A 57,671-nucleotide genomic window follows, 5' to 3' on the forward strand; every position below is an offset into this window, starting at 1 on the left:
CCGAAAGGGTAAGGAGCCCTGAATGCCAAGCATTCACATTCAGCTCATTTAGACGCAAAGGCTCCTCTATACGCCGCTTTAATTGCTCATGAACATGTCCTAGTATTTGCTCCCTCATCTCCCCGATTACAGCTCCTACCGCTTCTTGTCCGCCTTGAAATAAGAGAAAGCCTATTAAACAAGTCACTGTAAGAAACTGTAACATAAAAGGCAGAGAGAATACAAGCCTTAGAGAAAATCGTCCAGCTATACGTTGAAACCAATACCTGACAGTCATCTTTTTACTACCTTTTCCATCTGTTTTTTGCTGAGCAGCGTGATTCATTCCCTTTCGCCTCACATTCCTAAGCACTTCGATCATGTCTGTTGCTCTATATTCCCCTTTCTTTTTTTACAGTAAAACTCCTGCAAAGTATAAGCAGCTTTGCAGGAGTTTTTGTCGTTTATTGTCTATTTTTATAATTTTATGTTTTATCCTACTCTTCCATGAAAGAATGTTTTAATGGGGGTATGGTACAGTGCATAGGCAATCAAACTACCCCCAGTTGTACTAATCAGAAACGGAAGCACAAAGAAAAAAGCACCGACCTCAGAACCAATGATATATTTTGCTACGGGAAAGGCCACAAGACTTCCTACTATTCCGGTACCAACAATCTCACCCACAATAGCACCCGCAATGTGATTGGTCTTCTTATACAAAATACCTGCCAATGCGGCTCCCAAGATACTTCCTGGAAAGGCGAGCAACGATCCGGTACCAAGAATATTGCGCAATAAAGATATACTAAAGGCAGCACTGACAGAATAACGTGTTCCCAAAAGCACTGCTAATAAAACATTAATCGCATGCTGTACCGGAAAGCACTTTGCAATACCAATCGGAATATATACCAAATGCGCGGAAAAAACGCCAATCGCTATAAATAAGGCTGTAAAGGTTAATTTTCGAATTTCCATGTTTTCCTCCAAACTGCAGCTTCGTATTACTCCAACTATGCCCCTTTATTCAAGGCGACAGCTACCCGTGTCGTTGATTATCAGTTTACGTTTGTGGTAATTCACTAAGGTATTGCGGTGCCCAACACTAATAATCGTTGTATTGTTAAGCTGGGAATGCAGCAATTGATATAAATGAGCCTCTGTTATTTCATCAATTGCTGAAGTTGCTTCATCAAGAAATAACCAGTCTGGCTGCTGCAGTATAGCCCGTACAAAGGCTATTCTTTGCTGTTCACCGAAAGACAGAACATGAGACCAATCCTCAACTTGGTCAAGTTTATCAACAAGATCCTCTAATTTGCAAAGCTCCATAACGCTGCGAATTTTTTCATCCGTTGCAAAATCCTCTTTGTAAGGATACAATACAGAATCTCGTAAGGTTCCAAGAGGTAAATAGGATCTCTGGGGCAAAAATAAAAGTTTCTGTTCTGCTGGAATACTAACACTGCCTTGTCCAAATGGCCAAATACCGGCTAGAGTACGCATGAGAGTGCTTTTCCCGCAGCCAGAAGGACCCATAATTATAAAGAATCCCCCTTATGAATTGTTAATTGTAAGTCCTTAAGCAGTTCTTCCCCATTGGGTAAATCAATTTGCAGCTGGTGCACATGTAAGGATGAGTCAGCACCATAGGTTACACCAATCACTTTCTGGTCTGCGATATGTTCTACACGATTCATGGCATGGTTAAAGCCTAGTAAACGTTTAACGACTGACTGCCACTGAGCCAAACTAGAGTAACTCTCAATCAAAAAGGATAACGAGTCTTGTACTTTAGCAAAAGCCCCTGATATTTGAAGTAATCCTCCTAACTGGATTTGATTGCTAAAATATCGTGGGGCTGCAACAACCAAGGGGAAAATAATAGCAATCTGACCATAGCCTGACGTAAACCAAGTCAGTTTTTTCTGCCGCAGCATTACTGCCTTAAAATTCTCAAATACCATCTGAAAGCGCTCTGTCAGTTTCGCTTGTTCTTGTATTTCACCGCCATACAGAGCAATACTCTCGCTGTTTTCCCGCAAACGAATTAAACTAAAACGAAAATCAGCTTCATAACGCTGCTGACTAAAATTAAGATCCACCAGTGGCTTACCAATTTTAACGGTTAACCAGTTACCAGCTATAGCATAAATAATAGCAACCCAAAACATATAGCCTGGGATAGCAATTTCCGTCTGCCCTATAGGGATCGATAGAGAACCAGAAAGATTCCATAAAATAAACATAAATGAAAATAAGGTCACGGCAGCTTTTAAAAGCCCAATGGAAAGGCCTAGTGTCAAATTAACAAACAGCTTCAAATCCTCACTAATTCGCTGGTCAGGATTATCTGTATTATTATCCAAAAGCTGCATCTGATAATAAGCCTGTTTATGCAGCCATGTTTGCAAATATTCTTGTGTAAGCCAGCGGCGCCATTTAAGTTCTAGGAATTGCTGCAAATAAAGCTCATAAACAGACACAATGATATGACAAGCAGCTAAAATACAAAAGGTGCCGATCGCACTCACAAAACCATCTTTATCATGATTCTGCAATGTATTATAAAAGGTATTATTCCATTCATTAATCAGCACGAATATATAAACATGTCCTAAGTTAAGAGCAACAATGACTGCTAACAGTGCTCTAGCCTTCCATTTTTCTTCTGAAAACCAATACGCCTTGGTAATTTGCCACATTCCCTGCATAAAATTGCGATTATATACGTTTATCATCATTCTGCCCTTTCTTTCCATGCTAGTACTGCTTTTCTTTAATCTTTCTCGTTTTCTCGAAAATTATCGAAATTCCTTTTAATTATTATAAAAAAACTGGCAACCTTATAAAAAAGGTGTCAGTTCTCATACTTCTTATTAAAGTAAAACTAACCACAAATAAAAAACACTACACGTCTTTAAAAATATATGAAATAATCGAACCACAAAGACGCAAAGGACACAAAGGGTTCTATTTCTATTTTTTGTGTTTTCCTTTGTGTGCCGCAGCAGCGGCATTGTGCCTTTGTGGTTTATAATTTCTTACAGGGACGGGCAACCTGTTTTTCAACAAGTAACTATCAAGTTGAATCATCATTGGATTTACGCTTGCTTAATGAAAAAAGAAGTAATAGAAAAATGAATAATCCTTCAGAAAAGTAACCAAACCAGTCACCAAATCTACCGTATATTGATTTTCCCTGGTCAAGTTTTATTTCTCCTATTAATAAGACATCACCCTTTTCTGTGTCGTTTGATGCCATTTCTATAATATTTCCCTTATTGCTGCTTAAACTTAACAAGCCCCATTGAGCCGCCCGTGCCACTGCATAATTTCCTTCAACACCACGCATTATAGCGATTCGAGCATGTAACAAAGCATCTGCTTTAAAATCGAGAGCAGGCACAAACAAAAGGTTAATACCCCGCTGACTGTATCCTCGACTAGGCTCTTCAAAATCCATATCCTTACAAATAGCAATACCCCACATACCCATGCCTTCCAAGTCTCTAATATTCAATTCTTGACCAGGAGTATAACTGCCCTCAGAGAATGGTAATAGATGTTGCTTATCATATTTTAATACATATTCTCCCTTTGGTGAGAATAAATAAGCAGAATTATACAGTTTTGAATCATCTTGAATACTTAACCCTGTAATTAACGTAATCTGATTGTTGTGTGCGGCGTCAGCTAGAAGTTGCAGAAGTTTTGGCTGTTCATTCAGGTTTAAATTGATAATCTTTTCTGGCAGCAATATAACTTCAGCTCCTGAGCGTGAAAGTAAGTTTATACAATGAATATATCTACTAATAATTTTCTCTGCCTCTTGTTGTTGCCCACGGGACCGCAGCTCTTCCATGCTCATGCTGATAGATGCCATGCCAATTTTCACACTAGGTCCTTGGGCTGGCACGTTTAAACGATATAAGCCAAATATCAGCGTTAGTATCAATATACTTATAGGAAGAACAATTGTCTTTAAACATAATTTTGAGTTTTTACGGTAATACAAAGATAACACCATACCAGCAGGAACAAGCAGCAATAAAAAGGTGATTCCCCAAATTCCTGTAATGGAGGCAATTTGTATCATAGGCAAATTAAATACTTGCGTGTAGGCGATACTATCAATAGTCCCTGCAGGGGAATGTTGTGAGGTAATAAATTCCAAAGCAGTCCAACCACTTGCAAAAATGAAACTCCACGCCCAATGTTCTTTTTGTAAAACCATATAACGGAATAATACTAATAAAATCGTAAATAAGATTGCATTTATGATATTCCCATAGACAAGTATCGAAATAGGAATTATCGTATTTGAATATGCAAATATACCACTCGAAAATCCGATAAGATAAGTAGTCATACTAGCAAAAACTACAGATGCTGTCGTTGCTTCTAGCGCATATATAAAAAGTGGAATTGGGGCTAGCCAAGTTAAAAACCAGCAATTATAAATTCCTGTTGAAAAGTAATAAGCAACCGAACTAAACATGACCGTTATTGTAAAATATAAAAACCTTTTTTTAACTTCCTTATTAAGCATATTCTAATACTCATTCCCTTCGCCCATGCAATTACTAACAAATAATAAATTAACTACCACTTAATAGGAGTAGTTCCTACATATCAAGACTCAGCTTGTCGTAATGAGAAGAAAAAGGAGAAGTCGAAGGATATGATAGATATTTAGTCTAAAAGCACCGCTCCAAGGATCGGTGCTTAATTTATTTTTACTTATGTAGATTTTGCATTATTTGCTGCAACCTGATCTCTTAGCAATTCTCCAATAGTTTCTTTGCTTCCACATATTGAGCAATTCCTGCCGCCAATTTCTTTGCTTCTTTCATGGCTAGAACAACGGTTGCTGGTTGATGTACTACATCTCCGCCTGCAAAAACGCCTTTGCGTGTAGTCATGCCGTAAGGACGTTCCCGTGTGATCACATATCCATTGTCACTTACTTCAATACCTTCCGTAGTAGATACGATCCTAGCTGCCGGACGCTGACCAATGGCTGGAATGATCTTATCGGCTTCTATCATTTCTTTTACTCCTGTACCGTGTAACTTGCCATTTTCATCGATTTCCTGCAATTCATACTCTAAGCCCGTAACCTGTTCTGTTCCTAGGATGGCAGTCGGATTGGACAGCCACTGAAACTCTACTCCTTCCGCTTTTGCTGCTTCCATTTCAGATGGCAGTGCAGTCACCTCTTCCTCTGTACGGCGATAGATGACAGTAACCTTGGAAGCGCCTAAACGAATGGCTGTACGAGCAGCATCCATGGCAACATTGCCGGCACCAACTACTATCACTTTATCCCGCGTATTAATCGGGGTTTCTTTGCGATCAATTTTTTCCGTACGAATTAAGGTAACCATTCTAAGAAGGTAGGTTGCCTGTATCACCCCAATCAGGTCCTTGCCGGGAATATCAAGAATCCTCGGCAGAGCAGTGCCTGTACCAATAAAAATGGCGTCAAAACCATCTGCAAACAAATGATCCACTGTCATATCCTGGCCTACTACAACGCCGGTTTTAACTTCCACGCCCAAATCTTCAATTCTTTTAATTTCTCGACGAACCACTTCCTTGCTTAAGCGAAATTCTGGAATACCATACAGTAAGACACCGCCCGCCTCGGCTTGGGATTCAAAGATAACGACTTGAAACCCCAATTTTGCCAAATCACCGGCTACTGTCAAGCCTGCCGGTCCCGAGCCAATCACTGCAACTTTCCCCTGTACACCAGGGACAGGCTTCGGTCTTGCAATCCCCATTTCTGCATCAAAGTCAGCAATAAAGCGTTCCAGTTTGCCAATCTGAATACCGCGATTTTTTTTATTAAGAATACAGGCACCCTCACATTGTTTTTCATGTGGACAAACCCGCCCACAAACCGCAGGAAGATTACTGCGCTGAGCGATAATAGCACTCGCTTCTCCAACATTCCCTTTTGCCAAAGCTTGAATAAAGTTAGGAATTTCATTTTCAATAGGGCAACCACCACGACATAAGGGTTTCGGACAGTTTAAGCAGCGTTTTGCCTCCGCTATAGCCTCTTTTGTAGTAAAACCTTCATCGATTTCATTAAAGGATAATTTCTCTTTAGAAAAATTTGTATGCTTATCGATTAACATCTACTCTACCTTCTTTCTTAAAATATTTTTATTGCCTGCAATTGGAAGATTTTACTCATTGACCTTACATTTTTAGTTTGTTATATTCACATTGATTCCTTATCCAATTAAAGGTCCGCCAGATAAGTGGAGCTCGAATTCAGATGGAATACATAGCATTCTTGGAGGTCTTATTTTTGAAAAAAATCGTAATTATTTTAGCTGCACTTCTTACTGTAACCGGTACTGGCTTGTCTGCCCCAGTCAATGATCTGGATAAGGGTCAAACTGCTGCTGGCATAGGTAACAACACATTTTATCTTGAGCACAAGCTGGCTGACAATTTTACACTAGGCTTACAGAATGTAAATTGGGATCAACGTAACAACATGGATAATATCTATGGACAGTTGCAACTTGCTAACAACTTCAGAGGAATTATCGGCAGTAATGATGTGGATTCCAATGCCAAAGTATATGTTGGAATGGCTATAAACGGTCCTATTGCACCCGAATGGGAAGGATACACCTCTCTAATTGCTGGGAAGGAGTTTAAAGAACTGCAAGTTGGTGCCAACTTCAAAATCACTTACAATGCAGACATCAACTTTACCTATCACACTTACATGCCTGACGAAGGTGAAAACAAAAGTGGTGTAGGGATTGGCGCAACCTTGAAATTTTGAAAATCTCCTACAACCGTAAAATCCAAATAAGAAGATCGTTACTTATTGCCTAAAAAGATGAGTAGCGATTTTTTGTTATAATCTTTTGGCGACTAAATAGTCTTCCGTTTCTAACTGCATTTTTTTATGGTAAAATAAGCATTGTGTCGAAATTACTCATTTTTTCCCGATAAAAATACTATACCTGATAAATGAAAAAATCCAATCCCATTTCAAGGAGGAAATATGCGCAAGTTAATCGCTCTATTCACGCTTATAACAGGGCTTTTCATGACAACCAGTATCGTTTATGCCTCTCCCGTAACTGAATTTGAAAAAGGTGCCATTAGCGTGGAAATCGGCAGTACACTTGATTCTAAAGTTAGTGGCAGAGGGAAAGTTTCAGCTGACGTCGTTGGTGATTTTGGATTTAAAGCCACAGCGACTGCAGGTGTAAATGATCGTTTTGCAGTACAGTTGAAACATGGGATGTTCAAATCTGAAAGAACCACTATCCCGGTGGGTCCTATCTCTATGACATCTTATGCCAAAGCAGAGCCTAGTGATTTCAATTTTCTCTATAAAGTAAATCCTAATCTAACTTTTATTACTGGCTATGAGTATACTAAAATTTCTTATGGCGACTTTGTGTCGAGTGCTTCTAAGTCAGCTTTGCACTTTGGTTTTACTGGTACTCATAAACTTAATGACAACTACACTTTATTTGCCACTTTACTGGGAGGTAAAGATGTGTCCTTAAAGGAAATTGGTGTTAGCTACAAAATGTCAAAGTCTACTACTTTTAATGTTTCTTACGCTGAACGTAAAGTAAAAGACGTGGATTTAAAAGTACCTGGTGCTCATATTACTGGCAAAGAGAACTATACAATGAAAGGCATCTCCTGCCTTTTTGCTTTCAAACTATAATCTATACATATAGTCAGAAGGTCCTGCATAAGACGTGCAGGACCTTCTTAATTATAATACGTTTTATATACAGGGAAGCTAATACCTAGGATTTAATGCTTACAATAGGGACGTCTTCCCTCACATCTTCTTCATAATCTACATCATCAAAACCAAAACCAAATAATTTAAAGAACTCTTCACGGTATTTCTCAAGGTCAGGAATAATATCAATCTCACCGATACAAACCTTTTCCCATAAGGCAGAAACCTCAGCTTGCACATCGTCTTGCATTTCATAATCATCAATACGAATCAAATGCTCCCCATTAGGCAACTTTTCCGTATCATACAATCGACTTGCTAAAAGGCGATACATCTGCTCAATGCAGTTTTCATCCAGCCCCTTTTTACCCATGACCCTTGCTAATAACATTAAATATAAAGGGACAACAGGAATCGCTGCACTTGCCTGGGTAACCAATGCCTTATTCACGGCAACAAAAGCTTTACCGTTTATATCTTGAATTTGCTTGTTTATTTCTTTGCTGGTAGCATACAAATGATCTTTTGCTCTTCCGATAGTACCTTCTTTATAAATTGGATAGGTGATCTTAGGACCAATGTAGGAATAGCTTATGGTAGTGGCTCCAGGAGCAAGAACGCCAGCCTCTTTTAAAAGGTGCATCCATCGCTCCCAATCCTCACCGCCCATGACTGCTACGGTACTGCGGATTTCTTGCTCGCTGGCTGGCTCTAAGGTCACATCAACGATTTCATTGGAATTCATATCTACCGTTTTGCTTGTAAAAGAATCTCCAATGGGTTTAATGACAGACGTAAACATCTCGCCGCTAACAGGATGAGTCCTTCTTGGTGCAGCAATACTGTAAACGACCAGATCGACTTGCCCTAATTCTTCTTTAATTAGTGCAATAGTCTTCTCTTTCACCTGATCAGAGAAAGCATCACCGTTAATGCTTTTCGCATAATACCCTGCCTCTGTTGCTGCTGTTTCAAATGCTGCAGTATTATACCACCCGGCAGTAGCTGTATTTCCATTGGAAGCTGGCTTTTCCAGAAAAACGCCAAGAGTACTTGCTCCTGATCCAAAAGTAGCAACAATTCTTGATGCTAGACCATATCCCGTTGATGCGCCAATTACAAGAACCTTCTTCGGTCCTTGAATGGGCTTTTGTTGTTTAACATAATTTATCTGCTCTTGTACAGAATGAGCACATCCTACAGGATGTGAAGTAGTACAAATAAAGCCGCGAAACTTTGGTTTAATAATCATATTCTAAACTCCTCATCATTGCTTCCCTACATTCATGAATCATTTGCCTTCTTGAATTCATGCATTAGGTGATTTCTTATAAGACAGTGAGCATTTACGTTTTTCCCTAAATTCTACCACAATCTCTTTATATACGCAATGCTATTCCTCTTTCTGTCATCCTTCTACAAACGATGGTTCTTTTCAAGTGCATATAGATCTTCAACTTTTTCAAACATAAAGGCATGTGCGTCTTTTATTGCCTGATTATAAATCACTGTACCCACTTTTTCTAACATAAAGTCTAATAGTAATTCTGCTCCTAATTGTCCGATTTCCTCCTCTCTCTTTTCCATAAAATATTTCTTTAGATCATCAACAGCTTGTTTTTTTAATTCTTTGGATAAATGAATCACTGCCATAGCCACCTAAACTCCTTCCTATACTATAGATTGATACATGCTACTCGATATACAAGTTTTTCATGCATCGTAAATTGTCATCTTATCCTTGTTAGCGATCCTTGGTCTTCCAATCCTTCTGCTCCAGATTTTTATAAGTTGTAAATCGATAGGTAATATCTTTATAACTTTGCACGGAGCTTTCTTCTATGCACTGCCACCCTAATTGCTTATCTAAATTAGGAAAGCAGGTATCAGCATGATGCACCTTACTGATTTTAGTAATATATGCCTCTGAACAATAGGGCAGACATTGTCGATATACGGATTCGCCTCCAATGATAAAAATATCCTCACTATGATATAAAGATAAGCTTGAGAATAACTGCAACAAAGAATGGCATAGAGTAACGCCTTCCCAATGTATCTTTATATTTTTAGTCAGCACAACATTAATTCGTCCCTGAAGGGGTTGTTGGCCAGGCAGTGATTCAAATGTCTCCCTACCCATTACTACCACTTTTCCTTTGGTTTTCTCTTTGAAATGCTGCATATCTGCGGGAATTGTCACCAGCAATTGCCCATTACATCCAATACCCCACTGCTCATCTACGGCGACGATTAGTTTCATCATAACACTCCTGATTACTAAATTGATCTAAACAGCGACCTTTGCATTATCACTAGTATATCCCTCAATGCAAAGTCTTTCTACTAAAAAAAATATTCTTTACTCTATTTATAGAAATAAAAATAGTCCTTTAGGAGATCTACTTCCTAAAGGACTATTATGTTCATTTACAATACGATATACAGGATAGAATTAAGGTTTAAGAAATTATAGCGAACCGTTTACAACATTCAATGGTTTGCCTTGAATAAAAGATTCAATATTCTCAGCCATAAGGCCAATCAACCTTTGTCTTGATTCCAAGCGTCTCCAGCCAATGTGGGGCGTTAAGATTACATTGTCCATAAAAAATAAAGGATTGTTTAGTTCCGGAGGTTCTGGATCCTGCACATCAAGTGCCGCACCAGCAATGATCCCTTGCTGCAAAGCTTCAATTAAATCGACCTCGTGTATAATCGGTCCTCTCGAAGAATTTATAATAAAAGCCGTTGGCTTCATTTGCTTTAGCTTATCTTTATTGATAAGATGCTTCGTTTCTGGAGTAAGGGGACAATGAATACTTACAAAATCACTTTGGGTAAGAAGTTCTGCAAGAGAAACAAATTGTACCTTTGCCTCACCCCAAGGTTTAGGAGTACGGCTGTATACCAAAATGTTCATGCCTAAGGTTAGAGCAATCTTGATTACTTCTTTTCCTATGGTCCCTGCACCAATTACACCAAGGGTTTTACCTTGCAATTCAAAATGCGGAACTTGTAAATGCTTTGTAAAATTATCAAAATTCTTTTCTTGAAGCATCGTTTGCTGACGAATTAATGAGGAACTTTGATTTAAGATAAAGGTAATCACCAACTGGGCTACAGCCTCTGTACTGTAGCTCGGGACGTTGCAGACTGCAATATTTTTCTCTTTGGCTGCCGCAATATCAATATTGTTGAAACCTGTACCAGCCTCACAAATTAGCTCTACTGAAGAGGGGAATTGAGAAATCAAATCTCTTCCTACAGGCAGCTCTTTCGTGATAACAATATGCTGCCCCTGAACCCGTTCCAGGATTTCGTCATTGCTGCTTGCATCATACTTAGTCACAGTGGTGAGATTGGACAATGAAGAAAAGTCCAGCTTGTTATCAAAATCTAATTTCGCCGCATTGAGAATTACTGTGTTCTTCATGGTTACCCCCTAATGTAAAAATACTCTAACTATAAGTATATTTACGCTTCCACTAACTGTCAACTTATTAAGTCTTTAGATGACTAAACCATGCTTTTTTTAATCTTATAATCCCCTCTTTCATCTCATTTGCAGGTATTTTAGAAAAATATAGCAGTACTTGAGGCATCTTCTCTGGTGATAGCTGCCAATAATAATCCTGAATTGAAGCTACGCGACAGCCATTTGCAAGAGCCCTTGCGGCTAATTCCTGGGCTGATAATTCGGATTTCAAACTAAGAATCACATGAAGACCAGATTCAGTTCCATTTATCTTGGCATTGTCACCAAGAATTTTTTGGATTTCTTCTAAAAACAATTTTCTTTTTTCATAATATAGCTTACGCAAACGGCGTATCTGTCTTTCCAAATGACCATCCGTCATAAACTGGGCAAGGGCAAGTTGTTCAATGGTAGATGCTGTCTGATTATATAAGGAAGACTTCTTTTGATATATCTCTAAAAATTTTTCTGGTAACACCATATAACTAACACGGATGGAGGGTGGAATTACCTTTGAAAAAGATCCCAGATATACTACTCGTTCTCTATTATCAAGCCCCTTAAGCGCTGGTATCGGACGACCAAAATAACGAAATTCACTGTCATAATCATCCTCGATGATAATACCATTTTTTTGTTCTGCCCAATTGAGCAGCTGATATCTCTTACCGATGGGCATAATATATCCAGTGGGGAATTGATGAGATGGGCTTACATAAACAAGCCTTTCACCACTGTTTTCAAGCTCTGCCGTATCAATACCATCTGTCTTCATTTTTACTGGTACAATCGTAAAGGCATGATCTGCAAAAATACGTCTTCCATTTTTAAAGCCGGGTTCTTCAAAGGCAATGCTGTTATATTCCAGCTTAAGCATACTGCAAAGCATGCTTAAAAGACTTTGCACACCAGCACCGATTATGATTTGGTCCGTATGAACATAAACGCCTCTTGATTTTTCAATATACTTTGCAATCTCTTTACGCAGCTCTTCTTCCCCTTTAATATTTCCATATCCAACAAGACGCTCTTTCTGAAAAAAAGCTCTACTAATGTATCGCTTCCATAAGGAAAAATCAAAACCCTCCCTATCCATTTCGCCACTTGAAAAATCATAGAGAATTTTTTCTTCTTTTATCTCTTGGTTATGATGGCGTTGATTTGCCATACTAACAGCAGGGGTATTAAAAACGATTTCCTCCAGTTTATTTACCGTATATCGGGAACGGTTATAATTTTTGATATACCCTTCACTCATCAACTGTTGATATGCCTTTTCAACCGTAATTTTGCTAACAGAAAGACTTCTGGAAAGACCTCGAATGGATGGCAGCTTTTCACTTTCCCTCAGCCTATTTTGCTCAATGGCAGCCTTATAGTACAGATAAAGTTGTATATACAATGGCTCTTTGCTCTGGCTGTCAAATATGATTAAATCCATAATTCCTCCAAACTGTACCTAATTAAAATATGATTTCTGTATATTTCAAAAGGTTCAAATTCATTTTATAATACAATTATGCTTTTTGGAACCCCTAACCTATAGGATAATTATGTTCTGCTATTTTAACACAATAAAACAAATACTGGAGGATATGAATATGAAACAAAAACTTGCAAGAGTCGTGGCAATTCACGATATGTCCGGCTATGGTAAGTGTTCACTTACTGTAGCAATCCCAGTTATTTCAGCAGCAGGCATCGAGGTTTGCCCTCTACCTACTGCCCTGTTATCTACAAATACTCTTTTCCTAGGATTTAAATTCTTTGACTTTACTCCGCAAATGAATGAGTTTATTAATCATTGGAAAGAAATTGGTTTTAAGACCGATTGCGCTTATAGCGGATTCTTAGGCTCAGCAGAGCAAATCCAAATCGTCAAAAATTTCATGCTGGATTTTAAATGCTCATTAAAAATAGTTGATCCTGTAATGGGCGATAATGGCATAATCATTAAAACCTATACACCCCAAATGTGCAGTACCATGCGAGAGCTTGCCAGTATTGCTGATATCGTTACACCAAACCTTACAGAAGCTTATATTCTTACAGGCAGAGATTATATCGATGGAGAAGTAGATAGCGACACCTCTCGCAAGCTCTGTGCACAAATCATTGAAATGGGTGCTAAAAACATCGTATTAACTGGTGTGGTCAGAGGAAATTCCTTATATAACTGCGCAATGAGTGAAGATCAATCCTACTTTGAAGTAGCCGTTGATCTGCTTCCGTACCATATGCATGGTACAGGCGACCTTTTCACCAGTGTACTTACAGCAGGCGTTGTAAATGGCTACACCTTAAAAGAAAGTGTAGAAAGTGCAGCTCACTTTGTACGCGATGCGATGATCGTCAGCAATGATATTGAAGATGCCTTCGATCGCGGCGTTGCCTTTGAACCCATTGTCTACAAATTACGCGGCGGCCTCTATAATAAAGATTTGGCTTAGTTCCTGACGCGTCCTTTAAAACATATAAACATAATCGAACCACAAAGACGCAAAGGACACAAAGGGCTTTATTTATATTTTTTTGTGTACTCCTTTGTGTGCCGCATCAGCGGCATTGTGCCTTTGTGGTTCAATTTTTTTAACCCCTATCTGCATATATTGATACGAAAATCTGCAACGTTTTGTAAGCCTAAACGTTGCAGATTTTCTCATAACCAAATATTATTTTCTATTTCAGTTCCTTACTAATCACCCCAGTGGTCTTTGGAATTTTAAAGAAGACAAGCAATCCAATCATGATCAATACGCTTCCAGTAAAAAGAAATACAGGTCCAATTCCCAGCCAAGAACTGATCATACCGCCAACAAGGGGACCTACCATCGAACCTAGATGATTTGCTGTAGTTGTAAGACCAAATATCCGCCCCTGAAACGCTTTATCTGTCGAATTTACAGCAATTGTATTGATAGCAGGATATACGCCAACGATAAATAGACCAAAAAAGAATTGGAGTACACTAAACTGATAAATATTGACTATAAAAAATTGTCCCATATTAAAGATCCCTGCACCGATAAAGGCAATCACTAAAATTTGAATAAACCCCTTTTTCTGCCCCAGCTTGCCCCACATCGGTGCCGATATCGCACCAGCAATACCTGCCATACTATATATAATCCCTGCCGTTAACGCAACCCCCTCCATATTTCCCTGGAGCTCGGCAACATACAACGTAATCAGAGGCTGCAGTGTCATACTAATCATTTGTGCACCGAAAAGCAGCAGTAGCATTTCTACTAGCTTTCGGTTATGAAATGCAATCTTCAAATCATCCAACATACTGCCTTCACTAGGCGGTTCATTATTGACTGGCTCTTTTACCAATATGCCTACGCCAACGGTTCCTAGAAATATAATACCTGCAGCAATCACAAAAGATAAACGCATACCGAAAAAATGTGATAAGCTTCCGCCCATTAACGGACCTAAAATTCCGCCCATTAAAAGTGTTGTCTGCATAACGCCTAAACTAAAGCCCATTTTTTCTTTTGGTACAGATGAAGCTATAATCGCCATAGATGCTGGTACAAACCCATTGGCAAAGCCCTGCAGAATTCTGACTAACAATAAATCCACAGGATTTCTAACAAATGCGCCCAAAAAATATACGACTGCCAGGCTAAATCCAGCTCGCATAATCATACGTCGTTTACCGCTTTTATCCGCGTGTCGTCCCCAATAAGGTGCCATTATGGCCGAAACAAAAAAAGAGATGGAGAAGATAATACCTGACCACACATTTACATCACTCTGACTTACACCTATATCCAAAAGATATAATGGTAAAAACGGAATGACCATTGTATAACTTGAACCTGATAACATCACTGCAATAGATAACACCCAAAGATTTCTACGCCAACCCAATGTTTAAAGCCCCCTAAACTACCTAAAAATAATAAGAAATAGGTCCACTCTAGCCTCCTAAAAAGTTCCTAACTACATTTGATGTGTCATACTCGCTTATTTTTTAAACTATATCATAAAGAAGCCTTTGATTCCATTAAAACTCCTTTTTCTCTCAATATTAATTGCATTTTGTAACTTTCACCCCAAATCAACTACTTTGAAATCAATTTATATTACTTATTCATATTAATTGCGCTTATTTTTAGAATATTTGTTTATTTCTGAATGTTTTCTTTGTTCAAATGTTTGGCTATGTTTGAATTTTTAAGAAAATAGAAGTAAATTCTATCTAATTTTGTCTAATGAGCCATATGCTGGTCAGACCACCCCTTAAAGGATTTGATAATACTTCGCTAATCTATTAAACTAAGAATTGCCTTATAGACGCAATCTATATCCTATTTTTTAAATTGTCAGTTTAATCTATATGTACACATTATTTAGAACTTTTTTACATTTGGGAAAAAAATACAGAAAGGGTTGATCTCATGGTTCTTCAATTAGGCGCTTTCGCTTTCACTGCCATTGCAGTAATGTTAACAGTGCTAGAAGTGGCACACCTCTCCCATCTTATTTAATCTGATAACAATAAGCTAACCATGTTCGCGTATAGTATGAGGCTATGAAAAACCCAAACCGTTTTCTTGCGGTTTGGGTTTTTCTATGGATAGGTAGTTTGCATTTTTCTCAATTATTCCTTTCTTTACTAGGTAATTGGACCGCCTTATCAATTCCTGCTTCTTTGAAATAGCGAACCATGGCAGCAGCAGAAAATTTTACATTTTGTAACTTCCATAAGAAATACTCTACTGTTTCCTGCCGGATCTGAATCAACTGGTTCTCATCCCTGGAAACCATTGAGTTTTTCTCTATATGATCAATAACCTGCTGTATATAGGATACCGAAATCACATCATTGATTGGCTCTTTAAGCATATCATTGATTAACTGTCCAAAATGGTTTTGATATTGGAAAATTAGATTTTCGGGACCAAACATCGTAAAAATAATTTTTTCTAGATCATTCTTTGTAGGATGTATCAACTGATCCAATAATTGATCTTTCTCCACTAGATAAGGCAAAATTGCCAAGATATACCCTTGAGTGAGATAGCCTAATCCAGTTCCATCCTTACCAGTTGTATAATTTGAGAGATTACACTTTTTCTGATGATGGTCCGCAATGATAAATAACCCCTCAAATAGTGATTTAGGAACCTCAATTAACCAATAATAAGTAAGACCTCTTTGCTCCAAGTCTGGCATTGCCATTATATCCTGTGTTAACATTGTGATTTCTTCTAAAAAGGTATAGTGTATATATTCTTCCCTCGAATACAGAAGTGGTCGAAATATTGGCCCTAAGAAACTTCGTGTCAAGAAAATTTTCGTTAAGCTATTTTCCCCTATGCCCCTCGCCATATTCTTCACCCTATCTTATTTTAAAATCCTTCTATTTAGATGCTCACTCACTGATAACGCATTTACCACTTTACATTCTAAAATTACAGGACAATAGTTAAGGTTTCTTCATTTATCATCTAGAAATCCATAGTTTTAACACCGTAAAAAGGGGACTCTTCTACAATCATGTAGAAGAGTCCCCTTTGACTCAAGCGTTTCACTTTCAAAATTACCGCGCAGAGAGAACATTCGTTCTCTTATGATATACATTATACTGCCATTTCTTTTATTTTACAACGATTTTCTCATATTTTTGAAATATTACCTTACCTATAACATATTCGGATAGCATGAAGCAAGATACTAGACAAATCGCAGACACCGAAAAATATTTGACCCACACAGAGACGTCAATTTTTTGTACCATATATGCTATTGGTAAAACGACAAATTGATGAATATAGTAAATTCTGTAGGAATTGGCTGATAACCTGCGCCACAAATATCCTTTGCTATTAAAATCTTTATGAAAGAAACTGATAAAACCAAACACTGTAGTAAGACAGAAAAAGGAATGTAGAATGGCATGGCCTGCCTTTAATGCGATGGGTGTAGTATTGGTAAAGGTAATACGATAATAAGTAAACACTAGCATTGTAATAACAGATGCCTCATCCAATAACTAAAATGTGGCATATATCCCTCTTCCGTAAACCATCGATTTCGCCAAGCATGTATACCTAAGGCAAAATAGCAAGCACATAAAAAAAATCGAGTAGGCTGAAAAGAAATAATGTACAACCTGCTAAACCATTCATCTGCATAAAAATAAAAATTTGCGATAAAAAAAGTTGCTGCCGTAACTAGACCAAACAGCACTAAAAATACAAAAGATGGGGACGAAGCTTCTGCCTTACGTTGAAATAAGGAAGGGAAGGCTTTATAGATAGCAGCAAAGAATACAAAGAACCAGGCTAAGTCCCCTAAAAACCAATAATGAGCATGATTAAAGGTAGCAGCACTAAAGAAATTAGTAATCAAATAGGTAAAATAGGCTGGCGGTGTACTTGTACGGCTATACCAAATCATATAAGTAATTGCCGGTGCTAGAAATAGTACACCAGCAATCCAAGGAAGCACAATTCGAAAGAACTTTTCTCGTAAGAATGTACTCATCCCCTGTTTCTCTAAGACAGGCATTGTAAAATATCCGGCAAGTAAAAATAGAATCGGCATAATAAAAACATCGGTAGTCATCACAAAAAGATTAAATACCGGATGGCTCTTTATATCAACCACATACCACCATTCAGGTGCAGGTGCCATATAACCGATAGCTACGTGGAAAACGATTACCAATAAAATAATAAAGGCTCGCAAATTATCCATAAAGTACATCCGATTCTCCATGTTGCCCTTCGTACTCTTCTCTATGCTCTTTCCCATGCAAAATCACCTCATTTTATTCTTTACCAACTATAAGTTCTTCTTCAATGGGTACATGATTCTACATGAAACAGTTTAATACCTGTCAAGACCTACATCTTATCCTTGCATTTTTTATGTCATTCACATAAACTTAAAGCAATATATTTAAGAGTGAGGTTCATATATGAAATTAATATCATGGAATGTAAATGGTTTAAGAGCATGCCTTTCAAAAGGCTTTGAAGATTTCTTCAACACTGCAGATGCTGATATCTTTTGCATACAAGAAACAAAAATGCATCCTGACCAAGCCGAAATTGGACTTATCGGATACGAAAAATATTGGAATAGCGCTGTAAAAAAGGGATACTCCGGTACTGCCGTTTTTACACGCATAACACCATTATCTGTTATCTATGGTTTGAATATAGAAGAGCATGACCAAGAAGGCCGCCTCATCACCTTGGAGTTTGAAAATTTTTTTCTTGTAAATGTCTATACTCCCAACTCTAAGCGAGAACTCCTCCGCTTGGACTACCGTATGAGATGGGAGGATGAATTTAGAACCTATCTTATCACTCTGAATCAGAGTAAACCTGTCATTATTTGCGGCGATATCAATGTTGCTCATCAGGAAATCGACATTAAGAACCCAAAAACCAATCGACGCAATGCCGGGTTCACGGATGAGGAAAGAGATAAAATGACAGCTTTATTAGAAGCTGGCTTTACCGACACCTTTCGCCATATATATCCTGATAAAATCGATGCCTATACCTGGTGGTCCTATATGATGAATGCCAGAGCCCGCAATATCGGTTGGCGTATTGACTACTTTCTAGTGTCTAACACATTAAGAGAGGCTATTAAAGAGGCTACCATTTATCCTGATGTCATGGGCAGTGACCATTGCCCAATTGGATTGGAAATCTTTTAAGAAAACATTGTACAGTCTTAAAAAATAAAACGATTGAACCGCGAAGTTACGAAGACTGCAAAGAGAACGGATAAAGAAAAGGAACCACAAAGGCGCAAAGGACACAAAGGGTTCTATTTATATTTTTAAAGCTCCTGTAAAGTTATCCATGGACTTTGCAGGAGCTTTTTCCTATAGCCGCGATCAGCAATATTAGTACCAGTTATTCTTTGGACAGCAAACAGGCTGCTGCCCGTTCTTTTTTCAAGGTCAAAGCAGGTATCGCCAAACTAACTAATATAAGAGTTACACCAAATAGATAGGGTAAATTAATGTGAATATCAAATAAGATACCTGCAATGGATGGGCCAATGATAATTCCCAAACTAGTGTAAGTATTACTTATTCCAGCCACAAAACCTTGTTCTTCACCTGCCATCTTGGATAATAACGTATTAATTGCGGGGCGTAAAATGGAAGTGAAGGCAATATGAAGTGTTGTTACAAGAAGTATGTACCAAAAGCTCCCTGGAAGCAGCATTAGTGCTAAAGATGCTGCTGATAAAACCAAACTCATATTGATAACCCGTTTTTCGCCAAAGCGGCGGAGCAGCCAATCAATCAATAGTGCCTGGACAAGAACACCCATTAACACACCTACCGTAAGTAGAATCGCTATATCCTTAGGTGTGTATCCATATTTTACATCCACATACAGCCCAAAAACCACTTCCACACTCACTAACCCAAATGTCAAAATAAAAATCAATACCAGTAAAAATAAGTAGGGAGCCTTAAAAGACAACGCAACCTGCGAGAAGATATTTTCACTTTTTCGCAGTGAATTTCTAGCAAGTAATTGTTTCTCTTGGGATAAAGTCTCAGGTAACAGCAAAAAAGCTGCGGCCATGGAGAAGGCGGAAGCAGCCGAAGCCACATAAAAGGGAAGGCGTAAGCCATATTCAGCCAAAAAACCTCCAATGCCAGGCCCAATTACAACACCAAAAGACATAGCTGCTCCTATCCAGCCGAGGCTTTTGCCGCGATTTTCCTCTGTGGTGATATCTGCCACATAGGCCGTAATTGCCGGAGTTGTAAAGGCAATACCGATTCCACCAATCAATCTGGATACATACAGCATCCACAACTCGTTAGCCACACCGAAAAGATACTGTGATACACTAAATAAACCGATTCCAGAAACAATGATAATTTTGCGCCCATACTGATCCGCCCACTTACCTGCAAGAGGTGAAAATAAAAATTGGGTGAATCCCATTGCCGACACCAAATAACCAAGAGTGGCGTTATTTACCCCAAAATCCTGCACAAATTTAGGTAAAATGGGGATGATCAGCCCCACCCCCACTTGAGCAATAAACATATTCACAATTAAGATCTTAAGTGGCATTTTAGAATATTTCAACTTACTCATTTGCAAAAATCCTACTTTCATAAAGTATTTAAAATTTCCTTGCTCATTGTCTTTTATAGCGAGTGAATCAATCCCATGCCTCTGTGATATATACATAACCTAAAAATAAAATATAATTTAGTATTGACTAACATTTTTGAAACGACTATAATCTTAATTGATCATGATTATCATCTTCAACAGGTTAACATCTTATCACTTTGACTGTCGTCAGTCAAATCAATGGGATATTGATCCATCAATCTGATTGATGACCCGTATATTATATTTCTTTTTTTTGCTAACCGTCAAATAAATAATTCACGTATCTCCTGCTATTTATATTCTCTAACTATTTTTCACTGTGATACGGGAAAAGAAAGGTGTGTGCTATGAAGAAATAAAACATATATTTTTTACAATATACTGACTGTCGTCAGTCAATTAGTCAGCACAGTTGTTATTTCCTCATAATTTATTACATAAGGTCATTATCTATTTTATAATTACAATAACGGAAAATAAGGAGAGATCACCATTAACAAGCAGCAAAAAAAATTATTATGCTCACTACTAAGCAGTGCGATAGTATTAAGTACTTCCGGAATCGTAGCCGCTGAAGAAGCTTCTACAGAAGAAACCTATAATTTCGATGAATATGTGGTAACTGCCAACCGTATTCCTGTAAGAAAATCAGAGGTTGCAGCAAATGTAACGGTAATTACACAGGATGAAATTGAAAAAGGGGGATTCACCCGCCTATCTGATGTTTTACGTAAAAATAATGTAGAAATGGGAGAAAGTAGCTTTGCTACGTATCCAATCCTTAATGGAGACGATCGAGTACTCGTCTTAATTGATGGACGCAAAATGAATTGGTCTCATCTCACGGTAAGCGGCAATGATCATGCTATAAATATTGATAGTCTGTCTACGAAGAACATCGAGCGTATTGAAATTGTGCGTGGACCAGGCTCCTCCTTATATGGCAGTGATGCCGTAGGCGGCGTTATTAATATTATCACTCGGAAAGCAGAAACAACTAGTACATCCATTGCTTCTGAATTTGGCAACTGGGGACTTCGCAGATATTCTCTTACAACTGAGGGAAAGACAAATGGCATAGGTTATTTTGTCACGGCTGAGCAGAAAAAAAGAGACAGTTTTAAATATAAAGATGCAACAACAGGTGCAACAAAAACCTTTGCAGATAGTCAAATAGATCAGAAATTGATCACTCTTCGATTAGATAAAGAATTGGGAGAAGGTCGTGCACTCTCCTTACAAGTAGACCATACAGAAGATCAACAAGGTTTCGGTGCTGCTCTTAATAATGGCGCTATTTCTTATCCTGGGGGATACGAGGATTTATCATCTAACAATATCGCATTGACTTATAGTTGGAAGCAAAACACAGAGGCAGAAAACTTTTTTCGTGTATATCGTAACGCCTCCGAAGGAACCACTTATAATTCTTTATTAAAATCAGATGGGATTACCCCCTATTCTTATGACCTTAATGCCAAAGGTGCTGAGTGGCAGCAGAGTTGGAAATTGAACGAAAATCAGACCCTGCTGGGTGGCGCCAATTGGCGTGAAGAGCATTTAGATGATGAGGACTCTCTAAATCGCAGCGTTTCTACAAAATCTGTTTTCCTAGAAAACAGATGGAAACTTCCTAGCAAATGGACTTTATCTGTAGGTACACGCTACGACGATCAAAGTATCGTTGGTGACAACACTACTTCTCGCTTAGCTATCAATCGCGAAATCAACGAAAATACCAATATCTATGCATCTTGGGGACAATCTGTAAGAAACCCTACTATTGCTCAGCTTTTTAGTAATACATCTTATTGGATAGGAAATCCCAACCTTAAGCCAGAAACAGGAAGTACCATTACTGTAGGCATGAATACCAAATTTAAAGGTGGGACAAAACTTCAAGCCAGCCTTTACAGTAGTCAACTTAAAAATGCTCTTGACTGGAGATGGGACGGCATTACTCAATACTTCAACGTGGATCGTGAAAAAAGACAAGGATTAGACTTAAATTTTACTCATAAATTATCACCTCAGTGGGATTTATCTGCTGGCTATGCTTACACAAAAATTAAAAGAAAAACTGATGGTGCTTCAAGTTATACTAATGATATTAATAATAGTCAACCAAACGGATACCATTTAGGGGTGCAGTATAACCAGGATAAATGGAATGCAGACCTTACAATGCGATCCGCAACTGGTCGTAGCTTAGAAGGATACACATCAAAATCTTATCTAACACTAGACATGGTAGTAAACTACCAGCTCAATTCCAGTACTCGCATATATGCGAAGGGTTACAACTTGACTAATGAAGCTTACGAACTAGCACATGTCTGGTATGATGCAGGTTCTTATCCTATGCCAGGACGAAGCTTCTATGTCGGCGTAGAACATCGTATGTAATTCTTACTACAATCAAATATGCACTGCCCCCATTGTTGGCGGGCAGTGCATATTCATTTATTTAAAATGGTGTGGTTTACAAAAAGTGCAGCCCCCTTTAGAATGAGTATTGAGGATTCTTCTCAATAGCATTCTAAAGGATGCCCCCTGCCATTATTTGCCAAAAATGAAGTAGGAGATTTTTACAAATATGACACAATTAAAACAGCGACCATCCATTGAATACGATGCTGTCATCCAAAAGAATCATGTTTTTTTACTTTTGCTGACAGGCCTCGGTATACTTGCTTTACTCTCTATGTTACTGGCAGTTGGTTTGGGCACGGTAAAAATCCCTCCTGACATCGCCTATAAGATTATTGCTTACAAACTGTTTCATTTAAATATCGATAACGTGATGAGCCAGGTGTCCCCTGCTCATATGGATATCATATGGCAAATCCGTTTGCCTCGTGTTATTCTGTCTGCTGTTGTAGGCGCAGGCCTTGCTATGTGCGGTACTGTCATGCAGGCTTCTGTGCAAAATCCTCTAGCAGAACCCTATATTCTTGGTATATCAGCCGGAGCTTCTCTCGGTGCAACTTTCTCCATCCTTATCGGCAGCGCCTCTGGATTATTCTTCGGTCTTGGTACTGCCTTTTGGGCCTTTATCGGGGCATTAGGAGCGTCCTTCTTCGTTCTGGTCTTATCAGGTATCGGGGGCAGAATGTCAACTGTGAAAATGGTTTTATCCGGTTCCATTGCCAGCGCTTTATTCATAGCCCTCTCAAATTTACTTGTATATATCTCCAATGATGCAGAAGGCATTCGCAGCGTCACCTTCTGGAATATGGGATCATTAGCCGCAGCTAAATGGGATAATCTAACGTTACCCGTGGTTGGAGTTACCCTGTGTTGTCTATTCTTTCTATTTCAATCCCGCACCCTCAATACCTTACTCTTAGGAGAGGAGGCTGCTATCACCTTAGGCATCAATCTGACGAAAATACGTCGCATATATATGATTATTACGGCCCTCATTACAGGACTGATCGTTTCTGTCTGCGGTATTTTTGGGTTTGTGGGACTGGTAATTCCCCATGTGGTGCGTGGTCTAGTCGGGTCAGATCACAGACGTTTAATGCCAGGTACTATCCTAATCGGAGCTATTTTCTTAACATGGGCTGATGTATTGGCACGCATCATTTTGAAAAGTGGTGAATTGCCCATCGGTATCATCACGGCCGTAGTGGGAGCACCCTTTTTCATGTATATTCTGTTTAAGCAGTCCTTTGATTTTGGAAATAAGTAAGGAGGTTCGGAATGGATCTGGAATTAAAAAATATTAATGTAAAGTTTGGCGATAAAAACATTATTCAAGATATTTCCTTGGCGGTTGCCAAAGGAGAATTTGTAGGCATCATTGGCCCCAATGGCAGTGGAAAGTCCACATTATTGCGCACCATCTATCGAATCATTCAGCCCAATAGCGGCATGATTCTGTTAGACGGACAGAATCTAAAAGATGTTAAATTATCCGAATCCGCTAAAAAAATGGGGGTCGTAGGACAATTCAATAGCGTTAACTTTGATTTTACAGTGCTAGACATGGTTATGATGGGGCGTACACCTCATAAAAGCTTATTAGGCTCAGATACCCCTGCTGATTATGCAATTGCTATGGAATCCATCCGAAAAGTAGGTATGGAGAAACACGCTAATCGTAGTTTTTCCACCTTATCTGGGGGTGAAAAGCAGCGAATTATATTAGCGCGCGCTTTGACCCAGCAGCCTCAATTATTAATTTTGGATGAACCGACAAATCATTTGGACATTAAATATCAGCTCCAGATTCTTTCAATTGTAAAGTCACTTGGTATTGGTGTACTTGCGGCGCTGCATGACCTAAGTCTGGCAGCAATGTACTGCCATAAGTTATATGTATTAAAAGAAGGCACTGTAATCACAAGTGGCGTACCGAATGAAATTCTAACTCCCCAACTGGTCCGAGATGTATATGAAATTGAATGCGATATTCAAAAGAATCCAGCTACAGGCTATCTTTCTATTACGTATTACCCCACTTGTCGCCATGCTTAAGAGGAGATGTATAATGAAAAAAACGAGACTGAACCCGATTATCCTTATCCTATGCTTTATGGGCATCCTGTCACTAGCAGGCTGTGGTCAATCCAATCCTGCTGCTACACCAAAAGCTGCCTCAACCCCTTCCCAAAGCAATGATGCAAAGTATCCCGTTACCATCTCTAATTACGACAGTAATGAAAACCCAATTTCCTATACCTATAAAAAGACTCCTGAAAGGGTGGCCGTTATTCACCCAGGCGCAACAGAACTGCTGTTAGAATTAGGCCTTGAAGGTCGTATTTTATCCACCATCGCACCCTATGGAGCTCCATTAGACCGGATAGCCGAGAAATATGCCCAGCTTACTATCATGAAGGCCAAATATCTTCCTTCCCAAGAAGAACTGCTAGAAATGCAGCCAGATATGATCATTGGCTGGGCTCATAATTTTCGTTCCAGCGAACTAGGCAATGTAGAGTCCTGGCAGGAACGCGGCATTGGAACCTTTGTAATGCAAAGTACACTAACCAAAAGCGAACCCACTCTCGATAATGTCGTCTATGCCTTTATTGCTGATATGGGCACCATCTTCGGCATTCCGGAAAAAACGACTCCTTATATCCAAAACCTCAAAGACCGCGTTGGCAAAATCCAAGCAGCGACCAAAAACATTCCTCAGAAAAAAACAGTGATTGTACTGCAAGATCATTTCAATGGTACCTTTTCGGTCTATGACAGCCATTATTTAATTAGTAACATGATCGATCTTGCTGGTGGCAAGAACCTTTGTCAAGACACAACTTCCTTTGTCGGTGCCGAAAAAGTACTGGCCTTTGACCCGGATTTCATTATCTATGTATCCCATGATAAAAATGAAGGTACAAAGGATCTTACTGATGAAGAAGCATTAAAAGCGTTACATGAAGTCTCAGCATTACAAAGTATGAGAGCGATTCAGAAAGGCAACATTATTAACCTTCCTTTCTTCACTGTTAATAACGGTGGAATCCGTACAGTTGATGCAATCGAGAAAATTTCTCATGCACTCTACCCTGAACAATATCAATAAAAAAACACTGACACGTTTAAAACATATAAAACAATCGAACCACAAAGGCGCAAAGGACACAAAGGATCTTATTTTTATTTTTCGTGTACTCCTTTGTGTGCCGCAGCAGCGGCATTGTGCCTTTGTGGTTCATAAATTACTTATATTTTTTCACTTACAAAACTAATAAATTCTAGTGCTAAGAAATCAGAACTTCTTTATGCTGATTACTTAACATAAAGCTATACTTTGTTCTTGACAAAATTTTCTTTTTTATTTAAAATGTTAACTGATCGTAGTCAGTTTCATGGAAGAGGGGGTGTTCTTTATGATTAGAGTTACGAAAGATCCTGAAATACGCCAAGCTGAGCTGATGGATGCAGCGCAAGAACTGTTTATTTTACTGGGATATCAGCAAACTACAGTAAGTACGATCGTGAAAAAGGTGGGCGTAGCCCAAGGAACATTCTATTATTATTTTGCTTCTAAAGAAGCGATCTTAGAAGCGATATTTGCCCGCCATGTGACAACTATGCTCCTGGAAGTTCAGACCTTTTATTCCAACCAAAATACGGTATTAGAGAAATTACAACTATTTTTTAACCTTTTCTACAAATTATGCTATTGTGATGAACCAGGCCTGATCGGTAAGATTTTATATAAAGAGAAACAGGGTTTGTTAATTAATAAACTTTGGCGGCAAATGCTGTTCACTACGCAGCCAATCTTTAAAGGAATCCTAGAGCAAGGCAACAAAGAAGGGCTAACAAATGTCATACATATGGATGAAACATTTTCTTTTTTTGCTGGCATTATGGCTGCCTTACTGGAAGCAAGCTCGCCTTTAGAGTTTGATCGTGAAGTAGATCCGGTCATCGTAGCGAATAAATTAGAAATTGCCGGAAAATTAATTGAAAATTTATTAGGAGCACCTGTCGGCAGCATTCACTTAGACCCATTGGATAGTAAACACTGTCTACAGCAGCTGTAATATGGTGCTGCATCTTTTACATGGTCAACAAATAGAAAGTCCCTGCTATATTCCATAAACAGAATATAGCAGGGACTTTTATTATGAATACTGTCTTATATCATAACGGAGATTATGATACTTACAATTGCAGCAGCTCCAAGACACATCGGAACTGCTTTGAACAACAAATTGGAAAATAAGCTGTTACGATCCTCTTCGTTGGTGCATGAGCCTAATAACAGGCTGCCGCCGGAAGAGAAGGGAGAAATCGCGGTCGCTTGAGCACCAATAACAACACTAATGAACAGAACCATTGGGTTAATGCCCGTTGCAGCTACAATAGAAGGAATGATGGGAAATAAAGCTGGAGTAACCACTCCCAGTGTACTACTAAAAAATGACATAATTCCACCAACAATGCTTAGTGCAATAGGCACCAGGAAAGCAGGCATATTGCCTCCAATCCATTTTGCAAGAAGTTGAATAGTTCCGGCTTTGATCGCCACTGAAATCAGCATGCCAACACCGCAAATCATAATTAGTGTGCCCCATGGAACCTTAGCAACAACCTTTTTCTCATCGGCAAGCTTAAGCATAAGTGCCACTGCAGAAAACACAATGGAGATAAGACCAATGTCAATTTTAGAGTTAATAAAGGTAATGGTCTTGTTAATAGGAAAGATCATATGCAAAACAGGAGCAGCCAGTACAATAACCATCATCAAAGCAATAAGGTATAAGGTTGTCTTTTGCTTCTGGTCAAAAGGCTCTGGTTTTTCAATATTCAAGCTTTTACTAAGTATCTTTTTTGTATTAGTGAATAATAGTAATCCAAAAATAACCAGAATGGGAATAATCATGGTGCTTACAAATATGGCAGTTGTGTAGCCAAAAGCTATTTCAGCAGGATAACCGGCAGACTCAATTAAGCTTTTAAAGACAATACCGCTTTGACTGGTCATAAAGTTGGCCCCTGCCAGTGCACCATAGTTAGCGGCTACCGCACCGATCATTTTGCTCATGCCGGTCTTTTCACACAGCAGAAGAGTAATGGGGGCCATGAAAGCCAAAACGGTAAAAAATCCTGCACCTAAGCTAGCAATCAGTACTGCTGCAAAAAAAATAACAAAGGGAAGTATTCGTGGCATTTTGCGGCAGCTATACAGCAAATATGTTGCAAGTTTCTCCAATGTACCATTTACAAGAGCAAAGTTATAGAAAAGAGAAACTGCAAAAATGACAAAGAAAATGCTCATTGGCCACATACTAATGACTTCACTGGTCTTTAGATTTAAGAAGAAGCATCCAATGATGTATGCAAAGGAAATAGCAAAAAATCCGGTGTTAATCTTAGTTTTATAACCTAGGGCAATCGAAACTGCAATTGCAAGCACAACAATAAAGCTAATCATATTTCCTCCTCGTATAAACTATTTATTTAATCCAAGTAGCATAGATGGGATTTTCTTGGTCATTACATCAAGTTGTTCTTTGGTAATGCCATTGTCAGCCAGGTACTGCATGTATTCTTCCAATGCCAATTCCCAGTTAGGATTCTCAACTTGTCCACCATCTGTGTCAACCATTACGTTTTTATAACCGACTTCCTTTATGATCAGTAGATTATCTTCGAGATTGCTTTTGTAAAGACCACCACCCATAGGCTGAGCGTAACATCTTTCCAAATATACGTTATAATCCTTTACAATTCTTATCTGATCATCATGGGACATTCCTACAACCCAAAATTCCGGATGAGTAATAACAATTTTGTTTAAGCCCATACTTTTTGCCTGATCAACCACAGGAAAAATTTCTTCTGGAGATAAATGTCCTGTTCCAAGAACAGCATCATATTCCTTAATCATTTTAAAAATTTCCTTAAGAGGTTCCTTTACTTTTCCATTGTCTAAGCATTCAATACCGCCTGTTTTTCCGTTTTTCCGCAATTGATTAGCAGCATGGGTTGTTGGCAGCCAGACTACTTTAGCACCCATTTTCAGACCGGTTTCTACTGCAACGGTATTTAGACCGCCGATGGCATTATTCAAAGTTATGCTGCCAAACATCGTAAAGTTATTACTTCCTTTATGGACAATCTTATTATGCTCATTTACCAGAAATGCTCGATTCATGGTTGTACCATGGTGAGATTTAATTACAATTGCTCGAGCACCGACCCTGATTCCAGCCTCCATCATTTGAAAATCGTTGTAGGCCCTTTCTCGGATATCTGGCAATGAATGAACATGCATATCAATGACGCCTTTTAGTGAAACTTTTTCCATAATATCTCTACCTCTCCTTTCATTACTTTTCATTTTGTGACCAATTTTTCTAGAATACCGTCCCAACTATATTAATTTTTAACCTTTGTTTGATTTCACATAATAATTGATCAAAGAACCTGCCAAGATAATATCTCGGTCATTCCTTGACAAATTCTCAAGTTTTAAATCAATAGCATTTTTACCATGAGAATTTATAATGAAAGCTTGAATTTTATCTGCACCATTTTCAATTGCCTTACGGATTTCTGGGATGTATAGGAAATCATCTACTGAAAGCTTCCCTTTGTCATCCTCATCAATTGAAAAAGGAATCATGCCCCAATTCATCAAATTGCTGCGATATCGTTTGGTAGCATATTCAATAGCAATATTTGCATCCCCACCTAAAACTCTTTGGCAAGAAGCTGCCTGTTCTCGTGCTGAGCCATCACCAGGTTTGATGGCAAAGATAATACTGCCAAGCCCTGTATTTATGATCAAGTTTTGCAGTTGTTCTGCTGTTTGTCCATCTTCTAGATTTGCTAAAAAAAGCTCTTCAATTTCTTCGAACCCTTGCCCTTTCTCTAATAAAGCTTGGCGTTTTTGCTCCATTTTTTGAATTGCTTTCGCTCTGCCGACATATTGAGGATCTCTGCGAGATAAAGTAAACTCAGCCAGTTTTAAGGGGTTTGAACGATAAGATGAAGTTTCACCTGAAGGTATGAGCTCGTCCGTTGTCGTAACAGGATCTAAAAGCACAGCCGAAATTTTAAGTAACAGGTTCTCTGGCAATGACCGTATCTTTGGCCACGGAATAATATTAGGTCCAAAAACTAGGTCTTCTTCCGGATGAGGCTTCCCAAACCCTTGGTATATTCGATTCCTATAGATCTCCTGATTGAATGTATATGGTAATACCACGGAGGAAAAGTCCACTTCAGTTGCTGCTGTTAGGATGCCGCCATGTAAAGCAGTCGCTGCAATGGAACGGGCATCCATCAATGCCACTGAGGCTAATTGACCATTATCTGGTTTAGAGCCTTCACGGTTCAGGAAATTTCGAGTAGTATGACGAATACTAAGGGCATGATTAGCAGGGACATCGCCAGCACCAAAACAAGGACCACAGAATGCCGATCGTATGCTAGCGCCTGCAATCGTCAATTTTTCAATAGAACGGTTATTCATAAGTTCAAGAAATACAGGTTGGCTGGAAGGATATACACTTAAGGAAAACTCGCCCAGAGATTTTTTCCCAATGATCTGCGCCATCGCCACAATATTTTCATAAGTACCGCCAGCACAGCCAGCAACAACAGCTTGCTCTACTTTTAGCCGGCCATTAACGATCTTATCTGTTAATTGAAATGTAACATTGGGATTGTCAATCAACTTGCGGCCTTCGGCTTCCACTTGGTGCAGAATGTCAGCCATATTTTGGTTTAGCTCAGAAATGGTCCAGGCATTGCTGGGATGAAAAGGCAACGCAATCATCGGTTCAACACGACTTAAATCTACTTTTACTAATCCATCATAGTAACTCACTTCCTGAGGATCTAACTTCCGATAAGCGTCAGAACGACCATGAATCTTGTAATATTCTTCTACCTGTTCATCAGTACGCCAAATGGAAGATAGACAAGTGGTCTCTGTAGTCATAACATCAATGCCATTGCGATAATCCACAGTAAGGTTAGTGATGCCAGGCCCAACAAACTCCATGACCTTGTTTTTGACCATGCCATTTTTAAAGACTGCCTTGATGATAGCAAGAGCAACATCTTGAGGTCCAACACCTGGTGCCGGGCAGCCTTCAAGATATACCGCAATCACTTCTGGGTAACTAATATCATAGGTACGCTCAAGAAGTTGTTTAGCGATTTCCCCGCCGCCTTCACCGATAGCCATAGTTCCTAAGGCTCCATAACGGGTATGACTGTCGGAACCGAGAATCATCTTGCCACAACCAGCCATCATCTCACGCATGTACTGATGAATGACCGCTTGATGCGTAGGAACGAAGATCCCGCCATATTTACGAGCGGCTGAAAAACCAAAAACATGATCATCTTCGTTAATGGTTCCGCCAACGGCACAAAGGCTGTTATGGCAGTTTGTGAGTACATACGGAACAGGAAATTCATTTAAACCGCTGGCACAAGCAGTCTGAATAATTCCCACATAGGTGATATCGTGAGAAGCTAGCGCATCAAACCGCAATCTTAAGTTTTTTTTATCCTCGGCCCGATTGTGATCAGCTAGAATTTGAAAAGCAATGGTACCTGCGCGAGCTCGTTCTTGCTCTATGCTAGCTTCCAGCAATGGTTCCAGCCCTTCATAAGCCAAACGATTATTAATTTCCGCTAACTCTAGTTTATCAGCATCTTTTAGAATCACTTGCCCTTTTAAAAGATAAATACCCTGATCTAATAGTTCCACCATACAATAACTCCTCTTTCAATCTGTAGTTTTTTAGCGCATAAAAAGTATATATATTGCATTTTTTATCTCAATTTAATTATACTGTTGTTCGAATCACATCAATCAAAGTTCCATCCCGATATTCAACCACCGCAGCTATTTTATCACTCACTTGAATCGGGTCGGGTTTTCCGGCAAATTCATAAGCAAGATCTCTTAATTCTTCAATATCCATGATAGGAAGGTTGGCTGTCTTTAGGTTTTTAATTAACTCTTTACGCTGAGGGTTAATCGCGACTCCCCGCTCCGTAACAATGATATCCACCGTCTCTCCAGGAGTACAAACCGTATGTACCTGATCCATCACCATCGGCAAACGACCGCGCAAAAGTGGTGCCACCACAATCGACAACGCAGCACCTGCAGCTGTATCTTGGTGACCGCCGACAGCTCCCATGATTACGCCATTAGAGTCGGTAATGACATTGACATTAAAGTCCACGTCCACTTCCGTAGCACTTAAAATCACTACGTCGAGCTGGTTCACAATCGGTCCTCGATTATGAGGATTGGCATAAAAAGAGGCTGACATTTCCTGATGATTTCTATTTTTCTTTATGGATTCTATGGACGGAATATCAAAATCTTGTACATCATATACCGCTTTAATTAGTCCCTCTTCTAACATTTCAATAAAGGGTGCCGTTACACCACCTAAACCAAAACTGGCTGTGATGCCATGTTTTTTCATTTTTTCTTTCAAGAAACGAGCGGCTGCTAAGGATGCTCCCCCGCTGCCTAATTGGATAGAATAGTCTTGTTTAAAATATCCGGAGTATTCGATTGCTGTTGCAGCATATTGGGCAATAAGCAATTCCCGGGGATCTTTACTAATCCGTAGTGCTCCAGATGCAATCCCTTTTGGGTCACCAATGGCTTCTACTGGCACAATATAATCCACTTGCGTTTGTGGAATGCTGATGGGAAAAAGAGGATAAGGCACCAGATAATCGGTTATAGCCACTACTTTATCCGCATAAGCTGCATCCACCATTGCATATCCCAAAGATCCGCAGGCTGATTTTCCTTCGACACCATTGATATTACCATAGGTATCACAGGCAGGTGCCCCAATAAAAGCAACATCTATGTGCAGTTCACCGCATTCAATGGCTCTAGCCCGTCCACCGTGAGAACGAATAATGGTTGGTTTGGAGAGTTTGCCGCTGGTCAAAAGCTGCCCTAGTTTCCCCCGAGCACCACTGGTTTCTACTGCCGTAATCACACCCTGTTCAATATAGGGAATGATTTCTTCATTAATGGTGTTAAGTGAGCTAGGTGCTAATGTCAGACCTTTTATGCCCTTTTTGGCAATGGCAGCCATCACCATATTTAAGACATAATCGCCATTACGGAAATGATGATGAAAGGAAATGGTCATGCCATCTTTTAGTCCTGCTGCATCAATCGCTTGTTCAATGGACTGAAGGACTTTCTCGGATCGTGGTTTATTGGCAACAATCCTAGGACCTGTGATTTGACCGATTGGCACGTTAGAAAAAGGATCAACATAAGGCTTTACATTTTTAATTCCTGCTATTTTTTCTGGTATGTCTCTGCCGACTCCATTGATCACAATGTTGTCCCCCTTTCGTTCTTGCCAACTGCATTGGCATATGCCAGTGTTCGCTGCGCTCTCTTTACAACTGGTATATCAATCATTTTTCCATTTAAGGATACAACGCCCGATTTACGGGTCAATGATTCTTCATAGGCTGCAATAACTCTTTGTGCATGATCAATTTCTTTTTCCGTTGGTGTGTAGATTTCATGCACAATGTTTATTTGTCGTGGATTGACTACGGATTTTCCATCAAAGCCCATCTCTTTAATACGAGTCGTTTCCGCAATAAAATCTTCTTCATTGTTGACATCACCAAATACAGTGTCTATGGCATGAATCCCTGCTTCTCTGGCTGCCAGGATCAATTGTCCTCTGCCGGCAAAAAATTCTTTGCCGTCTTTGGTTCGAGAAGTCTGTAAATCGGCTAAGTAATCTTCCCCTCCAATAGCAATTGCTACCATTCGTGGGCTTGCTGCAGCAATGGAATAGGCATTGTGGATCCCCTTTGCTGTTTCAATGGCAGCCATCATGTTAATGCTGCCAGGAAGGAATCCATGTTTTATTTCAGCAGCAGTAATCAGCTCATCAATTTCCTCAATGTCAGCAGCTGTTTCTGCTTTAGGCAGGCGTATGAGATCGGGTTTTACGGCTAAAATGGTTTCTAAATCTTTATAGCCAAAAGGAGTGCTGATATGATTAATGCGTACTGCAACTTCACAAGAATAGTTGATGGATTTCATGGCGTTATATACCAAATGACGCGCCGCATCTTTCTCGCTAAGGGCCACGGAATCTTCTAAATCAAAGATAATGGTATCCGCTCCATAGATTCCCGCATTGATTAGCATGCCTGGATTATTGCCGGGTACGAACATCATGGTTCTGCGTAATTTCATCCTAGTACCTCCTCTCCCGTTGCTCTATCAATTGCCGTCATCATACGAGCTCGAATCGTACAATCTAAAGCACCTCTATCATTAGCTGATACATGGACAGCATCAATGCCTTGTTCGCGCAAGACTTCTTGAATCACATTTTTGATTTGACGGCCATACTTTTTCAGCACGGGACTGGTCAGCTCAACATAAATTCCTTTATCTGCTGAGACAGGCGTAAGAATGATTAAAATGTCATTTGACTCAACTGTACCAGCTTGACTTGGCTGAATAATTTGTAACATACAATACCTCCACGCATTTTCAAAAGATGATTCATTGTTGTTATCTTCAGAATCTTTCTATTTCAATTGAATTGTACTATAATAAAATCAATAAATAAAATATCGATATTTTATAAAATCCATAAAATATTTTTATGGCTATTTGAGAGTGAGGAAATACAATGGATGATAAAGATTGCATCATTTTAAAAATTATCTCTGAAGAAAAAAACATTACTAAAGCAGCTGAACGTCTATATATTTCTCAGCCAGCTCTCAGTTATCGTCTAAAGAATCTTGAAAAAGAATTTAAAGCTCAAATTGTTATACGCAATACTACAGGAATCGTCTTTACCCCTCAAGGGGAGGAATTACTGACCTACGCTTTAGAGACACTCACCAAGTTGACAACCATTCGAGAGCGTATTCATAATATGAAAAATTCGGTACAAGGCTCTTTACGCATCGGAACTTCTTCTGTCTTTGCTCATTGTGAACTTCCTTCCATACTCAAAGGCTTCCTTACTCTCTATCCCAATGTCGAGATATCAGTAAAAACAGGTTTAAGTTCTAAAATGTATACATTACTGCAAAAAGAAGAAACGACAATTGCCATTTTACGGGGCGACCGTTTCTGGCCGGAAGAAAAATACATGCTGAGTGAAGAACCACTTTGTCTTGCAGCCTGCCAGCCAGTTGATTTTAAGGATTTACCCTATCTTCCCCGTATTCATTATGGAACAGATTCTGCGTTAAAAGATATGGTCCATAATTGGTGGCGTGAATCTTATTCTTGCCCATCAAAAATAACGATGGAAGTCGATAGTATGGATACCTGCCGGCAGATGGTTCTCCACAACCTAGGATGGGCGATCTTACCAGCTATCGGCTTAAAAGAACAGCCCTCACTTTTTACACGAGAATTATACTGGCGTGACAATACCCCTGTTTTACGAAGAACATGGATGTTATGTCGCACTTCATCCCTAAACCTTTCTGCTGTTCAAGCTTTTGTCGACTATATAAAAGATTGTTATAACTTAAACAATTCGATCCACCTGCCTTCCCATAAAATAATTCATCCCTCATTGTCAGATTTGCAATCATAACTTTGTTACACTCCAAAATCTTCCTACAACATATGCATTGCAGACTTAAACAAAAAGAATTACAATAATGACTAATGAATCACTTTTTTATAACAGGGGGTAGATATATGGATTATAGCTTTTGGAGTACTACCACACATTATTATCAGCTAATCGAAACTGCTTTTAGTTATGAGCATGGATATCGTTTAGGAGTATCAATAGTCATTTTTTTATTTTTTTGGCTATTTAGAAATAAATTTACAAAGTACATTCTTTATTTGCTAGTAAAAATTTGTAACACAAAAGCAACTACAAATGAATATTTAATAACTGCATTTAGGTGTCCTTTAGTAAATACAATCGTCGCATTAGGAACTTATCTAGCATTACGAAATGTTTTTCCTCTTACCTATGATCATTTATTGGATCAACTGTTCCGTTCTTTCATTGTTCTCTTTATGGCCCATGGCATACATACGTTAGTGAAGCTTTATGGAAACAATGTGGAAGAATTAGGTAATCTTCTTGATATCAACGTTGATAAGATCTTGATTCCATTCTTCTCAAAAATGATCCGCTTTCTAATTCTGGCACTTGCCTTTGTAACAATCTGCAGTAACTGGGGATACGACATTAATGGTTTTATCGCAGGTCTCGGTTTAGGCGGGCTTGCGTTTGCATTGGCAGCTAAAGATCTGCTAGCCAATATATTTTCAGGAATGGTGATTATTACAGATCGCCCCTTTAGCATTGGCGACTGGATAAAAACAAGCGATTTGGAAGGAACCATAGAAGATATTAATTTTCGAAGCACCAAAATTAGAACCTTTGAGCACGCTTTGGTAACAGTACCAAATTCCAATCTTATCAATGCTCCTATTATTAATTTTACAAAACGAAAAATGCGCAGGATTACCTTTAACCTTGGAGTAACATACGATACTCCAAGTCATGCCCTCAAAAAGTGTATTGAAAAAATTCAGCATATGCTTGTGCAGCATCCTTCCATTGATAATAAGACGATTTTTGTTAAGTTTGATTCATTTGGTGAAAGCGGCTTACAAATCTTTATGTACTTCTTCACAAAAACTACAATCTGGGAAGAATATTTAAATATCAAACAAGATGTTAACTTTCAAATCCTGAAAATACTAGAAGAAGAAAATGTAAGTATTGCCTTCCCTAGCACCAGTCACTATTTCGAAACACCTCTTCAAATCGTTAATCCTGCTCAATCAATTTTGACAAAAGAGTGAAAAATAAAAAGATCGCTGCTGTATGGCTAAAATAGTCCAAACAGGTACAGCGATCTTTTTATCTTTTATTTACTTAAATCTTGTTTTAGACGCATCTTTTCACTGCAAACTGGGCAAATATCATGAGTTAGCTCTGCCTCTGAATGATTCATAAGATACTTTTCCAATGCCATCCATTCACCTTTTTCATCATGAATACGATGACATACTGAACAAATAGGAATCATCCCTTGCAGTTGAGTAATGAGAGAAACATCCTCAGCAATCACAATTACCATAGTATTCTTTTCGTAATAGATAGGAGAAGCTGTCACTAAGAGGGTCAATACTTTGACTTCACCTTGATGAATAACATGAAAAGTGCCTTTATTACGGGAAACCACTTTGCCATTCAAAGCTTCAAGCACACTTTTTCGTAAAATACATTTCCTGCAAACAATGCATTCTCCACATCCTTCAAGAGTATCAGCATTAATGCATTTTAGTATGTCTCCACACTTTTGTAAGTAGGCTTCTTCATTCGAAATATTAAAAATGTTTTGGGCAGCCTCATTGATGACCTCTATTTTCGTTGCATCGTTGACTATCATTAGAGCTAGCGGCAGAGTTTTTAATAGAAAAGCTGCAAAGTCACCATCTAGCTCATTCCATTGATATCCCGTTCCTTGCATGATCTTCCCCACCTTATTTTACAAAGTTATACTCACTTCTCCTCTATATAGTATAATTATTTTTCTTATCCATTAGTTCGACATATCCTTTCTACTACCTTCTTTAACTGATATTCAAAATGGGCTGCTTCCTGAAGAAGTAATCCTAAGGCAGAAACAATATGGCTTTAATGACTAGATGAAAAAGATAAAGAACCACTTCTTCGTAAATTTATCAATCAGTTTAAAGACTTCCTAGTCCTTATCTATTAGCAGCTAGTGTCATTTCTGTTTTTATCGGTGAAATCACTTTGTGGAAAATCTAGGTTCATCCTGTAAATTAGAAATCTAAAATATAAATTGGTATCAGAATCTTCAATCATATCACCTATAATAATCGCTAGGAGTATATATTACCTCTAGTCGAAATAAAAAAACGGGAGATAATAATAACGGAGGTGATCATTTAGAATTTGCAAAAGAAATTGCAAAAAATGAGAGCAAAAAAGAGCAAAAAAAATGAAAAGAATTGTTAAAATAAAACAGAAAGTTTCCTTTTGAAATTGATCAATTAAATTATAAAAGCCTTTCCTGAATTAAGTAGTATAAAGAGGGTTCTTCCTGAAAGCCAGGATGACCATACTACAATTAATTCCGATTTCATAACTATCAAATATAATTAATATGAAATGTATAGAATTACTGAAAGGCGGAAATAAAAAAATAGACTTCTTAATCATCTTAATCAAGTCTATGATGTAGCGTCACCAGTCTTAATTCTTATTAAATAAAGATGCACAACGTACTCGATAACGGATAAAATAGCTGCGGTAATAATTGCACCCGAAAGACTGATTAGAGAGTCTGGGGCTTATTCCTGCCAATACTAACCTCAAAGTACTTACCGAAATATCTAAATCTAAATAAATGTAGGAAGTGGTGTAGTGAATAGAATCATATTAGAAGGAAAGTTAAACATGGAGAATGATGATAGATCAAAGCTATTCTTAAACAATAAAGATTTATGGAATATATTAAATGAATATTACTTGGATAATAATTATATAAAAATAACCATTGAGGAAATTGAATAGAATTCAATTAAGTTAGTTCAACATTGAAAGTAGCCAAGATGGCAGTTGCTATCTTGGCTACACTGTTGCTTATTATTGAATAACAGGATTAGGAGATTTGGGAAGATTAGGATCTGGATTCTGAAAAGCTGGGCTGAGGATTGTTAATATCAAAATACTTTCCAGGGGTAGACAAATCAAAATAAAGACGTGCATTCTTATCCACACCCCAATCTTTAGTGGAACCTGTTCCTTGAATTTGATTAAATGATTGTCGGAATAAGGTGTTATGAGCTTCTTCTCGATTAAGTAGAAAGTCAATAGTATTTCTGACATATTGATCTTCAATTTGACGGTGAAGGTACTCATAAACAACTTTGGCTTGTTGTTCTGCTGCAATATTTGATAATAACGAAACTCTATCCCTTTATCGTAGAATGCAAGGAAACGTTGCCCCCTTGCGTATGATTTATAAAAGATATGAAGATACTAAATTAGAACCACGAAATATCAGAAATGGAGGAGATATTATGGTAAGGGTTTGCCCGACTTGTTCAAATGTAGATATTGATAAATTGGAGAAATTTGTACCAGATAATCTAGAAGTGGAATGCATAGGTGAGTGTGGTCAGTATGAAGGAAAAAGTTTTGGATATATAAATAATGAATTAGTAATAAAAGACACAGAACAAGAATTTCTTGAATCAGTAAAATCTATGCAGTAGTCCCCCAATACACATTTAGCAGCACACAAAGGTGTGGCAATGATCTGTCATGTGCCACGATACTATCGGATTTAGAGAGTTAGTATAGCATGTAATTTTTTTACCTATTCAAGATTTACAGGAAAATTGTTGAAACTATAATAAGAAGGAGAGATTATGCTAATGTCAAATGAGAAAGAAACATTAATTAAAAGTTCGGATCAAACTAGTCGTGGTGATGTGGAGTCAATTGCTGGGAAAGGTGACGCAAGCGGTACCAATAATCCTAATGCACATTTTGATGTTCATGAGAATGCTAAAAAATACTATGATATTGAAAAATCGCCTGCTTCCATGGAGGAAGTACATAAATGGCAGCGCCAGCATATTAAAACCCATGATCAGAGTAAAGATGGGTTTCCCCTTAATATAATAGTCGATCCTGCCATGCGTGAAATGTATCAGCACGTTCACGCGCAAGGTCTCACTAATGTTTTTGATCGGTTCGAGCAACAGGAGAAGATTCGCTGTAATTTTTGTACATCCGGTTTATCATGTCAATTATGTGCCAATGGTCCCTGTCGTATTAATGCCAAGACGCCCCGAGGTAACTGCGGTGTTGATGCAGATGTAATGGTATCGAGAAATTTTGTGTATCGTCACGTCACGATTGGAACTTCAGCAAATATATTCCACGCGCAGCAAGCTGCACGTACTTTGAAAGCAGCTGCCGAAAATCCCAATAGTGGTTTGAAAATCCGTGATAAAGAAAAATTACTTAAATATGCGGAAATGGCTGGATTAAATAGCCATGAAGATGTAAATAAAGTGGCTGTTAATTTCGCCAATTGGGTGCTTGAAGATATGGGGAGACCTTATTGGGAAGAGTCGGCAATGACCAAAGTCTTTGCTCCTCCTAAACGTCAAGAATTATGGCGCAAATTAGGCTTATTTCCAGGTGGTGGTTTTAGTGAAATCGCATTAGCGCAAACAAAGTGCATGACAAATCTGAATGCCGATCCAGTTGATTTTTTACTCACTTCCGTACGATTAGGTGTCGCAAATGAATATCAAGGCTTATTTGCTCTCGATATTTTACAAGAAATATTAATGGGTACACAAAAGATAAGAACTGCAAAACAAAATATGGGTTTACTCAATAAGGATATGGTAAATATTATTACCAATGGACATATGCCGCTTACAGCACACGTTGTGATTGAATTAGCTTCCACTCCTGAGTGGCAGGAAAAGGCACGAAAAGCAGGTGCAACGGGTCTTCAGATATTAGGTCATGTTTGTGAAGGGCAACAGCTGCTTAACTATGAAGATACTGGGAAGATGAGCGCGTACGGTGGTCAGGAAGGGGAATGGTTGTCAGAAGAATATCTGTTAGCAACTGGGGCAGTGGATCTATTTATGTTTGATTACAACTGTACGATTCCGACCCTGCCCTTATATGCTAAGCGCTTTGGCACTACTATGGTTAGTACCCATGAAGTCATTCGTATGCCTGATACACAAGTTGTAGAATTTAAGCCTGAAGAGATGAGTACACAGGCGGAAAAGATTTTAAATATGGCAATTGAGGCGTATTCTAAGCGAAAAGCAGAAAATAGAGAAGTCTATATTCCCCCACATGTGTCTGATTGTATGATTGGTTTTAGTACCGAATCAGTAAAAGCAGCTTTAGGTGGTTCGTGGAAGCCACTGATAGATGCAATTGTAGAGGGGAAAATTCGCGGGATTGCTACGATCGTTGGCTGTACAACTGCTCGATATGGACAAGGTGGTAGTAACATTTTCCGGATTACGAAAGGTCTTATTGAAAAAGACATCCTAGTACTATCTGGTGGCTGTACTTCATCCGTAATGCAGTATACTGGGCTGGCAGATCCCAAGGCAGCGGACGAAGCGGGAAGTGGCTTGAAGGCAGTGTGTAAGGCATTAGGAATTCCGCCAGTACTCTCCTATGGTGCATGTGTAGACATTGGGAAAATGACCCAGACGGCTAAAGAGATTGCTGATGCGCTAGATGTAGATACGAATATGCTACCAATTGTTATTGGTGCACCTGAATATTTAGAGCAAAAGGCAGTTGCCGATGCTTGTACTGCCATTGCCCTGGGGTGGCTAGTACATGTTGCCCCAGTTCCTTCGGTGACAGGGAGCGATTTAGTAGTAAAAACACTAACAGAAACGACTGAAACCTTGGGTTTGGGCAAATTGACAGTGGAAACGTCTGCGGACAAAACCGTTCAAATTTATGTAGACCATATTGAGAAAAAGCGCAAAGAGCTTGGAATATAGGTACTGTACTAGAAGAAAAAGGAACCTCTTGTGAATACTTTTGGTATCCATAAGAGGTTCCCCTATATCATCAAACAGACTCTAATGATTCAATTATCGGCGGTGTAAAGGCTACTGGAGCTTCATTAATTTCAGTAGGTAAGCCCATTGTATCAAGTAAATCAATAAACGGCTTTGCCTCTAGTTCTTCAACATTTACCATATGTTTTACATCCCACTCACCGCGGGCAACTAACATCGCTGCCGCTGCTACTGGTACTCCTGCTGTATAGCTGATTGCCTGGGATTCTACTTCTTGGTAACACTCAGCATGATCACAAATATTATAAATAAAGATTGCTTTTGGTTCATTATTCTTGGTTCCGCTAATGTAATTGCCAATGCAGGTTTTGCCAGTATAACCAGGAGCTAAGGAGGATGGATCTGGCAGTAAAGCTTTTAATATTTTAAGAGGTGCAATTTCCACACCTTCTGTTATTTTCACTGGTTTTTCCGAGGTAAGACCAATATTGGTCAAAACGGAAAATACATTTAGGTAATGCTCGCCAAAACCCATCCAAAAACGAATGGAATTTGCGTCAATATTCTTAGATAGAGAATGCAGCTCATCATGTCCTGTCAAGTATACGGGACAAGATCCCACCACAGGAAAATCATAATCTACACGTATGGAGTGAACTTTCTGCAGCACCCATTTACGATCTATCCAAGTCCATACCTTTTTAAATTCTCGGAAATTAATCTCTGGGTCAAAATTAGTGGCAAAATACTTGCCATGACTGCCAGCATTAACATCCAAGATATCAATTGTATCAATGGTATCAAAGTATTCCTTTTGCGCTAATGCACACCAGGCATTTACTACACCAGGATCAAAGCCAATACCTAATATTGCCGTAATCCCTTTTTCAGCGCAGCGTTCCTTGCGTTTCCACTCATGGTTCGCATACCAAGGCGGATTTTCGCAAACCTTATCCGGCTCTTCATGAATTGCTGTGTCCATATACACGACACCAGCTTCAATACATGCCTCTAAAACGGACATGTTAATATAGGACTGACCTACATTAATAACAATTTCTGATTTGGTCTCTTTGATTAACTCCACCAAAGATGGAATATTCAAAGCATCTACTTCTCGTGAATACAGTTTCTTCGTTGAATCCTTTAAGTGACCTTTGCGCAGTATACTTTCGATGATTGCCTCACACTTTTGCTGGGTCCGAGAAGCTATGCAAATATCCCCTAAGACATCGTTGTTCATCGCGCACTTATGAGCAACTACATGAGCCACTCCCCCAGCACCTACAATTAAAACATTTTTTTTCATTTTTTCCTCCCTTACTTGTAATACAATTTTTATGATAAACTATTTAAGAAATCTGCATAACTAAATCTGCGGATCACTTCTACAGTATCATCCAACCTCCGCACAGCAATAGCTGGCATTTTTAACCCATTAAACCAATTCTTTTTTACCATCGTATAACCGGCCGCGTCGGCAAACCGAATTTCACTGCCAATTTGCAGTTTATCTTGGAAATGATAGGTGCCAAAAACATCTCCCGCTAGGCAAGATCGGCCGGCAACCATATATTGATACTTTCCGGTATCGCTCTCATCTATTTTGGCAGAAAGACTATATATTAATAAATCCAACATATGTCCTTCCACAGAAGCATCAACAATGGCAATGTCCATTTCATTATGAACCAAGTCAACCACGCTGGTAACCAGCTCTGCACAGCCAGTAATCGCACTTTCACCTGGTTCTAAATATACCTGAACATCAAATTCTTTAGCAAAATCAGCTAATTTTTTGCTGAAAGTTTCGATTGGATACCCTTCTTTGGTGAAATATAATCCGCCGCCAAGACTTACCCATTGTAATTGTTTTAGCATATCCCCATAGTATTCACCAATGAAGTCAAGTTGCTTTGAAAAAGTATCCACATCATCATTTTCACAGTTATAATGAAACATCAAACCGCTAAGACGATGAAGCTGCTGTGCCAATACTTGCTTGTCAACAACTCCCAGCCTTGAATGCTTACGGGCTGGATCGGCTAAATCAAAATGGGAATGACTAATTCCCGGATTGACGCGCAAACCCAATTTAGCTGATTTGACCACATCGTAATATCGGTCAAGCTGGGAAACAGAATTAAAAATAATTTTATCAGCAAATTCGGTTACAGCCAGGATATCCTCCTGGGAATATCCCACACAATACGCATGGGTCTCCTTACCGAATTTTTCATGTCCTAGACGTGCTTCATACAGAGAACTGGAGGTGGTTCCATCCATGTATTGCTTCATCAAGTCAAATACACTCCAGGTGGAAAAGCATTTTAGGGCCAATACTGACTTGGCTCCAGAAAGCTGACGCACCTGCTGAATGATCTGCAAGTTCCTCAGCAGTTTTTTTTCATCAATCAGGTAATAAGGCGTGGCAATTGTCATTTTTAAAAGCTCCTGTTTATAAATATTATTTTAAAATGAGCTACCCAAGCTCAAAAAATGATCTTATGTAAAAGTATATTATTTAAAGATAAATACTTATTTTTTGCATCCTACAATTTTTCTACGACACTAATAATAGCAAAATCGAGCGCATTTGTCGATTATTCTTTAAAAATAATCGAAATTTATATTTAAAAGTCGTTTGTCGCCGAAATGGTGTGATTTACTAGTTATCATTGCTACTATTATTACTACTGGCAAAGTTCAGGATTGTCAGTAATCTTTTTGGTAAGTCCAATAAATTGCTCTTTCTCCTGTGGTTCCAAAGTTGATAACAGCGAACGAAAAAACAACTGGTCTTCTTCTATATGTTTTCTTCCAAGATCTCTTCCACTAGAAGTGCAGTATAAATAAACAGCCTTTCGATCCTTCTCCGTCCGTTCTCGCTTAACAAGCCCTTTGTTCTCCAACCGACTTACAATTCCAGTTAACGTAGAGGGTTTAATACAGTAATGCTCGGCAAAATCATTGAACCGCCAAGGATCATCTGTGCGTATATGCTGCAGCACATATAACTCTTTGCCCGAGAGTCCTGTTCGCTCAAACTGCCTTATTTCCTTTTCTTTAAATATATGAATTAGTTTATGAAGTATCTGAAACTCCTTCACCCAACAACCTCCCTCTTTTGTTTAATACTTCATGCGTATAATACGTTTTAAGTATTACAATCGTATACTAAAGTGTTCTTCACGTCAAGTACTGCAGGATTCATTGTGCTTGATTGTAATTTTTCTTCTAAATAAGATAGCTCTTAAAAAACATATAAAACATTGAACCACAAAGGCGCAAAGGACACAAAGAGATTTATAAAACTTCTTATAATATCTTTTTTGTCACTAGGAAACAGATTCTTTGTGATGCTATAAGAAAAAAGTTCACGCTAGTTACATTGCCAGCGTGAACTTTCTTTTTATGTTACGTAGTCAGGAACGATGTATGTCTGTGACTTCAAGTGAGGAAGATTAGCTTATGACAAACGTTTTACTAACTGGTCATATTCCGGGCTGTTTAAAAAGTTTTCAATCGAAATATGTTCTGCCGTCGGCAGTTTCGTTTTCGCACGTTCGGTTAACGTTCTTTGGGTAATAACAATATCAGCATCGCTAGGAAGTTCATTGACTGCCGTATTGATAACAGTAATGTCTATGCCCGCTTCTTTAAACTTCTTACGAAGAATCGTAGCTCCCATAGCGCTAGACCCCATGCCTGCATCACAAGCAAATACCACTTTATTTACTTTTTTGGAAACAGTTTGAGTAACTTCTACTTTATTGCCTTTGAGTTCTTGTACTTTTGCGGTGGCTTGCACTAATTCATCTTCATCTGCCACCTGATTGCTCATTTTAAGAATTGCAGAGGCAATGAAAAATGCTACGGCTGTTGCAACGGCAACACCTGCTAGTACGGCTAAGAGACCGCCTTTAGGAGACATTGCAATCAATGCGAAAATACTGCCAGGAGCAGGCACAGCAACCAAACCAGCACCTAAAGCTTGGAAAGTCAGAGTACCAGAGACACCACCACCGATAACAGCTAATAGTAAACGAGGATTCATCAGGATATAAGGGAAGTAAATTTCATGAATACCGCCAAGGAAATGAATGATAATGGCACCCGGTGCAGATTGTCTGATACTTCCTTTACCTGCAAACCAATATGCCAGCAATATGCCGAGACCTGGCCCTGGGTTTGGTTCCAATAGGAAGATAACAGATTGCCCTGCTTTGGCTGCCTGTTCCATTCCAATAGGGCTTAAAATTCCGTGATTTAAAGCATTATTCAGGAAAAGAATTTTAGCAGGTTCAATGAATACATTTGCTAAAGGTAATAATCCAGCATTTACAACGGCTGCTAAACCAGCTGACAATGCTGCCGTAATCCCTAACATGATAGGGCTGACACCAACAAATGCCAAGACTGCAAGAACACCGGCAACAATACCAGCTGAAAAGTTATTGATTAACATTTCAAAGCCAGCAGGAATGTTGCCTTCAAATGCTTCGTCAACCTTTTTAATGGCCCAGCCGCCGATAGGGCCCATTAACATTGCCCCCAAGAACATAGGCTGGGTCGAACCAACAATAATACCCATAGTGGCAACGGCACCAACCACTCCGCCTCTGGCATCGTAGACCATTTTTCCGCCAGTATAACCAATCAGCAAGGGCAGCAGATAGACAATCATGGGTCCTACTAGTTTTGATAAGTTTTCATTTGGCAGCCATCCTGTTGGGATAAATAAAGCGGTAATAAATCCCCATGCGATAAAAGCTCCGATATTGGGCATTACCATTCCACTAAGAAACCTTCCGAACTTTTGAATCGTCGCGCGTGTTCCTAAACCATCTTTTTGCTTCGCTACAACTTTCTCCACTTGGCGTTCCTCCTTTAAAATGTAAATATAATGTTCTATTTGCATCATATAATACTTATATATGCTTTTCAAGAAAATCAAAATTCGATTTCGTCATAGGACTTGTTGACATTTTTATAATATTCTCATTTTAGTAAGTAAAAATAGAGGACACTACAAATACTTCTATGTAAAATATATAAAACGAATCGAACCACAAAGGCGCAAAGGGCACTAAGGGTTTTATTTATATTTTTTGTGCACTCCTTTGTGTGCCGCATCAGCGGCATTGTGCCTTTGTGGTTCATAAGACATCTTTTCCATAAAACTTACTTTCTATACTTAACTTATAACAAAAGGACTGCCTCATTACGATTTAAAAAACATCGTAACAAGGCAGTCCTTTTGTTAGTTTTTCCTATTCTTCAATTGGGACTAGTGATGCCTGGAAATGCCTAAGGATGGGCGGTTCCCATGTAATTTTATAACCATGTTTGATCTCTTGTGCCCTTTCTTTGATGGCAATAAGAGCATCAGCCATTACGTCAAAATGAGCCTGGGTATATACGCGGCGGGGAATAGCCAGACGAGTAAACTCAAAGTCCGCATGAAGCTGTTCTTTGGTATCAGGATCATTCCCCAGCATATAGGAGCCGATATCACATGTACGAATTCCTGCTTCCTTATATAGCTCAATTGCAAGAACCTGACCTGGAAATTCATAATAAGGCAGTTGGGGGAACATCGCCTTAGCATCTACGAATACGCCATGACCCCCAACTGGCGACTGATAAGCAATTCCTGCATCATCCAAGCGAGCTGCCAAATATTCCATTTGACCGATACGGTATCGCAGATAATTTTCATCCAGTCCCTCGTAAAGCCCCAGAGCCAAAGCTTCCAAATCACGCCCAGAAAGACCTCCATAAGTGGTAAAGCCTTCAAAGGAGATACAGCGAGCCTTAATAGGCAGAATCAACGGAGAATCAGCATCCTTAATACCAATAAGACCGCCCATACTTACTACACAATCTTTCTTAGAAGACATGGTAAACATATCTGCGCAGGCAAACATGGTTCTGACAATTTCCTTAATGGATGTATCTTTAAATTCTTCCTCACGCAATTTGATAAAGTAGGCATTCTCAGCATAACGGGCAGCATCAATATCCAGAGGGATATTGTATTTTTTGCAGACAGCGGCTACGTCGCGAACATTTTGCACAGACACAGGCTGACCACCGGCAGAGTTGTTGGTAACGGTTATAACCACCAATCCGACATTTTCAGGACCATATTCTAAGATGATTTTCTCCATCTTTTTAACATCCATATTCCCTTTGAAAGGAGCTCTCTTAGCGGGGTCTTTTGCTTCTTCAACAACGCAGTCGATGGCCCTTGCGCCGCAAAGCTCTACATGTGCTCTCGTCGTATCAAAGAACATATTAGAGATCGCCACTTTACCCTCGCTTAGTACTGTACCAAAGAGAACTTTTTCCGCTGCACGTCCCTGATGAACCGGCTGAATAAAACCATAATTGAAAATATCCTTTCCGGCCTCAACCAGTTTGTAATAACTAGAAGATCCCGCATAGGCTTCATCGCCTCTCATAATACCAGCCCACATTTGATCAGACATGGCATTGGTACCCGAATCCGTTAGAAGATCAATATAGACATCTTGCCCAGCAAGGTTAAACAGGTTATAATTGGCTTCTTTGATTTTTTCTTCTCTTTCTTTTCGAGTGAGCATTTTGATAGGTTCTACCATTTTGATTCGAAAAGGTTCCGGAATATATTTAACTGCCATCACAAATTCCCCCATTCTTTAATGTGTTGTCACTTTTATACTGCTCTGCCTTGACAATGAATCGATGAATTCTTTTACATCTTTTATATCATGCAACTCTCATGCCAAATCAGTGAATGTGGGAATTTAATCGCATATTGAATATTCCGATAATTTTTCTTGATACGTTTTCTTCTCAGCTGATAAAAAAATGCATCAAGTTAGACCCCTAACGACGCAGTTCTTCTTTTTTTACGACAACTTGTTTCTTAAACCGAAAGCCTCCCCATAGAATTGCCAGCCACAGGGGCATGACATACAGTGATAATTTCATATCATCGATTTGAAACATTAACCCTACAATCATAAGCAGAAAAGCAATGCAAAAATAGTTGGCAAAGGGATACCCAGGTACTTTGAATTCTAACTTTTCCGCTTCTGCGCCTTTAGCTGCCCGAAACTTGAGATTCGCAATCACAATCATAACCCAGTTAATAACTGCAGCCAAAACGGCTATTGAAATCAAGTATAGAAATACTTTACCCGGAACCAAGTAGTTTAAGACCACAGCAATTAGGGTGCAGGCAGAAGAAGCAAGAACACCTGCTACTGGAATGCCTTTGTTGTTCAATTTGATAAAAGCCTTAGGAGCATTGCCCTGCTGTGCCAAGGCATAAAGCATGCGGGCATTGCTGTAAATCCCGCTATTATAAACGGAAAGAGCCGCAGTAAGAACAACGATATTTAAAATAGTTGCAGCAGCCGGGATGCCCATTTTAGAAAAGATTTGTACAAAGGGGCTTCCTTCCAAGCCGACTTTATTCCATGGATAAATAATCAGCATCACCATTAGCGCACCTACATAGAAGAGCAGAATTCGCCAAATCACCTGATTAACGGCTTTAGGAATTGATTTTTTGGGATTATCCGCTTCCCCTGCAGTAATACCAATCAACTCAATCCCCCCAAAAGAAAACATGACAATGACCAAAGAAAGCAGCAGCCCCCACACGCCGTTAGGCATGAAACCGCCATGTATCCAAAGATTCTCGAAACCAATGGCTTGACCTCCTGTGCCAATACCTGTGAAAATCATCAAAATCCCCAGTACAATCATTCCGATAATGGCAATTACTTTAATTAATGCAAACCAGAACTCGAGCTCGCCGAACATTCTAACTTCAACTAAATTAATTAACGTAATAATGACTAAAAATACGAACGCAGAAACCCATGGCGGTATATCGGGCCACCAATAATGAATATAAATACCAACTGCGGTTAACTCCGCCATACTGACTACAATATAGTTAAACCAATAGTTCCAGCCAGACAAAAAGCCAGGGAACTCCCCCCAGTATTTATAAGCATAGTGACTAAATGAACCGGAAACAGGCTCATCTACCGACATTTCGCCAAGCATCCTCATAATCAAGAAAATCACGATTCCGCCAATGGTATAAGACATCGTAATCGCCGGTCCCGCCAATTGAATGGTTTGGGCTGATCCGTAAAATAGCCCTGTACCAATGGCTCCACCCAATGCAATCATCTGTATATGGCGATTTTTCAACCCTCGATGCATGCCATGGTTTTCTGAAGTCATGTTTGTTCTCCTTTCAATTTTCACCTCGTAATTAATCTGATAATTCTAAATATATGCATTTTTTATGCCAATGAAAACCGTCAAAGCATCCGTATCTTTCAAATCTTATATGCCCGAATTTTATTTAATATCGTGGTATTTGATACTCCTAAAACTTGTCCTGCTAACCTTGATGAAGGGTGTTTTTCTAAGACCTTCATAATGACTTCTTTTTCAATACCGGTAACAATATCTTTTAGCGAAGGCCATTCACCTTCAAGGGGAATCTCAATCTGCAATGTTTGCTCATTGCGTGAGATATTCTTTCTACTATGACTGTAAGCAGTGATATCGGCCCAAGCGAAAAGATGATCTGGTCTAATTTCAGCAGCATCAGTCAAATTAATCAAACGCTCCAGGGTATTTTCCAACTGCCTTACATTGCCGGGCCATTCTTGCTCCATCAAGAGAGCTGCGCTTTCTTTTGCCAAATACATTTCTGACTTATTCAGTTTCGTACAGATTTTTCGGATTAAATGCTGGGCAAGCAAGGGAATGTCCTCGTTTCTTTCTCTCAGGGGCAAAATAATCAATGGGATCACATTCAGCCGATAATATAAATCCTCCCGGAATTTACCGGAACAGATTAATTCTTCCAAATTACGATGGGTGGCGGCAATAATCCGCACATTCACCGCAATCTCTTTACTCCCCCCCACTCTGCGAATAGTGCCTTCCTGCAGAACGCGCAATAACTGAACTTGCAGTCTCTGAGATATGTCTCCAATTTCATCCAAGAACAACGTACCATTGTCAGCCTGTTCGAAAAGTCCCTTTTTTCCTCCTTTGACAGCGCCAGTAAAAGCCCCTTCTTCATAACCGAATAATTCGCTTTCCAGAAGGGTATCCGTCAATGCTGTGCAGTTGATAGCGATAAAAGGATTCTCGCACCTGAGACTGCCTGTATGAAGAGCTGTTGCAAATAATTCTTTGCCAGTACCGCTTTCCCCCCGCAGCAAAATGGTCGAGGAGCTTTTAGCTACGGTTTTGGCAACGGTTATGAGTCGAGCCATTTGGGGACTTTGATACACAATATCATCGAAAGTAATCAAAGGACGGGTTTTATCCGATTGCAATAGTATATTTTTTACTTGATGAAAATCTTGAACGGTAGAGACCGCCCCGATAATTTCTCCCTGATCATTTTTCACTGGAACACTGCTGAAGAGAAATTGTATCGTCCTGCCATCCTTCTGAATCTTTCGCTCTCTTAAGCGGTACGTATGTCCCAGCTGTAATGTTTCGAGAATAGATGGGTTTTTTCCCAGCAATTTTTCCACTTGTAAGCCGACGACCTCATCTGGAGTACAATTGAATATTTTACATGCAACTTGATTGATATGGGAAATTTCCCCTTGCCCATCAATGGCAAGCACCCCTTCGCTAACGGAATTGAGAATGGTCCGTAATTTATGCTCCTTTTCTTTATAAGGCATTTGACTGCGAAATGTAACGGATTGAATATTCTCCAGTGTTTTTAAGTCGGCAACGAATTCCTGAACTTGCATTGGAGAATCACACTGAAATTGAAGAACCATTCCATAGTTTGGAATGACCTCCATGGCGATTTTATCAATATGATGTTCTTCGGTAATCTGAAATATTTTATACCCTAATCCCGGACAATTGATAAAATTGATTTGTATAATATATTCCTGCATTGTCTGTGCCGCCTTTCATGCCGTAGTATTCAAAGTCTTCTTCTAACGAATCTCGATTTTCCACTTACCTTATCAATAAATAGACTACACCGCAAAAAATACCTGTGATCTACTGATAAGGTAGATTACAGGTATTTTCTATAAAACAAACGCTAATTCCTACTACGCTTTCACGATAGTCTGCTAAATCTGGAAATTACTAACTGCATCTGCATCACGAACAGGCGTTACAAGATTTTCTTTTTAACACTCATTTAGTGGTTCCTCCTATCAAATATGATAGATAGCAAATCGACTCAAGGTTATTTAAATATCCTTTATCCGGCAGTATTGTTCAATCACTTCAATAGTTAAGAGCCGCATACCCTATATAAAATAAATGCATCAGGTGGTGATTTCCACCTGATGCACAGGCTAATTCTGCAAGATACGTCAAAGCATTTGCTATCTTACTCTAAATGCACTTGTCCTTACATGTTATCTATTTAAACCTCAATATGCTTAACTTTTCCCAGCAGGAATAGATAATTCAAAATACCAACAACCAAAAGTGCGGAAGAAAGAAGCAATGCCATGGTAAATGAACCGGTAGCTTGCAAAATCGCGCCAGTAACAATAGGACCTACCACTCCGCCCATATTAGAAACCGAATTTTGGAGTCCGGCAACCACTGAGGTCATATTTTTAGGTGCAACATCGCCGGGAAGCGCCCACACCTGGGAAGCAGCCACTGTCGTACCGGATTTTGCAATACATAAAAGTACGATGGCGGTTACCGCCGACTCCGCGAAAGCCGCCAGACCTATGCAAGATGCCATCAAAAGACCGCCAACTAAGAAGACCTTACGAGTAGCAGTTAAAGACAACCACCCTTTTGACTGTACCTTGTCCGATGCCCAGCCCGCAGCAACTTCAACAAACATTGAGATTAAGAGAGGCAGCATAGCTGCAAAACCCATAGCGAGCATTCCCATGCCTTTTTCCTTGATCAGATACGTGGGAAGCCATGTAATAAAGAAATAAGAAGTATAATTAATCATAAAAAATCCGATGCACATTGCCCAAATATTTCTGTATTTTAAAAGTTCGTACCATTTCATCGGTTGTTCTTTATCAAGACCTTCCTTTTGTGACTGTCCCTCACGAATATACTTTAACTCGGCAGCATTGACGCCTTTGTGCTCTTCGGGAATTTCTTTAAAGTACAGTATCCAGATGATAGACCAGACAATCCCCGCCCCACCAATAATAACAAAAGTCATCTTCCAGCCAAACAACACAATAAGCCAGACTATAAGCGGCATGGCAACCGCTCCGCCAAATTTCGAACCGCTGTCAAAGAGCCCGCCAACAGTTGCCCGTTCTTTATCAGGAAACCATTTGGAAGAAATCCCTGCATTACTTGGATACGCAGCCGCTTCACCAATCCCAAGAGCCACGCGAAACCCTAGTATTGATTTAAACCCTGTTCCTAATCCCGTTAAGGCTGTGGCGATCGACCACCAGGCTACAGCAAAGCCAAGTGTTTTTTTCTGTCCAATTTTATCAGCAAACCAGCCTGCTGGAACCTGGAGCAAGGCATATGACCAAAAAAATCCTGACATGATAATACCCATCTGGCTTGGCGTTATACTAAATTCCTTAGTAATATAAGGAGCTGCCGCTGCAAGCACGGTACGATCAATATAATTAATGGCAATTGCTGACCACATTAACGCTGCAACAACCCAGCGCACATTTGATTTTTTCTCTGTCGACAAGATAATCCCTCCACTATACGTATTGCTATTAAGCTTATTTTTACTTTCGGGTGTTCGCTTCCTTCCCTTTTATTGCAGGAAGGAAGCGGACTGAATTACAATAAATTCTTGTAAATTGCCCTCATATCTTCTTTTGTTACCACTTTCGGATTGTTATCCAAAAGACGTGTTACCTTAGCCGCTGCCTCTATCAGATCATCAAGAGCTGCCTCATTAATTCCCTTTGCTTGCAAGTCACACACTACATTCAGATCTTTAATCATAGAATATAAATTATCAATCATTTTTTTAGCTGCTTCTCTAGTTGTACAACCTGAAATATCAAGTTCCATGGCAATTGCAATATCCTTAAATTTTTCTTCACAGACATCTAAATTAAACTTCATTACACCTGGTAATAAGATTGCATTAGATAAACCATGGGGAATATGATACTTTCCGCCCAATGGATACGATAAAGCGTGTACAGCAGTGGTACTAGAAGTTGCAATCGAAATACCACCAAACATCGCTCCTAAAAGCATATCTTCGCGGGCTGCTAAATTATGTCCATCATGATATGCAGTGCGAATACTGCGAGAAATCAAAGTAATTGCTTTTAATGCAAAAGTGTCACTGAAAGGATTCGCTTTTTTAGAAATATAGCATTCAATGGCATGACATAACGCATCCATTCCTGTATTGGCAGTAATATGTTTCGGTAAATTAATTGTCATATTGGGATCTAAGATAACACAATCTGGTACCATCTTTTCGCTGACGATGCCAACTTTCAATTCCTCTTCTGGCACTAAAACGATGGCGTTTGGCGTTGCTTCAGAACCAGTACCTGCCGTTGTCGGAATCATAAGTGTTGGTACGCCGCGGCGTTTTATTTGCGCTTTTCCTTTCACCAATTCACGTAAATTTACACTGTTTGTAAGTAACAAAGAAACGATTTTTGCTGCATCCATGGAACTGCCGCCGCCAATGCCGATAATCATTTGGCATTCAAATTCCTTTGCAGCTTGGAATATTGCATTTACTTGATCTACCGTTGGCTCAGGCGGCGTGTCATTGATTATATGGACATTCACACCTGCTCCTTCAAGTAAGGCCTTGGGATTATCCACTAAACCAGAACCCCAAACACCTTGGTCAGTGATAATCACTACATTTTTAGCTTCATAATCAGCTGCGATATTTGTTATTTGTTCAATACTACCTGCACCAGCAACGATTTTTCCAATATTCAGCAACGAATATATACTACTCATGATAAATTCTCCCATCATTTAATTATCAAATTTATGCTAAGGCGCTACTTTTTTTTCAATAAAATATTTCAAGTTTCAGTCATTTCAAAAAAGTCATATTTTAATGAACATTATTGAGTCCACCGCGGGTGTTCATAGGCCTTGGGATTGCATACGTTCTTCCAGCGTTGACCATTGATTACCGCAATCACGCCTTCTGCTGCCATGGTTGCTACACCTGAGGCTGCCTCTTTGGTCTGCCCTGCCATATGGGGAGATACGATAATATTGTCATACTTAAATAAAGGTTCATCAACAGTCACCGGTTCATTCTCAAAAACATCCGTGGCTGCGCTATGTATTTGATTCTCTTCTAACGCTTTTGTCAAAGCAGCTTCATCAATAATACCGCCCCGGGAGCAATTAATTAAAATGCCACTTGACTTCATTATTTTTAGCTCCGCTGTACCAATGAGATTTTTGGTTTTAGGTGTCAAAGGAACATGTAAAGAAATCACATCGCTTATTTTTAAAACCGCATTCAATTCTGTTTCATGTTGATATCCTTGTTCAGTGATTGCTTCCGGTGCAACAAATGGATCATACACAACAACTTTCATTCCAACACCAGACGCCATCTTTGCAAGAACACTGCCAATATGACCATAACCAACCAAACCTAATGTTTTGCCATATATCTCAAAAGCTTTATAACTGCTTCGTATATTAAAATTACCTTTACGAAGCTCTCTATCGCTATGCACCATATCCTTTGCCGCAGCAAACATAAAGGCAAAAGCATGTTCGGCTACCGAACGAGTATTAGCGCCAGGAGCAATGACTACAGGAATACCAAGTTCCGTTGCAGCTTCCACATCCACATCGTCAACACCAACACCAGGACGTCCGATAACTTTTAAATTTTTTGCAGCCAGCATTGTTTCCCTGTCAATGGAGCCAATACGTATGATAAGACCTTCCGCATCAAGCAATTCAGGCAGCATTGCCTTTGGATCACCATTGTTTGTTATGGCAACCTTTACGTTTGCTTTTTCTAAAACAGCCATTCCATCATCGTGTAATCTATGGGATATAACAACTTTTTTCATTTTTAGCGCTCCTTGTTAGAAATTAGAGGAATTAGAGTTATAAACATAGAGTCAATACTGTTTCCTATCATCTGGGTAACTCATTAACTCTATGCTCTTACTCTTATATTTAAAAACTACAGATTAGCCTTTGATTACTATTTGTACAATTCAAAAACTTTAAGTAATGCTGCATCAATTTCAGGTTTATTGCAATTTGAAGGTTCCCGGCCTGGACCAACTGGGTGCCCCAGTAAGTTGACTGCACGTTTAACAACAGAGTTTGGATTGCCCATTTGCATAACATTTCGAAATGGTCTAATTTTCTTTTGTGCTTCATTTGCCTCTTCGATTTTACCCTGTGACCATAATTGATAGATACTCACCATTAATTCAGGAAATACATTCGAACAACCGGAAATCGCCCCTGTACCGCCTGCCAATAATGTCCAAAGAATCAATGAATCACTGCCAGCTAATACACTTAAGCGCGGGTCGGTATTTTCAATGTATTTTAACGTATTGTCAAAATTACCGCTGCTGTCTTTAATACCGATAATGTTTTGGTATTTCGCCAATTTTTTTACTGTGGTGTAATCGATATTATTGCCTGTTCTTGCCGGAATGTTATAAAGCAGGATTGGCAGATCAACAGCTTCCGCCACACTGCTGAAATGACGATATAAGTCATCTTGTGAAATACCGGCAAAGTATGGAGAGATAATGGATAATACATCGACCCCTAGCTCTTTAGCAATTTTTGACAGCTCAATTGTTTCCTGTGTTGTTATACAACCAGTACCCGCATATACAGGTACTCGGCCTTTTACTTCATCGACCGTAACCTTAATGATTTCGATTTTTTCTTCTTTTGAGAATGCATAGAATTCGCCATTTGTCCCTAGAGCAAAAATACCGTTAATTCCTGCGTTAATTAAGCGATTAATTTGACTGCGCAGTTCCTTTTCATTGAATTTTTCCTCTGCTGTTAAGGGAGTAAGAATAGGAGCAATAATGCCTTCTGGCTTAAACATAATAATCATCCTTTCAGTTTGAATTTTTATAGTATTTGATCTATTTTAAAGATCGGCAAATTTTACTTTTGCCATCTTTGCACCAAGTAATAATGACTCAGTCATACTTTTTCCATCTGCAATCCCTTTGCCTGCAATATCAAATGCGGTACCATGGTCAACAGAGGTTCTGATGAATGGTAACCCGACAGTAACATTCACTCCTGTTTCAAAACCTAACACTTTAATAGGAATATGCCCTTGATCGTGGTACATAACTACAACAATATCAAATTTTTCCCTAATTGCCGCCTGATAAAATACAGTATCTGGCGGTACCGGTCCGGTAACATCCATTCCCATTGCCTTTGCCTCATCAACAGCTGGTGTAATTTCCAGTTCATCTTCTGTACCAAACAAACCATGTTCGCCAGAATGAGGATTCAGTCCGGCTACGGCAATCCGCGGCTTTTCAATGCCCATCATTTTCAATGTATCATTTGCTAATCGAATGACACGCAGCACACGATCTTTTTTAACAAGATCACAAGCTTTTCTAAGCGGTACATGAGTTGTCACATGAATGACTTTAAGAGCCCCACCGACTAGCATCATGGAATAATCTTTTTGCCCGGATAAAGCCCCCAGTATTTCTGTATGCCCCGGATAATGACAGCCGCCAAGATTTAATGCCTCTTTATTTAAAGGAGCAGTGACGATTGCATGGATTTCTGCTTTCAGTGCATAGCCAACCGCTTTTTCAATATATTCATAGGCTGCTTTACCAGCTCTTCCATCAACTTGTGCAAAAGGCAAATCCAAGGGTAAATTATCTAAGTCAACAACATCAATCGTTCCATAAGTTTTGCCAGCTAGACTTGGTTCTTGAACCGTCCGGCATTTTAAGTCCCCCCCGACAATCCCGATGGCACGTTCCATTATTTTTTTATCGCCAAAAACCACGGGTCTTGCAATCTCATATATTTCTTTTGCAGCCAAAGCTTTGACAATAATCTCCGGACCAATTCCTGCTGCATCACCCATGGTAATTCCTAATATCGGTTTCATCTGTTATTCCTCCTATCTTGTATATTTATCTAAGAACTCAGCTCGTTTTCAAATCCATATAGGATTAAATACAGTTTAGTTTTTCATCCACTTTTCGCATTGCCTGTATGGATAGAACAAATGCATCTTCCTGACCAAAGGCACCCGCTTTT

General features: G+C 39.2%; 48 protein-coding genes and 2 pseudogenes (2 of these 50 only partly in view). 15 read left to right on the plus strand and 35 right to left on the minus strand.

Annotated features, from left to right (window positions below; all coding sequences use genetic code 11):
• The 5 genes and pseudogenes from LMF89_RS00740 to LMF89_RS00760 all read right to left on the minus strand — a co-directional run.
• A protein-coding gene (locus tag LMF89_RS00740) for a PDC sensor domain-containing protein (RefSeq protein ID WP_229533425.1) crosses the window boundary here: on the minus strand, window positions 1-325 show its beginning. The gene continues 836 nt to the left of window position 1, outside the view; only the first 325 of its 1,161 coding nucleotides appear in the window; it begins with the start codon at window positions 323-325; its stop codon lies beyond the left edge, outside the window.
• A gap of 146 nt (window positions 326-471) precedes the next feature.
• Window positions 472-960, minus strand: coding sequence for an energy coupling factor transporter S component ThiW (gene thiW / locus LMF89_RS00745; RefSeq protein ID WP_229533426.1), 489 nt, complete (start codon window positions 958-960; stop codon window positions 472-474).
• Between the two features lie 45 nt (window positions 961-1,005).
• Window positions 1,006-2,723: pseudogene (locus LMF89_RS00750) on the minus strand (ABC transporter ATP-binding protein/permease).
• A 341-nt stretch (window positions 2,724-3,064) separates the two neighbouring features.
• The gene (locus LMF89_RS00755) at window positions 3,065-4,534 is read right to left on the minus strand and encodes an apolipoprotein N-acyltransferase (protein ID WP_229533427.1); all 1,470 of its coding nucleotides are present in this window, start codon (window positions 4,532-4,534) and stop codon (window positions 3,065-3,067) included.
• Between the two features lie 229 nt (window positions 4,535-4,763).
• Window positions 4,764-6,131 carry an NAD(P)-dependent oxidoreductase gene (locus LMF89_RS00760; protein WP_229533428.1) on the minus strand — a complete coding sequence of 456 codons (1,368 nt, stop codon included), beginning with the start codon at window positions 6,129-6,131 and terminating at the stop codon, window positions 4,764-4,766.
• 176 nt (window positions 6,132-6,307) lie between these two features.
• Here LMF89_RS00760 and LMF89_RS00765 point away from each other — a divergent pair, with 176 nt between their 5' ends.
• Both LMF89_RS00765 and LMF89_RS00770 read left to right on the plus strand, forming a co-directional pair.
• Window positions 6,308-6,796, plus strand: a complete 489-nt coding sequence (locus tag LMF89_RS00765; protein ID WP_007960213.1) for a hypothetical protein — start codon at window positions 6,308-6,310, stop codon at window positions 6,794-6,796.
• 225 nt (window positions 6,797-7,021) lie between these two features.
• Window positions 7,022-7,702, plus strand: a complete 681-nt coding sequence (locus tag LMF89_RS00770) for a hypothetical protein (protein ID WP_229533429.1) — start codon at window positions 7,022-7,024, stop codon at window positions 7,700-7,702.
• Between the two features lie 85 nt (window positions 7,703-7,787).
• Here LMF89_RS00770 and fabV read toward each other — a convergent pair whose 3' ends face one another.
• The 5 genes from fabV to pdxR all read right to left on the minus strand — a co-directional run bounded on the left by fabV (window position 7,788) and on the right by pdxR (window position 12,645).
• Complete coding sequence (fabV, locus tag LMF89_RS00775) at window positions 7,788-8,978, minus strand: enoyl-ACP reductase FabV (RefSeq protein WP_229533430.1); 1,191 nt, start codon at window positions 8,976-8,978, stop codon at window positions 7,788-7,790.
• A 164-nt stretch (window positions 8,979-9,142) separates the two neighbouring features.
• On the minus strand, window positions 9,143-9,379 hold the full coding sequence (locus tag LMF89_RS00780; protein WP_229533431.1) for a DUF2164 domain-containing protein: 237 nt from the start codon (window positions 9,377-9,379) through the stop codon (window positions 9,143-9,145).
• 91 nt (window positions 9,380-9,470) lie between these two features.
• Window positions 9,471-9,992 carry a dihydrofolate reductase gene (locus tag LMF89_RS00785; RefSeq protein WP_229533432.1) on the minus strand — a complete coding sequence of 174 codons (522 nt, stop codon included), beginning with the start codon at window positions 9,990-9,992 and terminating at the stop codon, window positions 9,471-9,473.
• 204 nt (window positions 9,993-10,196) lie between these two features.
• Complete coding sequence (locus tag LMF89_RS00790; RefSeq protein ID WP_229533433.1) at window positions 10,197-11,162, minus strand: 2-hydroxyacid dehydrogenase; 966 nt, start codon at window positions 11,160-11,162, stop codon at window positions 10,197-10,199.
• 67 nt (window positions 11,163-11,229) lie between these two features.
• A complete protein-coding gene (pdxR, locus tag LMF89_RS00795; protein WP_229533434.1) occupies window positions 11,230-12,645 on the minus strand; it encodes a MocR-like pyridoxine biosynthesis transcription factor PdxR in 1,416 nt (471 codons plus the stop codon).
• Between the two features lie 160 nt (window positions 12,646-12,805).
• Here pdxR and LMF89_RS00800 point away from each other — a divergent pair, with 160 nt between their 5' ends.
• Window positions 12,806-13,654 (plus strand): pyridoxamine kinase, encoded by an 849-nt coding sequence (locus LMF89_RS00800; RefSeq protein WP_229533435.1) that lies wholly within the window; start codon window positions 12,806-12,808, stop codon window positions 13,652-13,654.
• Between the two features lie 229 nt (window positions 13,655-13,883).
• Here the strand turns inward: LMF89_RS00800 and LMF89_RS00805 are convergent, their stop codons facing one another.
• The 3 genes from LMF89_RS00805 to LMF89_RS00815 all read right to left on the minus strand — a co-directional run bounded on the left by LMF89_RS00805 (window position 13,884) and on the right by LMF89_RS00815 (window position 17,975).
• Window positions 13,884-15,083 (minus strand): MFS transporter, encoded by a 1,200-nt coding sequence (locus LMF89_RS00805; protein WP_229533436.1) that lies wholly within the window; start codon window positions 15,081-15,083, stop codon window positions 13,884-13,886.
• A gap of 729 nt (window positions 15,084-15,812) precedes the next feature.
• A complete protein-coding gene (locus LMF89_RS00810; RefSeq protein WP_229533437.1) occupies window positions 15,813-16,415 on the minus strand; it encodes a hypothetical protein in 603 nt (200 codons plus the stop codon).
• 762 nt (window positions 16,416-17,177) lie between these two features.
• Window positions 17,178-17,975, minus strand: a complete 798-nt coding sequence (locus tag LMF89_RS00815; RefSeq protein WP_229533438.1) for an acyltransferase family protein — start codon at window positions 17,973-17,975, stop codon at window positions 17,178-17,180.
• A gap of 166 nt (window positions 17,976-18,141) precedes the next feature.
• Here LMF89_RS00815 and LMF89_RS00820 point away from each other — a divergent pair, with 166 nt between their 5' ends.
• Entirely contained in the window at window positions 18,142-18,894 is a 753-nt protein-coding gene (locus LMF89_RS00820) for an exodeoxyribonuclease III (protein ID WP_229533439.1), read from the plus strand.
• A gap of 202 nt (window positions 18,895-19,096) precedes the next feature.
• Here the strand turns inward: LMF89_RS00820 and LMF89_RS00825 are convergent, their stop codons facing one another.
• Entirely contained in the window at window positions 19,097-20,308 is a 1,212-nt protein-coding gene (locus LMF89_RS00825; RefSeq protein ID WP_229533440.1) for an MFS transporter, read from the minus strand.
• A 639-nt stretch (window positions 20,309-20,947) separates the two neighbouring features.
• Here LMF89_RS00825 and LMF89_RS00830 point away from each other — a divergent pair.
• The 5 genes from LMF89_RS00830 to LMF89_RS00850 all read left to right on the plus strand — a co-directional run bounded on the left by LMF89_RS00830 (window position 20,948) and on the right by LMF89_RS00850 (window position 26,844).
• Entirely contained in the window at window positions 20,948-22,738 is a 1,791-nt protein-coding gene (locus LMF89_RS00830) for a TonB-dependent receptor plug domain-containing protein (protein ID WP_229533441.1), read from the plus strand.
• Window positions 22,739-22,928: 190 nt separating this feature from the next.
• Window positions 22,929-24,029 (plus strand): FecCD family ABC transporter permease, encoded by a 1,101-nt coding sequence (locus LMF89_RS00835; RefSeq protein ID WP_229533442.1) that lies wholly within the window; start codon window positions 22,929-22,931, stop codon window positions 24,027-24,029.
• Between the two features lie 11 nt (window positions 24,030-24,040).
• Window positions 24,041-24,817 carry an ABC transporter ATP-binding protein gene (locus LMF89_RS00840; protein ID WP_229533443.1) on the plus strand — a complete coding sequence of 259 codons (777 nt, stop codon included), beginning with the start codon at window positions 24,041-24,043 and terminating at the stop codon, window positions 24,815-24,817.
• 13 nt (window positions 24,818-24,830) lie between these two features.
• Window positions 24,831-25,874 carry an ABC transporter substrate-binding protein gene (locus LMF89_RS00845; RefSeq protein WP_229533444.1) on the plus strand — a complete coding sequence of 348 codons (1,044 nt, stop codon included), beginning with the start codon at window positions 24,831-24,833 and terminating at the stop codon, window positions 25,872-25,874.
• Window positions 25,875-26,181: 307 nt separating this feature from the next.
• Window positions 26,182-26,844 carry a TetR/AcrR family transcriptional regulator gene (locus tag LMF89_RS00850; protein ID WP_229533445.1) on the plus strand — a complete coding sequence of 221 codons (663 nt, stop codon included), beginning with the start codon at window positions 26,182-26,184 and terminating at the stop codon, window positions 26,842-26,844.
• A gap of 95 nt (window positions 26,845-26,939) precedes the next feature.
• Here LMF89_RS00850 and LMF89_RS00855 read toward each other — a convergent pair whose 3' ends face one another.
• From LMF89_RS00855 to citD, 6 genes are all read right to left on the minus strand, one after another.
• Window positions 26,940-28,238, minus strand: coding sequence for an SLC13 family permease (locus tag LMF89_RS00855; protein ID WP_229533446.1), 1,299 nt, complete (start codon window positions 28,236-28,238; stop codon window positions 26,940-26,942).
• An 18-nt stretch (window positions 28,239-28,256) separates the two neighbouring features.
• The gene (locus tag LMF89_RS00860) at window positions 28,257-29,114 is read right to left on the minus strand and encodes a DUF6282 family protein (RefSeq protein WP_229533447.1); all 858 of its coding nucleotides are present in this window, start codon (window positions 29,112-29,114) and stop codon (window positions 28,257-28,259) included.
• 78 nt (window positions 29,115-29,192) lie between these two features.
• On the minus strand, window positions 29,193-31,538 hold the full coding sequence (locus LMF89_RS00865) for a hydratase (RefSeq protein ID WP_229533448.1): 2,346 nt from the start codon (window positions 31,536-31,538) through the stop codon (window positions 29,193-29,195).
• Window positions 31,539-31,614: 76 nt separating this feature from the next.
• Window positions 31,615-33,153: a citrate lyase subunit alpha gene (gene citF / locus LMF89_RS00870; protein WP_229533449.1), complete on the minus strand. Its 1,539-nt coding sequence runs from the start codon at window positions 33,151-33,153 to the stop codon at window positions 31,615-31,617.
• On the minus strand, window positions 33,150-34,037 hold the full coding sequence (locus LMF89_RS00875; protein ID WP_229533450.1) for an aldolase/citrate lyase family protein: 888 nt from the start codon (window positions 34,035-34,037) through the stop codon (window positions 33,150-33,152). Before LMF89_RS00875 ends, citF begins: the two co-directional genes overlap by 4 nt.
• Window positions 34,034-34,321: a citrate lyase acyl carrier protein gene (gene citD / locus LMF89_RS00880; protein ID WP_229533451.1), complete on the minus strand. Its 288-nt coding sequence runs from the start codon at window positions 34,319-34,321 to the stop codon at window positions 34,034-34,036. The genes LMF89_RS00875 and citD overlap by 4 nt, the downstream gene beginning before the upstream one ends.
• A gap of 161 nt (window positions 34,322-34,482) precedes the next feature.
• Between citD and LMF89_RS00885 the strand changes: the two genes are divergently transcribed.
• Together LMF89_RS00885 and LMF89_RS00890 are read left to right on the plus strand one after the other, a co-directional pair.
• Entirely contained in the window at window positions 34,483-35,409 is a 927-nt protein-coding gene (locus tag LMF89_RS00885; protein ID WP_229533452.1) for a LysR family transcriptional regulator, read from the plus strand.
• Between the two features lie 107 nt (window positions 35,410-35,516).
• Window positions 35,517-36,647, plus strand: coding sequence for a mechanosensitive ion channel family protein (locus LMF89_RS00890; RefSeq protein WP_229533453.1), 1,131 nt, complete (start codon window positions 35,517-35,519; stop codon window positions 36,645-36,647).
• A 65-nt stretch (window positions 36,648-36,712) separates the two neighbouring features.
• On the opposite strand, the gene LMF89_RS00895 is transcribed toward LMF89_RS00890, so the two are convergent.
• Complete coding sequence (locus LMF89_RS00895; RefSeq protein ID WP_229533454.1) at window positions 36,713-37,318, minus strand: nitrogen regulation protein NR(II); 606 nt, start codon at window positions 37,316-37,318, stop codon at window positions 36,713-36,715.
• 124 nt (window positions 37,319-37,442) lie between these two features.
• On the opposite strand from LMF89_RS00895, the gene LMF89_RS00900 reads away from it, so the two are divergent.
• Window positions 37,443-37,496: a hypothetical protein gene (locus LMF89_RS00900; protein ID WP_229533547.1), complete on the plus strand. Its 54-nt coding sequence runs from the start codon at window positions 37,443-37,445 to the stop codon at window positions 37,494-37,496.
• Between the two features lie 29 nt (window positions 37,497-37,525).
• Window positions 37,526-37,570: pseudogene (locus LMF89_RS26045) on the plus strand (hypothetical protein); the annotation flags it as partial.
• Between the two features lie 927 nt (window positions 37,571-38,497).
• On the opposite strand, the gene LMF89_RS00905 reads toward LMF89_RS26045, so the two are convergent.
• Window positions 38,498-38,770 carry a manganese catalase family protein gene (locus LMF89_RS00905; protein ID WP_229533548.1) on the minus strand — a complete coding sequence of 91 codons (273 nt, stop codon included), beginning with the start codon at window positions 38,768-38,770 and terminating at the stop codon, window positions 38,498-38,500.
• Here LMF89_RS00905 and LMF89_RS00910 point away from each other — a divergent pair.
• Together LMF89_RS00910 and cooS are read left to right on the plus strand one after the other, a co-directional pair.
• Window positions 38,748-39,095, plus strand: coding sequence for a YuzB family protein (locus LMF89_RS00910; protein WP_229533455.1), 348 nt, complete (start codon window positions 38,748-38,750; stop codon window positions 39,093-39,095). The two genes, LMF89_RS00905 and LMF89_RS00910, sit on opposite strands and share 23 nt — an antisense overlap.
• A 162-nt stretch (window positions 39,096-39,257) precedes the next feature.
• Complete coding sequence (cooS, locus tag LMF89_RS00915) at window positions 39,258-41,384, plus strand: anaerobic carbon-monoxide dehydrogenase catalytic subunit (RefSeq protein WP_229533456.1); 2,127 nt, start codon at window positions 39,258-39,260, stop codon at window positions 41,382-41,384.
• Window positions 41,385-41,454: 70 nt separating this feature from the next.
• Here cooS and LMF89_RS00920 read toward each other — a convergent pair whose 3' ends face one another.
• The 13 genes from LMF89_RS00920 to LMF89_RS00980 all read right to left on the minus strand — a co-directional run.
• Window positions 41,455-42,714, minus strand: a complete 1,260-nt coding sequence (locus LMF89_RS00920) for a saccharopine dehydrogenase family protein (protein ID WP_007960155.1) — start codon at window positions 42,712-42,714, stop codon at window positions 41,455-41,457.
• 29 nt (window positions 42,715-42,743) lie between these two features.
• Window positions 42,744-43,847, minus strand: a complete 1,104-nt coding sequence (gene nspC, locus LMF89_RS00925; RefSeq protein WP_229533457.1) for a carboxynorspermidine decarboxylase — start codon at window positions 43,845-43,847, stop codon at window positions 42,744-42,746.
• Between the two features lie 251 nt (window positions 43,848-44,098).
• A complete protein-coding gene (locus LMF89_RS00930; protein ID WP_229533458.1) occupies window positions 44,099-44,515 on the minus strand; it encodes a MarR family winged helix-turn-helix transcriptional regulator in 417 nt (138 codons plus the stop codon).
• A gap of 359 nt (window positions 44,516-44,874) precedes the next feature.
• Window positions 44,875-46,281 (minus strand): PTS mannitol transporter subunit IIBC, encoded by a 1,407-nt coding sequence (locus tag LMF89_RS00935; RefSeq protein ID WP_229533459.1) that lies wholly within the window; start codon window positions 46,279-46,281, stop codon window positions 44,875-44,877.
• A 397-nt stretch (window positions 46,282-46,678) separates the two neighbouring features.
• Window positions 46,679-48,070, minus strand: coding sequence for a tryptophanase (locus LMF89_RS00940; RefSeq protein ID WP_229533460.1), 1,392 nt, complete (start codon window positions 48,068-48,070; stop codon window positions 46,679-46,681).
• A gap of 208 nt (window positions 48,071-48,278) precedes the next feature.
• On the minus strand, window positions 48,279-49,655 hold the full coding sequence (locus tag LMF89_RS00945; RefSeq protein WP_229533461.1) for an amino acid permease: 1,377 nt from the start codon (window positions 49,653-49,655) through the stop codon (window positions 48,279-48,281).
• Between the two features lie 98 nt (window positions 49,656-49,753).
• A complete protein-coding gene (locus LMF89_RS00950; protein WP_229533462.1) occupies window positions 49,754-51,355 on the minus strand; it encodes a sigma-54 interaction domain-containing protein in 1,602 nt (533 codons plus the stop codon).
• Between the two features lie 485 nt (window positions 51,356-51,840).
• Window positions 51,841-53,115, minus strand: a complete 1,275-nt coding sequence (locus LMF89_RS00955) for an MFS transporter (RefSeq protein ID WP_229533463.1) — start codon at window positions 53,113-53,115, stop codon at window positions 51,841-51,843.
• Between the two features lie 95 nt (window positions 53,116-53,210).
• Window positions 53,211-54,371: an iron-containing alcohol dehydrogenase gene (locus LMF89_RS00960; protein WP_229533464.1), complete on the minus strand. Its 1,161-nt coding sequence runs from the start codon at window positions 54,369-54,371 to the stop codon at window positions 53,211-53,213.
• A gap of 110 nt (window positions 54,372-54,481) precedes the next feature.
• On the minus strand, window positions 54,482-55,459 hold the full coding sequence (locus LMF89_RS00965) for a hydroxyacid dehydrogenase (protein ID WP_229533465.1): 978 nt from the start codon (window positions 55,457-55,459) through the stop codon (window positions 54,482-54,484).
• A 137-nt stretch (window positions 55,460-55,596) separates the two neighbouring features.
• Entirely contained in the window at window positions 55,597-56,472 is an 876-nt protein-coding gene (dapA, locus tag LMF89_RS00970; protein WP_229533466.1) for a 4-hydroxy-tetrahydrodipicolinate synthase, read from the minus strand.
• Between the two features lie 45 nt (window positions 56,473-56,517).
• Window positions 56,518-57,519: a 4-hydroxythreonine-4-phosphate dehydrogenase PdxA gene (gene pdxA, locus LMF89_RS00975; RefSeq protein ID WP_229533467.1), complete on the minus strand. Its 1,002-nt coding sequence runs from the start codon at window positions 57,517-57,519 to the stop codon at window positions 56,518-56,520.
• A gap of 64 nt (window positions 57,520-57,583) precedes the next feature.
• Window positions 57,584-57,671, minus strand: partial view of a four-carbon acid sugar kinase family protein gene (locus LMF89_RS00980; RefSeq protein ID WP_229533468.1) — the end only. It continues 1,217 nt past the right edge of the window; 88 of the gene's 1,305 nt are visible here — the last part of the coding sequence; its start codon lies beyond the right edge, outside the window; its stop codon occupies window positions 57,584-57,586.

Source organism: Pelosinus baikalensis, from assembly GCF_020819555.1.
Classification (GTDB): Bacteria; Bacillota; Negativicutes; order DSM-13327; family DSM-13327; genus Pelosinus; species Pelosinus baikalensis.

Coding starts and splice junctions, on each gene's coding strand:
- LMF89_RS00945 (WP_229533461.1), bottom strand. CDS start 49,655: ATGACTTCAGAAAACCATGGCATGCATCGAGGGTTGAAAAATCGCCAT.
- LMF89_RS00920 (WP_007960155.1), bottom strand. CDS start 42,714: ATGAAAAAAAATGTTTTAATTGTAGGTGCTGGGGGAGTGGCTCATGTA.
- LMF89_RS00850 (WP_229533445.1), top strand. CDS start 26,182: ATGATTAGAGTTACGAAAGATCCTGAAATACGCCAAGCTGAGCTGATG.
- nspC (WP_229533457.1), bottom strand. CDS start 43,847: ATGACAATTGCCACGCCTTATTACCTGATTGATGAAAAAAAACTGCTG.
- LMF89_RS00855 (WP_229533446.1), bottom strand. CDS start 28,238: ATGATTAGCTTTATTGTTGTGCTTGCAATTGCAGTTTCGATTGCCCTA.
- LMF89_RS00785 (WP_229533432.1), bottom strand. CDS start 9,992: ATGATGAAACTAATCGTCGCCGTAGATGAGCAGTGGGGTATTGGATGT.
- LMF89_RS00895 (WP_229533454.1), bottom strand. CDS start 37,318: ATGCAAGGAACGGGATATCAATGGAATGAGCTAGATGGTGACTTTGCA.
- citD (WP_229533451.1), bottom strand. CDS start 34,321: ATGTTACAAATTATTCAGCCAAGTCAAGCTGGTACAGTTGAGTCAAAT.
- LMF89_RS00815 (WP_229533438.1), bottom strand. CDS start 17,975: ATGGGAAAGAGCATAGAGAAGAGTACGAAGGGCAACATGGAGAATCGG.
- LMF89_RS00760 (WP_229533428.1), bottom strand. CDS start 6,131: ATGTTAATCGATAAGCATACAAATTTTTCTAAAGAGAAATTATCCTTT.
- LMF89_RS00825 (WP_229533440.1), bottom strand. CDS start 20,308: ATGAGTAAGTTGAAATATTCTAAAATGCCACTTAAGATCTTAATTGTG.
- fabV (WP_229533430.1), bottom strand. CDS start 8,978: ATGATTATTAAACCAAAGTTTCGCGGCTTTATTTGTACTACTTCACAT.
- cooS (WP_229533456.1), top strand. CDS start 39,258: ATGTCAAATGAGAAAGAAACATTAATTAAAAGTTCGGATCAAACTAGT.
- LMF89_RS00965 (WP_229533465.1), bottom strand. CDS start 55,459: ATGAAAAAAGTTGTTATATCCCATAGATTACACGATGATGGAATGGCT.
- LMF89_RS00800 (WP_229533435.1), top strand. CDS start 12,806: ATGAAACAAAAACTTGCAAGAGTCGTGGCAATTCACGATATGTCCGGC.
- LMF89_RS00840 (WP_229533443.1), top strand. CDS start 24,041: ATGGATCTGGAATTAAAAAATATTAATGTAAAGTTTGGCGATAAAAAC.
- pdxR (WP_229533434.1), bottom strand. CDS start 12,645: ATGGATTTAATCATATTTGACAGCCAGAGCAAAGAGCCATTGTATATA.
- pdxA (WP_229533467.1), bottom strand. CDS start 57,519: ATGAAACCGATATTAGGAATTACCATGGGTGATGCAGCAGGAATTGGT.
- LMF89_RS00940 (WP_229533460.1), bottom strand. CDS start 48,070: ATGGCAGTTAAATATATTCCGGAACCTTTTCGAATCAAAATGGTAGAA.
- LMF89_RS00960 (WP_229533464.1), bottom strand. CDS start 54,371: ATGAGTAGTATATATTCGTTGCTGAATATTGGAAAAATCGTTGCTGGT.
- LMF89_RS00835 (WP_229533442.1), top strand. CDS start 22,929: ATGACACAATTAAAACAGCGACCATCCATTGAATACGATGCTGTCATC.
- LMF89_RS00865 (WP_229533448.1), bottom strand. CDS start 31,538: ATGGTGGAACTATTAGATCAGGGTATTTATCTTTTAAAAGGGCAAGTG.
- LMF89_RS00790 (WP_229533433.1), bottom strand. CDS start 11,162: ATGAAGAACACAGTAATTCTCAATGCGGCGAAATTAGATTTTGATAAC.
- LMF89_RS00885 (WP_229533452.1), top strand. CDS start 34,483: ATGGATGATAAAGATTGCATCATTTTAAAAATTATCTCTGAAGAAAAA.
- thiW (WP_229533426.1), bottom strand. CDS start 960: ATGGAAATTCGAAAATTAACCTTTACAGCCTTATTTATAGCGATTGGC.
- LMF89_RS00755 (WP_229533427.1), bottom strand. CDS start 4,534: ATGCTTAATAAGGAAGTTAAAAAAAGGTTTTTATATTTTACAATAACG.
- LMF89_RS00780 (WP_229533431.1), bottom strand. CDS start 9,379: ATGGCAGTGATTCATTTATCCAAAGAATTAAAAAAACAAGCTGTTGAT.
- LMF89_RS00820 (WP_229533439.1), top strand. CDS start 18,142: ATGAAATTAATATCATGGAATGTAAATGGTTTAAGAGCATGCCTTTCA.
- dapA (WP_229533466.1), bottom strand. CDS start 56,472: ATGTTTAAGCCAGAAGGCATTATTGCTCCTATTCTTACTCCCTTAACA.
- LMF89_RS00875 (WP_229533450.1), bottom strand. CDS start 34,037: ATGAAATTACGCAGAACCATGATGTTCGTACCCGGCAATAATCCAGGC.
- LMF89_RS00845 (WP_229533444.1), top strand. CDS start 24,831: ATGAAAAAAACGAGACTGAACCCGATTATCCTTATCCTATGCTTTATG.
- LMF89_RS00810 (WP_229533437.1), bottom strand. CDS start 16,415: ATGTTAACACAGGATATAATGGCAATGCCAGACTTGGAGCAAAGAGGT.
- LMF89_RS00890 (WP_229533453.1), top strand. CDS start 35,517: ATGGATTATAGCTTTTGGAGTACTACCACACATTATTATCAGCTAATC.
- LMF89_RS00950 (WP_229533462.1), bottom strand. CDS start 51,355: ATGCAGGAATATATTATACAAATCAATTTTATCAATTGTCCGGGATTA.
- LMF89_RS00770 (WP_229533429.1), top strand. CDS start 7,022: ATGCGCAAGTTAATCGCTCTATTCACGCTTATAACAGGGCTTTTCATG.
- LMF89_RS00860 (WP_229533447.1), bottom strand. CDS start 29,114: ATGGAAAAAGTTTCACTAAAAGGCGTCATTGATATGCATGTTCATTCA.